Genomic DNA, 53,543 nt, shown 5'->3' on the forward strand with positions numbered 1-53,543 from the left:
TGGAGCTGGGTGACCTGCTCCCAGTCCAGCGGGATGCGGTGCACCCGCTTCGCGTCGCCCGCGTGCGGCCCCGAGCCGGTGACGACCGTACCGACGACGATCAGCGCCGCCGTCACCCCGACGGTCAGCCAGGACAGGACGGTCACCGGCCGCGGCACCAGCGGACGGGCCGGTGCGTCGCCCTCACGCGCCCGCAGCCACATCACGACGGCGACCGTGAGCAGCGCGGAGGCGGCGAGGAAGTGGGAGGCCACGATGTACGGGTTGAGGCCGGTCAGCACGGTGACCCCGCCGATCACGCCGTTCGCCATCACCAGCCAGAACTGCGCCCAGCCCAGCCGGGTCAGGGAGCGCCGGCGGGGCGCCCGGGCCCGCGCCGCGATGATCGCGAAGCCGACGAAGGCGCAGAGCACATAGGTCAGCATCCGGTTGCCGAACTCGATGATGCCGTTGATGCCCATCTCATGGGTGGGCGTCAGGCTGTCCTTGGTGCAGGTCGGCCAGGTCGGGCAGCCCAGCCCGGACTGGGTCAGCCGCACGGCGCCGCCGGTGACGACGATGACGACGGCCATCACCACGGTGGCCAGCGCGGCCCGCTCCACCAGGCGCGCTGAGGGCTGCCAGCGGCGGGCGATCTGCTCGAGAGGATTCAACGAATTCGGCACGGACTCATCGTAGGCGGGGGCTTGTGCAAGATTTCACGAGGGTCCCGCCCCGGAGCCGCGGTACGGGATCCGGACAGCGGGTGGCGTCCGGCACCGGGCTCCCGGCCGCCCGACCGGAGGCACCCCTATGGCGGGAACCGGAGGCACTCCGTCCGGCGGGAAAGCGAGAGCGAGGCCGCGCCGGCGGGCGGGACTGCGGCGCCGCCGCGGCCCGCGGAACGGCCGACGACCAGGCGGCGCGGGCCGCTTCGGCGCGCAGCTCACTCCCAGCGGAAGAAGCGGGCCGCGGCGCCGAGCCCCAGCACGGCCCAGACCGCGAGGATCCCGAGATCGCCCCAGGGCACCCCGGCGCCGTGCTGGAGGACGTCCCGCAGGCCGTCCGAGAGCGCGGAGATCGGCAGCAGCTGGAGCACGCTCTGCGCCGCCTCCGGGAACTTGCTCAGCGGCACGATCACCCCGCCCGCGACGAGCAGCAGGATGAAGACGAGGTTCGCCGCCGCCAGGGTCGCCTCGGCCTTCAGCGTGCCCGCCATGAGCAGACCGAGGCCGGAGAAGGCCGCCGTTCCCAGCAGGAGCAGCAGCAGGACGGACACCGGACCGCCCTGCGGCGACCAGCCCAGCGCGAACGCGACAGCGGTCAGCAGCGCGATCTGCAGCGCCTCGGTGACCAGGACCGAACCGGTCTTCGCGGTCATCAGCGCCCAGCGCGGCAACGGAGACGCACCGAGCCGCTTCAGCACGCCGTAGCGGCGTTCGAAGCCCGTGGCGATGGCCTGCCCGGTGAAGGCGGTGGACATCACCGCGAGCGCCAGGACGCCCGGGGCCAGGAAGTCGACGCGCTCGCCGGACCCGGTGTCGACGATGTCGACCGCGCTGAACAGGGTGAGCAGCAGGGTCGGGATCACCACGGTCAGGAGCAGCTGCTCGCCGTTGCGCAGCAGCATCCGGGTCTCCAGCGCCGTCTGCGCGACGATCATCCGGCCGAGCGGCGCGGCGCCGGGCCGCGGGGTGAACGTGCCGGTGGCGGTCATACGCGCGGCTCCTTGCCGGTCGGCTCCAGGCTGTGTCCGCCCGGGGAGCAGCCCCCGGGCCTCCGGCAGGTGCCGGTGCGGCCGTGGTTCATACGCGCAGCTCCTTGCCGGTGAGCTCCAGGCTGTGTCCGCCCGGGGAGCAACCCCCGGACCCCCGGCAGGTGCCGGTGTGAGCGTGGTTCATACGCGCAGCTCCTTGCCGGTGAGCTCCAGGAAGACGTCCTCCAGGGTGTGGCGCTCGACCGAGATCCGGTCGGGCATCACGCCGTGCTGGGCGCACCAGGAGGTCACGGTGGCCAGCAGCTGCGGGTCGATCCTGCCGGTGACGCGGTACGTGCCGGGCGTCAGCTCGGCGGCGGCGGTGTCGGCCGGGAGGGCCTTGAGCAGCGCGGCGAGATCCAGCCCGGGCCGGCCGGTGAACCGGAGGGTGTTCTCGGCGCCGCCCCGGCACAGCTCCTCGGGGCTGCCCTGGGCGGCCACCCGGCCGCCGTCGATGATCGCGACGTCGTCCGAGAGCTGCTCGGCCTCGTCCATGAAGTGGGTGGTCAGGACCACCGTGACGCCGTCGGCCCGCAGCTCGCGGACCAGCTCCCAGGTGGCCCGCCGGGCCTGCGGGTCGAGACCGGCGGTCGGCTCGTCGAGGAAGACGAGCTCGGGCTGGCCGACGACGGCCATGGCGAGGGCGAGGCGCTGCTGCTGGCCGCCGGAGAGCCGCCGGTAGGCGGTGCGGCCGCAGCCGCCCAGCCCCAGGCGTTCGATCAGCGGGTCCACGGCGAGCGGGTGGGCGTGCAGCCGGGCGGTGTGGCGCAGCATCTCCTCCGCGCGGGCCCCCGGATAGACGCCGCCGGACTGGAGCATCACCCCGATACGGGGGCGCAGCGCCGCGGCGTCCGCGACCGGGTCGAGGCCGAGGACCCGCACGGTGCCCGCGTCGGGGCGGCGGTAGCCCTCGCAGCTCTCGACGGTGGTGGTCTTCCCGGCGCCGTTGGGGCCGAGGACCGCGGTGACGGTGCCGGGCCGGACGGTCAGGTCGAGGCCGTCCACCGCGGTCTTCGTCCCGTACCGCTTCACCAGCCCGCGGACCTCGACGGCGGGAACCTCCCCGGGTGCCTCGGCCGGCGTGGGCCGGGGAATTCGGCTGGGGGAGGGCTCGCTTCGCATGCCGGAGAGTCTACGAACCGCGGCCCGGGGCCCGACCGCCAGGTCCCGAAGTCGTCCGTACCCGACGATCCGCCCACCGATCCGCCCACCGGTCCGCCCACCGGGCCGTCCCCCGACCTGGTCACCGGCGCATTAGGTAACCCTAAGTGATCGAGCACACCTGGATGCGGCCGGATCGTGGGTTGTCGCCGCGCCGAGAATTACGCAACAATGACGTTGTGAAATACGCGAGTGAGGCTGCGAAGGCTGCGGCGGTCGAGGAGACCGCCGGGTCCGTCACGCCTGCTCACACCGCAACCTTCGAGGACGACGGCCAGCGCAGCACCCGCAACCGGGTCGCCCGGTCGATCCTCGACCACGGCCCGTCCACGGCGGCCGAGCTCGCTCAGCGGCTCCGGCTGACCCAGGCCGCGGTCCGCCGCCACCTCGACTCGCTGGTCGCCGACAATGTCGTCGAGCCCCGCGAGCAGCGGGTCTACGGCTCGCGCGGCCGCGGCCGCCCCGCCAAGGCCTTCGCCCTCACCGACTGCGGTCGGGACGCCTTCGACCAGGCGTACGACAGCCTCGCCGCCGATGCCCTGCGCTGGATCGCGCAGACGGCCGGCGGCGGAGAGCTGGGCGACGCCGCGGTCGCCGCGTTCGCCCGCGCCCGCCTCGCCGCCCAGGCCGTCGCCTACCGCGAAGCCGTGGAGGGTGCCGACCCCGAACACCGGACCGAGGCCCTGGCCAGGGCGTTGACCGCCGACGGGTACGCTGCTACGGCGCGCAGCGCACCGGTCGGCGAGCAGCTCTGCCAGCACCACTGCCCGGTCGCCCATGTCGCCGAGCAGTTCCCGCAGCTGTGCGAGGCGGAGACCGAGGTCTTCTCCCGCCTGCTCGGTACACATGTCCAGCGACTGGCCACGATCGCTCATGGCGACGGGGTGTGCACGACCTTCGTTCCGAAGAACCGCAGCACACCGCGCACCACGCATACGTCCACAGCATCTGCAAGCACGTCCGGGAGGAACCCCGCATGACGCTCCCCACGGAGACTGCCCACCCCGAGCTGGAGGGCCTGGGTAAGTACGAGTACGGCTGGGCCGATTCCGACGTCGCCGGCGCTTCCGCGAAGCGTGGTCTGTCGGAGGAGGTCGTCCGCGACATCTCCGCGAAGAAGTCCGAGCCGGACTGGATGCTGAAGCTGCGCCTCAAGGGCCTCAAGCTGTTCGGCAAGAAGCCCATGCCGACCTGGGGCTCCGACCTGTCGGGCATCGACTTCGACAACATCAAGTACTTCGTGCGCTCCACCGAGAAGCAGGCCGCTTCCTGGGAGGACCTGCCCGAGGACATCAAGAACACCTACGACAAGCTGGGCATCCCGGAGGCCGAGAAGCAGCGCCTCGTCGCCGGTGTCGCCGCCCAGTACGAGTCCGAGGTCGTCTACCACCAGATCCGCGAGGACCTGGAGGAGCAGGGCGTCATCTTCCTGGACACCGACACGGCGCTGAAGGAGCACCCGGAGCTCTTCAAGGAGTACTTCGGCACCGTCATCCCGGTCGGTGACAACAAGTTCGCCTCGCTGAACTCGGCGGTGTGGTCCGGCGGCTCCTTCATCTACGTGCCGAAGGGCGTGCACGTGGAGATCCCGCTCCAGGCCTACTTCCGGATCAACACCGAGAACATGGGCCAGTTCGAGCGGACGCTGATCATCGTCGACGAGGACGCCTACGTCCACTACGTCGAGGGCTGCACCGCGCCGATCTACCAGTCGGACTCGCTGCACTCCGCGGTCGTCGAGATCGTCGTGAAGAAGGGCGCCCGCTGCCGCTACACGACCATCCAGAACTGGTCGAACAACGTCTACAACCTGGTCACCAAGCGTGCCGTGGCGTACGAGGGCGCGACCATGGAGTGGGTCGACGGCAACATCGGCTCCAAGGTCACCATGAAGTACCCGGCCGTCTACCTGATGGGCGAGCACGCCAAGGGCGAGACCCTGTCCATCGCCTTCGCGGGCGAGGGCCAGCACCAGGACGCCGGCGCCAAGATGGTGCACATGGCGCCGCACACCTCCTCCAACATCGTCTCGAAGTCGGTGGCCCGGGCCGGCGGCCGGACCTCCTACCGCGGTCTGATCGAGATCGGCGAGGGCGCCGAGGGCTCCAAGTCCAACGTGCTCTGCGACGCCCTGCTCGTCGACACGGTCTCGCGCTCGGACACCTACCCGTACGTGGACGTCCGCGAGGACGACGTGTCCATGGGCCACGAGGCGACCGTGTCGAAGGTCAGTGACGACCAGCTCTTCTACCTGATGAGCCGCGGTCTGAGCGAGGTCGAGGCGATGGCGATGATCGTGCGCGGCTTCGTCGAGCCGATCGCGCGCGAGCTCCCCATGGAGTACGCGCTCGAGCTCAACCGGCTGATCGAGCTGCAGATGGAGGGCGCGGTCGGCTGACCTCCAGCCGTCCGTACCCGGGCCCCGCTGCGCGGGGCCGACCCGTGAAGCGTGAGCGGACCGAAGGACGCGCCGCTCCCGGGGCGAGGAGGACCGTGCGGGGCACGGACCGCCGAACCCCGGGATCCGGTGGGACCGACCGGAGGCGAGCGAACCCAATCAGGCAGAGAGAGAGCACGACGACAGCCATGGCTGAGGCTCAGAACATTCCGGCGGGTGCCACCACCACCGGGTCCATCGCGGTGGCCGCGGAGTCCACCGTCGCCACTCGGATGAGTGCGCCGCCGTCCTACGACGTGGCGGACTTCCCGGTCCCGCACGGCCGTGAGGAGGAGTGGCGGTTCACTCCCCTCGAGCGGCTCAAGGGCCTGCACGACGGCACCGCCGTGGCGAACGGCGGCGGCGTCAAGGTCGAGGTCAGCGCGCCCGACGGGGTGAGCGTCGAGACCGTCGGCCGGGACGACGCCCGGGTCGGCAAGGCCGGTGTCCCGGTGGACCGCGTCGCGGCCCAGGCCTACTCCTCCTTCGAGAAGGCCTCGGTCGTCTCGGTGCCCAAGGACGCCGTGCTGACCGAGCCGATCCGGATCGCCGTGCACGGCGAGGGCGGCACCGCCTTCGGCCACCAGGTGATCGAGCTCGGCGCCTTCGCCGAGGCGGTCGTCGTGATCGACCACACCGGCGACGCGGTGCTGGCCGCCAACGTCGACTTCCTCCTCGGGGACGGTGCCAAGCTCACCGTCGTCTCCGTGCAGGACTGGGACGACACCGCCGTCCACGCCGCGCAGCACAACGCGCTCGTGGGCCGGGACGCCTCCTTCAAGTCGATCGTGGTCTCCTTCGGCGGCGACCTGGTCCGCCTCCACCCGCGGGTCAACTACGCGGGTACCGGCGGCGAGGCCGAGCTGCTCGGCCTGTACTTCACCGACGACGGCCAGCACCACGAGCATCGGCTCTTCGTCGACCACAACACCCCGCACTGCCGCAGCAACGCCACCTACAAGGGCGCGCTGCAGGGCCAGGGCGCCCACGCGGTGTGGATCGGCGACGTCCTCATCCGGGCCGCCGCCGAGGGCACCGACACCTACGAGCTCAACCGCAACCTGGTGCTCACCGACGGTGCCCGCGTCGACTCGGTCCCCAACCTGGAGATCGAGACCGGCGAGATCGTCGGTGCCGGCCACGCCTCGGCGACCGGCCGCTTCGACGACGAGCAGCTCTTCTACCTGATGGCCCGCGGCATCCCGGCCGACGAGGCCCGCCGGCTGGTCGTCCGCGGCTTCTTCGCCGAGCTCGTCCAGCAGATCGGCCTGCCGGACGTCGAGGAGCGGCTGATCGCCAAGATCGACGCCGAGCTGGAAGCGTCCGTGGCATGAGCGACACCTTCGTACGCGCCTGCGCGCTGGGCGACCTCGAGGAGGACACGCCCAAGCGGGTGGAGCTCGGCGGGACCCCGGTCGCCGTCGTCCGCACCGAGGGCGAGGTGTTCGCGGTCAACGACATCTGCTCGCACGCCAACGTCTCGCTCTCCGAGGGCGAGGTGGAGGACTGCCAGATCGAGTGCTGGCTGCACGGGTCGAGCTTCGACCTGCGCACCGGCAAGCCGTCCGGTCTCCCCGCGACGCGCCCCGTGCCCGTATACCCCGTAAAGATCGAAGGGGACGACGTGCTCGTCTCCGTCACCCAGGAGTCCTGAGACACCCATGGCAACGCTTGAGATCCACGACCTGCACGTCTCCGTCGAGGCCGAGAACGGGCCCCGCGAGATCCTGCGCGGCGTCGACCTGACCGTGAAGCAGGGCGAGACCCACGCCATCATGGGCCCGAACGGCTCCGGCAAGTCCACCCTGGCCTACTCCCTCGCCGGCCACCCGAAGTACACGATCACCGGTGGCACCGTGACCCTGGACGGCGAGGACGTCCTGGAGATGTCCGTCGACGAGCGCGCCCGCGCCGGCGTCTTCCTCGCGATGCAGTACCCCGTCGAGGTGCCCGGCGTCTCCGTCTCCAACTTCCTCCGCACCTCCGCGACCGCGGTCCGGGGCGAGGCCCCCAAGCTGCGCACCTGGGTGAAGGAGGTCAAGGAGGCCATGGAGCGCCTCAACATCGACCCGTCCTTCGCCGAGCGGAACGTGAACGAGGGCTTCTCCGGCGGTGAGAAGAAGCGCCACGAGATCCTCCAGCTCGAGCTGCTCAAGCCGCGGATCGCGATCCTCGACGAGACCGACTCCGGCCTGGACGTCGACGCGCTGCGCATCGTCTCCGAGGGCGTCAACCGGGTCCGTGAGGGCGGCGAGGTCGGCACCATGCTGATCACCCACTACACGCGCATCCTGCGCTACATCAAGCCCGACCGCGTCCACGTCTTCGCGAACGGCCGGATCGCCGAGTCCGGCGGCCCGGAGCTCGCGGACAAGCTGGAGAACGAGGGCTACGAGGCCTATGTGAAGGCCGGCACGACGGGTGAGTGACGCTCCCCGTCAGGAGACTGACACGCCCCGTCCCCGCCGCACCGGCGGGGACGGGGACACCACCCGGGCGAAGGCTCCGGGGACGAACGGAGGGCAAGGGGCGTGACGACACTGCCGGGCCTCCTCGACACCGAGGCGATCCGCAAGGACTTTCCCATCCTGGACCGTACGGTCCACGACGGGAAGAAGATCGTGTACCTGGACAACGCGGCGACCTCGCAGAAGCCGCGGCAGGTGCTCGATGCCCTGAGCGGGTACTACGAGAGGTACAACGCCAACGTCCACCGCGGCGTGCATGTCCTCGCCGAGGAGGCCACGGCGCTGTACGAGGGCGCGCGCGACAAGGTCGCGGCGTTCATCAACGCGCCCAGCCGCGACGAGGTGATCTTCACCAAGAACGCCTCCGAGTCGCTCAACCTCGTGGCCAACATGCTGGGCTGGGCCGAGGAGCCCTACCGCGTGGACCGCGAGACCGAGATCGTCATCACGGAGATGGAGCACCACTCCAACATCGTGCCGTGGCAGCTGCTGGCGCAGCGCACCGGCGCGAAGCTGAAGTGGTTCGGCCTGACCGACGACGGCCGGCTCGACCTCTCCAACATCGACCAGATCATCACCGAGAAGACGAAGATCGTCTCGTTCGTGCTGGTCAGCAACATCCTGGGCACGCTCAACCCGGTCGAGGCCATCGTGCGCCGGGCGCAGGAGGTCGGCGCCCTGGTGCTGATCGACGCCTCGCAGGCCGCGCCGCACATGACGCTGGACGTGCAGGCGCTCCAGGCGGACTTCGTGGCCTTCACCGGCCACAAGATGTGCGGTCCGACCGGCATCGGCGTGCTGTGGGGCCGGCAGGAGCTCCTCGAGGACCTGCCGCCGTTCCTCGGCGGCGGCGAGATGATCGAGACCGTGTCGATGCACTCGTCGACCTACGCTCCCGCGCCCCACAAGTTCGAGGCCGGAACGCCCCCGATCGCGCAGGCCGTGGGCCTCGGCGCGGCCGTGGACTATCTGACCTCGATCGGCATGGACAACATCCAGGCCCATGAGCACGCGATCACCGAGTACGCGGTGAAGCGGCTCCAGGAGGTCCCCGACCTGCGGATCATCGGCCCGACCACGGCCGAGGACCGCGGAGCGGCGATCTCCTTCACACTCGGGGACATCCACCCCCACGACGTGGGGCAGGTGCTCGACGAGCAGGGCATCGCGGTCCGGGTGGGCCACCACTGCGCACGGCCGGTCTGCCTGCGGTACGGAATTCCCGCGACCACGCGAGCGTCGTTCTATCTGTACTCCACTCCCGCCGAGGTGGACGCCCTGGTCGAGGGCCTGGAGTACGTACGGAACTTTTTCGGTTGACCGGCAGAGCAGTGAGGACAGGCTGACTCGTGAAGCTTGATTCGATGTACCAGGAAGTGATCCTGGACCACTACAAGCACCCGCACGGGCGCGGGCTGCGCGACGGCGACGCCGAAGTGCATCACGTCAACCCCACATGCGGTGACGAGATCACGCTGCGCGTCCGGCTGAACGGCGGGACCGTCGAGGACGTCTCGTACGACGGCCAGGGCTGCTCGATCAGCCAGGCCAGTGCCTCGGTGCTGAACGAGCTGCTGGTGGGCAAGGACCTCGCCGAGGCGCAGCGCATTCAGGAAACGTTTCTGGAGCTGATGCAGTCCAAGGGCCGCATCGAGCCGGACGACGCGATGGAGGAGGTGCTGGAGGACGCGGTCGCGTTCGCCGGCGTCTCCAAGTACCCGGCCCGGGTCAAGTGTGCTCTGCTGAGCTGGATGGCCTGGAAGGACGCCACTGCCCAGGCACTGGGCGACGAGGCTGCGAGGAAGACGGCATGACCGAGAACGCCACCGAGAACGCGACCGAGACCCCCGAGGCCCCTGGGACCCCCGCGACCCCCGCGACCCCCGGGGCCGGTACGGCCACCGTCGACGAGGTCACCGAGGCCCTGATGGACGTGGTCGACCCCGAGCTGGGCATCGACGTCGTCAACCTGGGCCTGATCTACGGGGTCCACGTCGACGACGCCAACATCGCCACGATCGACATGACGCTGACGTCCGCGGCGTGTCCGCTGACCGACGTCATCGAGGACCAGGCGAAGTCCGTGACCGAGGGTCTGGTCAACGAGCTCCGGATCAACTGGGTCTGGATGCCGCCGTGGGGCCCGGACAAGATCACCGACGACGGGCGCGAGCAGCTGCGCGCGCTCGGCTTCAACGTCTGAGAGCGTGACCGGACGTCCCGGACCGCGCGTCCGGGACCGCCTGTCGTGCTGACACGGCCATGCCCGCCGGGAAGACTGGCGGGCATGGCCGTTTCGCTGTTCCAGATCGCCGTGGACGCGCATGACGTCCGGGGACTCGCCCGCTTCTGGTGCCAGGTGCTCGACTGGGCGGTGCTGTTCGACCACCCCGAGGAGGTCGTCATCGGCGCCGGACCGGACACCTGGCCCGGGATCGTCTTCCTGCCCGTGCCCGAGGGCAAGACGGTGAAGAACCGGCTGCACCTCGACCTCAGCCCGGACGACCAGGAGGCCGAGGTGGCGCGGCTGCTGGCGCTCGGTGCGCGGCGTGCCGACGTCGGCCAGGGCGCGGACGTGACCTGGGTGGTACTGGCGGACCCGGAGGGCAACGAGTTCTGCGTGCTGCGCCCCAAGGAGACCCTGCTCGACTGAGCCCCGTGCCCGCCGGGGCCGGAGGACGGTCGTCCGGCGACCCGGTCCGCGGGCAGGCGCCGGAGGGCCGTGCCCGTCGGGGCCCGGAGGGGGGCTGTCGGCCGGGCGGGTCCGCGGCCCGCGCCGGAGGGCCGCTTCCGGCAGGGGCCCGCCCGACGGCCCGTTCCCGCCCGCGGCCGGTCTCCGGCGGGGTGACGGCGCCGCTGTGCAGGAGGTCTGCGCACTGAGACCGGTTAGCGTCCGGGGGCCCGGGCCGGTTAGCGTTCGACCATGACCGATGCTGCTACCGCTTCCCGTTCCACCGGCGCCGTCGCCGCCGGCCTCGCCACTGTCACCGCCGACGGCACCGTGCTCGACACCTGGTTCCCCGCTCCCGAGCTCGTCGCCGAGCCCGGCCCGGCGGGCACCGAGCGGCTGAGCGCCGAGCGCGCCGCCGAGCTGCTCGGCGAGAAGGCACCGGCCGCGCTCGGCCCGGACCACCGCCGCGGGGTCGAGATCGTCGCCGTCCGCACGGTCATCGCCTCCCTGGACGACAAGCCGCTCGACGCGCACGACGCGTACCTCCGGCTCCACCTGCTCAGCCACCGTCTGGTGCGTCCGCACGGGCAGAGCCTGGACGGCATCTTCGGGCTGCTCGCCAACGTCGCCTGGACGAGCCTCGGCCCCGTGGCCGTCGACCGGCTGGAGACCGTGCGGCTCGCCGCCCGCGCCGAGGGCCTGCACCTCGCGGTGACCAGCGTCGACAAGTTCCCGCGGATGACCGACTACGTCGCTCCGTCCGGGGTGCGCATCGCGGACGCCGACCGGGTCCGGCTCGGCGCCCACCTGGCCGCCGGCACCACGGTCATGCACGAGGGCTTCGTCAACTTCAACGCCGGCACCCTGGGCACCTCCATGGTCGAGGGCCGGATCAGCGCCGGTGTCGTGGTGGGCGACGGCTCCGACATCGGCGGTGGCGCGTCGATCATGGGCACCCTGTCGGGCGGCGGCAAGCAGATCGTCTCGATCGGTGAGCGCTGCCTGCTCGGCGCCGAGGCCGGCATCGGCATCGCCCTCGGCGACGACTGCATCGTGGAGGCCGGCCTGTACGTGACCGCCGGTACCCGGGTCACCCTGCCGGACGGCACCGTGGTCAAGGCGCTGGAGCTCTCCGGCGCCAACAACCTGCTGTTCCGGCGGAACTCCACCACCGGGCGGGTCGAGGTGCTCCAGCGCAGCGGCTCCTGGGGCGGCCTCAACGAGGCGCTGCACAGCCACAACTGATCACCCGCCCCCGCCGGTGTGCGCCGGCCGGCTCCGCGAGGTCAGCTCCGGATCTCGACGGAACCCGGCCTCGGCACCGCGACGGGGGCTGCGCGGCGCAGCCGCGCGAGGGCGTCCAGCAGCCCGTCGGTCCGCTCCGGACCGGCGGGCTGCAGTGGTCCGCGCACCGGTCCGCCCGGCAGCCCCAGGGCGTTGAGCAGCGCCTTCGCCGTGACGGCGCCGGGGAGGCCGCCGGCCATCATGAGCTCGGTCAGCGGGACCAGCCGCCGGTGCAGGCGCGCGGCCTCGGCGGTGTCGCCGCGGTCATGGGCGTCGAGCACCGCCCGGATCTCCGGCCCGGCGACGTTCGCCACGGTGCTGACGACCCCGGCCGCGCCGATGGCGTAGAGCGGCAGGTTCATCTCGTCGCAGCCGGAGTGGACGGCGAGCCCGGTGTCGCTGAGGACCTTCGAGATGCCCAGGACGTCGTAGGCGCAGTCCTTCACCCCGGCGATGCGCGGATGCCCGGCCAGCCGGATCATGGTCGCCGGTTCGATCCGGGTGGCGGTGCGGCCCGGGATGTCGTAGAGCATCACCGGGAGCTCCACCGCGTCCGCGACGCCGCGGAAGTGCGCCTCGACCGCTTCCTGCGGCGGGCGGCTGTAGTACGGCGTGACCACCAACAGCCCATGGGCGCCTGCCCGTTGGGCGGCCCGGGCCAGCCCGATGGTGTGCCGGGTGTCGCTGCTCCCCACCCCGGCCGTGATCCGTGCCCGGTCCCCGACGGCCTCGGCCACGGCCTCGACCAGGCGGGTCTTCTCGGCGTCGGTGGTGGTGGGCGACTCGCCCGTGGTGCCGTTCAGCACCAGACCGTCGCAGCCTCCGCGGTCCACCAGATGGGTGGCGAGCCGCTGGGCGCCGTCGAGGTCGAGCGAACCGTCGTCGGTGAACGGGGTGACCATGGCGCACAGGGTGCGGCCGAAGGGGCGGACTGCGGACATGGAGTGACCTTCCGGAGAGGAGGGGCGGGACTCTGCCGAGTCTCGCCCCTCCCGTCCGCAATGATCCACTTAAATCTGCTCACTCAACGTGTCAGCAGATCTACGAGGTGCTTCCGGTTCACGGCCGGAAGCGCAGCACCTGCGGGTCGTGGTCGCTCACCTGGTCGGCGAACTCCGCGTTGACGTGGACGATGTCGTAGTCCGGCTTGCGGATGCCCCGGCTCGTCAGCATGTGGTCCAGCACCTGCGAGTTGCCGTTGAAGACGTAGCCGTACCGCTCGGCGCGCGGCAGGCGGCTCACCTGGTCGGTGAGCGCCCGGCCGGCGGTGAGGGCGTCGAGGGCGGGGGAGAAGTCGTAGTCGTTCAGGTCGCCCGCGACGACGACCCGGGCCTTTGCGTCGATGGCTAGCAGCGACTTCAGCCAGGTGTTGACCACCTTCGCCTGCGCCGTCCGCTGGGTCTCGGAGGGCCGCGCCGGAGGCTGGAACCGGCTGTCCAGGCCCTGGTCGCCGCCCTTGCTGTTGAAGTGGTTGGCGATGACGAAGACCGGCTTGCCGCGGAAGGTGAACCGGGCGGCCAGCGGCTTCCGGCTGTTCTTCCAGGCCTCGTCGGCCGGCTCGATCCGGCCGGGGTTGGCGGACAGCGCCGCGCCGCCGGCGGACTTCACCGGGGTCACCGCGGTGGTGGCGTCGCCGCCGGCCACATCGGTGAACGAGACCCGCTGCGGGTTGTAGAGGAAGGCCACCCGGATGTTGCCGCCGGGCTGGCCGCCGTCCTGGTCGTCGGCCGGGTCGATCTGGCGCCAGGCGTAGGACGGGCCGCCCGCGGCGGCGATCGCCTCGGTGAGCTTCTTCAGGGTGGCGTCGGCGGACACCACCTTGTCGTTGGTGGGGCCGTTGTCGTCCTGGACCTCCTCGAGCGCGATGACGTCGGGGGAGGAGAGGTTCTCCACGACGGCCCCGGCGAGCCGGTCGAACTTCGCCTGCGTGTCCTTCGGGGAGAGGTTCTCCACGTTGTAGGTGGCGACGGAGAGTTCGGACTCCGCCTGCTTGCGGGTCTTCTCGCGCTGGAGCTTGTTGTCCTCCAGCGCGCCGAGCGCGGTGGCCTGGACCTCGTAGCCGCCGAACTGGTCGTAGTCCAGCGGGCCGGAGGTGACCCCGGTGAGCCGGTCGCCGACGTTCGCCTGCGGGAACGGCCGCTCCGCGAGCGGGAGCAGCGAGGCGACCTTCACCCGGCCGCCGTTCTGCTGGCCGTAGGAGCCGTACAGGCTGCCGCCGCGGACCGTGCTGTTCTGCTTCGGCTCGGCCGTCACCCAGAGCTCGTTGTGCTCGCTCGCGGCGCCGACCACCCGGGCGTCCTTGACCTGGGTGAGCATGCCCTCCAGGGACTCGTACCGGTCGAGGGCGTAGCTGCGCGGGGCCAGCGGCAGCGACTCGACGTTGCCGTCCCCGCCGTCGGCCGTGGGGGAGTAACGGTTCGGCAGGGAGGCGGCGTTGAGCCGGAAGGTCTCGGGCAGCGGGTTCTTCGAGGAGGCCACCGTCCAGGTGGGCTTGCTGATCTCGGTGACCGACTGGACGCCCGACGCCGCACCGCCGGGGTAGTACTCGGTGACGGTGCCGGACACCCGCACGGAGTCGCCCACCGCCACTTCGGGGGTCTTGGAGCCGGTGTAGACGAACACGCCTTCACTGGTGGCCTGGTCGCGGTCCGGGTCCGGGTCCTGGAGCCAGAAGCCGCGGGCGGAGCCGAAGGAGCGGACGGCGGTGACGGTGCCCGGCACATCGGTCACCGTCTTACCCGCCAGCGGGGATATCCGGGTGTTGCCCTGGATGTCGTGGATACGCACATCGGCGGCGCTCGCCGACTGCGGCGCTGCCAGCAGACCGGTCGCCATGGCGGCGGCGATCAGCGCGGCGAACGTCGCCGGTCTGCGGATGGGGTGAGCGGACATCAACGTCTCCGGAAAGGGTGAGGGGTGGAGTAGAAAGATGCTCTACGCGCGTCAATGTCCTGTGTTGTCAACGGAGTTGTCAAGGGATCTCCGATGTATTGCTCCTGTCAGGTACATGAACCGGGTGGGATGGGGGGAAATCCGTCTAGGCTTGGGCGGTGCCAGACCCGCGTCCCGAGGAGAATCCCCCGATGTCCGGAGACCGCCCCATCATGCCGCCGGTGCGCCTGCCCTCGGAGGCCGAGCTGGCCCGCGACGCCCTCGCGGCCCCGCTCCTCGCCCGTGCAGTACGCCTCGCGCGCTGGGCCGGTCCGGGGACGCCGGTGGGGGCCGGCGGCGAACTTCTGGACGAGGGGCTGCGGGAGGCCGTCGCGCACCTGGGGCTCACCGAGGACGAGGACGGCCCGGCACACGCCGGGGAGGCCTGGCGGCTGGCCGTCGACACCGGGCTGGTGGACGTCGAGGAGGACGCACCGGACGGGGCCGGGGAAGCGGCCGGCGCCGAGGACGGGGCGGCCGGAACCGCCACCCCCGGGGAGGCCGCCGCGCTCGTCACCTCCGGCAGCCCCCGCGACATCCTCGACCTCTGGCTGGACGGGCTCGACACCGTCCTCGACGACGCCGCCGCGCCCGACATCGCCGACCTCGTGGAGCACATCGGCGAGGGCGGCGAGCTGGACCTCGACGCCCTGGACTGGGACCCGGAGGAGGAGGCCGACTTCCTGGACAGCGTGCTCGGCAACCTCTACCTGCTCACCGTGCTCGACGACGGCTCGGGCGACTCCGCCGTGCCGCTGCCCGCGCTGGCCGCCTCCGTGATCGTCCCCGAGGACATGGACGAGCCCACGGACGAGGTGCTGGAGGACGTGTCCGAGGCGATGATGCGGCTCGACGACCAGTTCCGGCTGCTCGCCCCCATCGGCCTCGTCGAGTACCGGCCGGTGGACGAGACGCTGATCGCGGAGCTGGGAGCGGAGGGCGGCGCGGCGCCGGACGGCGCGGCAGCGGACGACGCGGACGTCTCGCGCTACGGCATGGTCCGGCTCACGCCGCTCGGCGTCTACGGCGTACGGGCCCGGATGCTGGAGGCCGGAGTGGACGCCCCGGCCGTCGGCGATCTCGCCGACAAGGGCGCCGACGTCCTGCTGGACCGGCTGCCCGGCTACCCGGAGATGGTCGCCCAGGGGGAGCTCGAGGCGTGGCTCGCCCGGCGTGACGGCACGGACGCCACCCGTGAGCTGCTCGCGGCGGCCCGCGGGGACGATCCGCAGGCCCCGCTGCGGCGGCTCGCCTGCCAGCAGGCGCTGCTGATGGTCGGCCCGGAGGCCGCGACCGCGCTCCGCGAGGTGCTCGACGACCCGCGGCTGGGCGGTCTCGCCCGGGTGGGGCTCGCCGAGCGCGGCATCACGGATGTGCCGCCGCCGCCCCAGGACATGGTGTTCTGGCTGACGATCGACACCATCGCGGCCCAGCTCGACCGGGTGGAGGACACCGCGGAGCTGCGGGAGCTGGTCGAGGGCGTCGTCGGGCAGCACAGCGGGTTCTTCGAGGCCGCCTGGCGGGTGGACCACCCGGCGGCGGCGGAGGTCCTGGAGGCGATGGGCCGGCTGCACCCGGACAAGAAGCTGGCCAAGGAGGCGCGGAAGGCGGCCTTCAAGGCCCGGTCGGCGTCGGGGCGCTGACCGCCTGATCACCTGACCGCCAGATCACCTGACCGCCTGACGTTCGGGCGCCCGGCCCTGTGGTCGCCCCGGGGTTCCGTGGGCGCGGGGGTGCGCGGATTCTGTAGGGGTGGCCCGGCGTGGTCTTCCGGTGCGGGCTGCCGGGGCCGCCGCCGGAGCGCCCGCCTGCCGGGCCATGGTGCGATATCGGCCATTTCCTGCTGTTCTGCGTGGATGAGGGGTGACAGCGGCAGGAACGCGGAGAGGGGAACGGATCCCCTATCGGCCCGGGGATGTCGTGTCGAGTTCAGCCGCCGTTCGAGAGAGCGCGGCAGCGTGGGAGCGGCAGACCAAGGGGACAGATCCGGCCACTCAGGAGTTCACGATGCCGCTCACCCGCAGAGACTTCGCGAAGCGCTCGGCCGCCACCGGGGCGGGGGTCGCCCTCGCCGGCAGTGTCGGCGTACTGGGCACCGCCCCCGGCGCCCTCGGATCCGAGCCCGGGGACACCGGCACCGGTGAGGCCGGCGCCGGAGGGAGGACCGGCTACGGGCCGCTCGTGGCCGACCCGGACGGCATCCTCGCCCTCCCCGCCGGGTTCTCGTACCGGATCATCACCCGCAGCGGGGAGACCCGGCTGGAGTCCGGGGAGTACACCCCCTCCAACCACGACGGCACGGCCGCCTTCGAGGGCCGGCGCGGGGTGACGCTGCTGGTCAACAACCACGAGCTCAAGGGCCCCCGGGCCGACTGGGACCACCCGGTCCCGCTCACCGAGGGTCTCGTCTACGACCCGGCCGCCTCGGGTGGCTGCACGGTGGTCGAGGTGCACCGGCACGGACAGGTCGCCGAGTGGGTCGGCATCGCCGGTACGTCCACCAACTGCGCGGGCGGCAGCACCCCGTGGGGCACCTGGCTCACCTGCGAGGAGAGCGAGGACCGGGCCGGCGAGCACGGGATGACCAAGGATCACGGCTACGTCTTCGAGGTCGACCCGCAGGACCGGCGCGCCAACCGTGCACCCCGGCCGGTCAAGGCCCTGGGCCGGTACGCGCACGAGGCCGTGGTCGTCGACCAGCGGCGCGGCCATCTGTATCTGACCGAGGACGCCTCCGGCCCGAACGGCCTGTTCTACCGCTGGGTGCCGCCGCACGGCTTCCGGCACGGCCGCGGCCGGCTGCGGACGCTGGCCGACGACGCCGGGGTGCTCCAGGCGCCGAAGTGCTTCGACTCGGGCGGCCGGTTCGTCGACGACCTGTCCCGGGCCACGCGCACCGGCACGGTCTACGGCGTGGACTGGGTCGACGTGCCCGACCGGGACGCCCGGACGAAGCCGGTGCGCAAGCAGTTCGCCGACGGCGAGGTCACCCGGGGCCGCAAGCTGGAGGGCATGTGGTGGGCGGACGGCGGCGCGTACTTCGTGTCCTCCTACGCCCGGGAGGAGAGCCCGGTCGCGCACGACGGCCAGGTCTGGTTCTACGATCCGCGCCGCCGGACCCTGACCCTCAAGGTGCTGCTGGGCGTCAACCGGAACCCCGGCGAGGACGGGGCGTTCGACGGCCCGGACAACATCACCGTCTCCCCGTACGGGGGCCTGGTCATCGCCGAGGACGGCGAGGGCGTCCAGCACCTCTTCGGCGCCACGGACAGCGGGGAGACCTACCCGATCGCGCGCAACGACCTCAACATCGGCACCGCCGGGGAGCCGGAGTTCAGCGAGTTCACCGGTGTGGTGTTCTCCCCGGACGGGCGGACGCTGTTCGCCAACATCCAGGAGCCGGGGATCATGCTGGCGATCACCGGGCCGTGGCGGCGTCAGCGGTGACCACGTAGTAGTCGAGCAGCCCGGTCTCGTACGCCTCCAGGAAGCGGCGGGGCCAGAGGTACTCCAGGGGCGTCTGGGCGAGCCAGCGGTCGTAGGCCGCCCAGACGTCCTCACCGATCGAGCGGGCCGTGACGTTCCGCAGCCCGGCCGCGGCCAGGTCCTCCACGAACAGGCCGATGACGTGCGGATGGTCCAGCCGGTCCGCGTAGCTGGGCAGCAGCCCGGGAAGCGCCCGGGCCGCGTGCCGGCTCGTGGCGAAGAACGTCGCCACCGCCAGCCGGCCGCCGGGGCGCAGCACCCGGGCGGCCTCGTCTGCGAAGCCGGGCATGTCGGGGAAGTGCTGGGCGGACTCCACGGAGTAGAGGCAGTCGACGGAGAGGTCGGGCAGGGGCATGCTCTCGGCGGCGCCGCACACATAGCGGAGCCGTGAGGGCAGTTCGGTCAGGAGGGCCGCGTTCGCGTACCGGGCCCGGTCCAGCTGCTCGGGGTGCACGTCCAGACCGCACACCTCGCCGAAGCCGAACTCGCGCAGCGCGAGGGCGGCCCCGAGCCCTATGCCGCAGCCGACGTCGACGGCGTCGAGCCCCACGGTGCGGTCGAACTCGCGCAGCACGACCCGGTAGAGCTCCTGCTCGGTGCGGAGCCGGTCCTCCCCGGTGAGGGGGCGCCCGACCGGGATGTCCCGCCAGTAACCGAAGTTGATGAAGCCACCCGTGAAGGCCGGCACGGTACTGAGGTCGAACGGGCCGTAGGTCTTGTCGACCTGTTCCGGTAGCGGCTGTCGCTGCGCCATGGGGCTTTCCTCGCTTCGTCGGGGCGTCGGAGAGCCTGCCCACGTGCTCTCACCTTGCCACGCAACGCCGCGAGTTCACGACCCGGAGCCCGGGCTTCCTACGGATCCCGAACGGCCCCCGGCCCCGTACGGGCGCGGTGCCGTACAGGGGGTACGGGGGCCGGCCGGGAGCCACGGAATCGTACGAGGGCCACGGGGCCGATGAGGTCCCGGGGGCGACGGGGTCCCGGAGCCGAAGAGGCCCGGGGCAATGGGGGCCCGGAGCGTACGGGGCCGGGGTGGGCCGGTCACGGCAAGCGTTCCGCCGTGACCGGCCCACCCCGGTTCGTGATCTCCCGGCGCCCGGCGCCTCCCGGGCAGCTACAGCGCCTGCCCGCCCGGCTTGACCATGCCCCGCACCGTGCGGGAGTCGACGTACTCACCCATCGCCGTCATCTCCCATTCGCCGGAGAACTGGCGGATCAGCTTGCACATCATCACGCCCGTCCGCGGCTCCGCGCCCGTCAGGTCGAAGCGCACCAGCTCCTCGCCGGTGCCCGCGTCGAGCAGCCGGCAGTACGCCTTGGCGACCTCGGAGAACCGCTGGCCGGAGAAGGAGTTCACGGTGAAGACCAGCCCGGTGACGTTCGGGGGCAGGCCGCCGAGGTGCACGGTGATCGCCTCGTCGTCACCGCCGCCCTCGCCGGTGAGGTTGTCCCCGGAGTGCTGGATGGCGCCGTTCAGGATGGCGAGCTTGCCGAAGTAGCAGGTGTCGACCTTCTTGCGGTCGGGGCCGTAGGCGATGACCGAGGCGTCCAGGTCGATGTCCTTGCCGCGGTAGGCCGGTTCCCAGCCGAGCCCCATCCGGACCGAGCTGAGCAGCGGGGCGCCGCCCTTCACCAGGGAGACGGTCTGGTTCTTCTGGAGGTTCACCCGCCCCTTGTCGAGGTTGATCTTCCCGGTGCCCGGCGCCGGCGGGGCGGCCGGGGCCGCTGCGGGCGCGGCCGGCGCGGCGGGTGCCGCCGCGGGCTGCGCCGGAGGCTGGGGGGCGGCCGCCGGAGCGGGGGGAGCGGCCGGCTCCTCGACGCTCACGCCGAAGTCCGTCGCGATGCCCGCCAGCCCGTTCGCATAGCCCTGGCCGACGGCGCGGGCCTTCCACGCTCCGGCCCGGCGGTAGACCTCCATGACCACCAGGGCGGTCTCCTCGCTCAACCGGGGCGGGGTGAACGTGGCCAGCACGCTGCCGTCGTCGGCGCTCCGGAGGGTCGCGGTGGGTTCGGTGCCGGAGAAGGTCGCCCCGGAGGCGTCGAGGCTCGCCGTCACGACGATCTTCTCGATGTCCGCGGGGACGGCGGCGGTGTCCACGGTGACCGAGTCCGGCCCGGCTCCGCCGCCCGCCCGGTGGGTCACCCCCGGGCCGTTGGGCTGGTTGTAGAAGACGAAGTCGTCGTCCGAGCGCACCTTTCCGTCCGCGGTGAGGAGCAGGCCCGACACATCGAGACGGACCGGGGCGCTGACGTCCACCACCACGCGGGGGACGGACAGCGGAATGTTCGAGCCAGGGGTCATTGCGGTCATGTCCGGGGTAACGAGCGAGACGGGTTTACGGTTCCATTACCTTCCGGCTGCCTTCCTCCGCCGTCTCCCGCGGCCGTCCGCCCGGCTTCCGCGGCCTCCCGCAGCCGTCCGCCGTCTCCCGCGGCCGTCCGTGGCCTTCCGTGACGGGCCGGATCCGCCGTCCGCCGGCAGGGCGTACCGGCCACCGCACCTCGACAGGCGTCCCCGCCGCGGCGCGTCCGCCCGAGGCCTTCGTCGCGGCCGGAGGCCTGGGTCATGACCGGAGATCTGGGTCGTGATCGGGCACTTCGCGGCGTCAACGGCGCTCCGGAGCCGGGCGGGTGGGGCACCCGGGAGCCGATCCGGAATCCAGGATTCTCCCGCGGGTTCCGTCAGGAGGAGCGCCCGGTTTCGGGGTGGAAGGCCGGAATGCAAGGCTCTCCGGCGCGTCGGAAAGTACCCTTCGGTGGTCTGCCAAGGTCGCACGCGAAGGATTTGCGCGGCGCTCCGACGGGGGCCGGACTTTTCCGTCCGGGGTGCCGGCCACGCTTTCCCTGCCGGCGCGCGACACCCCTCCCGCGCCCGGATCTACCGTGCTGACCTGGGTGATCGTCCACTCGCTTCCCGGGGCGACGGCTGCGGCGGCGGGGAAAACCCTCCTGCCTTAAAGCTTCATTAAGCCTTAAGGCTGCTTTATGGGAGGGAGTGGCGGAGTGCCCTCGGAGGCAATTCTCCGGCAGATTCGCGCGATTATTTTCCGGGGGCCTTGAAACGAAGCGCGACTCCCTCCGTATGAGAACGCGGAACGCCCAGAAAAGGAGTCAGACATGGCACACAAGAGGACCGTCAGCCGCAAGAAGAAGCTCGCCCTGCTGGTCGGCGCCTTCGCCCTCGCCGGCACCGGGGCCGGGGTGATGGCGGCGACCAGTAACGCCAGCACCGGCATGGCGTCCGGTGCGGGCGGTGCGGAGGCGAAGGGTGAGGTCGTCTGCGCGGGTTCGACGGTGACGTTGTCGGGTGAGGGCGGGGCTCCGGGTGCGACGAGTGGTGAGTTCCCGGTGGGGACGAAGCTGAAGGTGACGAACCTGGACAACGACAAGTCGACGACGGTGTCGGTGACGGGGCCGTCCGGTAGCTGTGCGCTGTTGAACAACGCGGCGTTCGAGGAGGTCCGGGAGCCGGGGAAGAACCTGATCCGCAACGCCCGGATCGAGCGCGTGGGTGAAGGCGGCGAAGGCGGCGGAGACGCGGGCCAGTCCGCGGAACAGCCCCCGGCGGACGGCGCGGGCAACGGCGGCGCCGCGGACGACGCGGGTGCGGGAGCCGACGCGGGCGGTGCGGAGGCGAAGGGTGAGGTCGTCTGCCCGGGTTCGACGGTGACGCTGTCGGGTGAGGGCGGGGCTCCGGGTGCGACGAGTGGTGAGTTCCCGGTGGGGACGAAGCTGAAGGTGACGAACCTGGACAACGACAAGTCGACGACGGTGTCGGTGACGGGGCCGTCCGGTAGCTGTGCGCTGTTGAACAACGCGGCGTTCGAGGAGGTCCGGGAGCCGGGGAAGAACCTGATCCGCAACGCCCGCATCGAGCGCGTGGGCTGAACCCCACGCTCGGAAACCGGACTCCCGGAGACCGGCCCCCGCGACCGCATCACGGTTGCACCGGAGGTGCACAGGCGCTCACTTCGCACGTGACAGCCTGTGCACCCCGTGCGCCCGCCCCGGCAGGGCGCCCCCACGCCCCCACGCCCCGCGCCCCGCGACCGCCTCCGCACCGAAGGCGACCGTCGAGCCGATCGCCGAGGCACCCCGCACGCCCCGCCGCCGCCTCACCCGGGCCGGAGGAAGCCGGACTCGTAGGCGGCGATCACCGCCTGGGTGCGGTCCCGCACCCCGAGCTTGGTGAGCACCCCCGCCACATGCGTCTTGGTCGTCGCGGGGCCCACCCGGAGCCGTTCGGTGATCTCGGCGTTGGACAGCCCCGACGCCATCAGCCGCAGCACCTCCGCCTCCCGGTCGGTGAGCCGGTTCAGCCAGGGCGCGCCGGGGCCGCCCGCCCGGGGTGCGGGCGCGTGCTCGGCGGCCAGTGCCCGTACCGCGGCCGGGAACAGCAGCGAATCGCAGCGGGCGACCAGCCGGACCGCCTGCACCAGCTCCTCCGCCCCCGAGCGTTTGAGCAGGAAGCCGCTGGCCCCGGCCCGCAGCGCGTCATAGACGTAGGAGTCGTTCTCGAAGGTCGTCACCACGACCACGCGCGGCGGTTCCGGCATGGTGCGGAGCAGCTGTTCGGTGGCCCGGATGCCGTCGATCTCCGGCATCCGCACATCCATCAGCACCAGATCCGGGCGGAGTTCACGGATCAGCGGCACCGCCTCCGCGCCGGTCGCGGCCTCCCCGACGACCGTCATGTCCGGCTCGGCCTCCAGAATCGCCCGCAGAGCCGTCCGGACCAGCTGCTCGTCGTCGGCGAGCACGATCCGCAGGGGCGTCACCGGGCCCCTCCCGTCGGCAGCCGCACCGCGAGCCGCCACACCCCGTCGTCCTCCCCGGCCCGTGCGCTGCCGTGCAGCAGGGTGGCGCGCTCGGCGATGCCCCGCAGGCCGCGGCCGCCGCCCTCGTCCGGAACGCGGTCCCGTGCGGGCACCGGATTCTCCATGGTGATCTCCAACTCCTCTTTCTCCACCGCGATCCGCAGGCGCACGGGCACCTGCCCGGCGTGCCGCAGCGCGTTGCTCAGGCCCTCCTGCACGATCCGGTACGCCTCCCGGGAGACCGTGTCCGGCAGTGCCCCGAGCTCTCCCGAGACCGAGGGGGCGATGGTCACGCCCGCCGCCCGGGTGCGGAGCAGCAGTTCGTCCAGCTCCGCCAGCGTCGGCCCCAACGGCAGTGCGGCCGCCCGGTCCCCGTCGTCGTCCTGCCGCAACAGGCCCAGCACGGCGTCCAGTTCACCGACGGTCCGCCGGGCGGTCTCCTCGATGGCGGCCAGTGCCTGCCGGGCGAACGCGGGATCGGCGTCCAGCACCCGGCGCGCCGCGCTCGCCTGCAGGCTCACCGCGCTCAGCGCATGCCCCACCGAGTCGTGCAGTTCCCGGGCCACCCGGTTGCGCTGTGCCAGCACCGTGGCCCGCTGCTCGGCGGCGGCGAGCCGGTCGGAGGGTGTGGGCCCCAGCAGCACGCGGGCGGCGCGGCCGAGCAACTCGGCGGTCGAGACGGCGACCCCCGCCAGCGCGATCAGCATCGCCACGCCCGAGAGCGGGGACAGGACCCACTGCGCGGGGCCGTCGAACGCCGCGAAGCGGACCAGGTCGTGGTGGCGCAGCCGCTCCGAGAACGGCAGCAGCGTGAGGGCGAACGCGAACGGCGGCACCGCGAGGCTCATCCCGCTGATGACCCCGCCGACCCCGAAGTGCAGGGTGCACCAGGCCACGGTGCGCAGCCGCGCCCCGGTGCTCCGGGCCGGGCCGCTCGCCAACTCGGTGGCCGGGATTCCGTGCAGTGCGTGCAGCAGTCCCAGCGAGAGCGGCCGGGAGAGCGGGAGGAGCGCGCTCATGGCCACGATGGGCAGGGCCACGGCGAACGTCGTCAGCACGGTGGCGAGGGAACCGAAGGGCTCGTCCTCGCCCAGCAGTGGTCCCACCAGCACCGAGGACGCCAGGTAATACGGCATCAGCATGGCGCCGCCGAACACCAGATGGGCCCAGCCCGTCCGCGCCCGCGGCCCCAGGAACACGTCGGCACTGCGGAGAAGGGCGTTCACGGCGTACGACGTCGCGCCGCGCGCCCGGCGGGGCAACGGGCGGCGACGACGGGCATCCCGGCGGTCATCCGGACAGCGTAGGCCAGGCTCCGCGACGGGGTGAGCCGCTCGGCCGCGCCGCGGCGTCCGGTCCGGCCCGACGGCCGGGGCGCCACCGGCCGTTCCGGCCGCGGCCGGAGACCGGGCGGAGCCGAGGGGGATCTCGTCCATGCCCGCAACTCTCGCGGGGCGTCCCCGGCCGCGCCTCGGCCCCGGTGAGGATCCTGCTCCGCCGCATGGGGGAGGCCGGGTCAGCTCCGGCGGGTGGCCACGAGCAGCCGGTCGCGGGCGGCGAACAGGGCCTCCCGGACCGTCCGTTCGTGCTCCGCTGTCAGCCGGGCCGCCGGCACCGAGCAGCTGATCGCGTCCCTGGCCGGGGTGCGGTACGGCAGCGCCGCGCCGAAGCAGCACAGCCCCAGCGTGTTCTCCTCGCGGTCCACGGCGTACCCCCGCTCCCGGATGCGGTGCAGCTCCTCGATCAGCTGCTCCCGGTCGGTGACCGTGTGCTCGGTCAGCGGGGTGAGCGCCGCCGGGAGCATCGCCCGCACCTGCTCGTCGGAGTACGTGGCCAGCAGCGCCCGGCCCAGGGACGTCGAGTGCGCGGGCAGCCGGCGCCCCACCCGGGGGAAGGGCCGCAGGTGGTGCCGGGACTGCCGGGTCGCGAGGTGGACGACGTCGGTGCCGTCCAGCCGGGCGAGATGAACCGTTTCGCCGGTGTCCTCCGCCAGCCGGTCCAGGGCCGGGCGGGCGGCGGCCACCACCTCGTCGCCGTCCAGGTACGCGGTGCCGACCAGCAGCGCGCGGACGCCGATGCCGTACCGGGTGCCCGTCGCGTCCGTCTCCACCCAGTCCAGCTCCACCAGGGTGCGCAGCAGCATGTAGAGGCTGGACTTGGGGTAGCCCACGGCCTCCTGGACGGCGGCCAGCGGGTGCAGGCCGGGGCGGCTCGCGAAGAACTCCAGCAACTCCACGGTGCGCACCGCGGACTTCACCGGAGCCCCGCCCGTCTCCGCAGCCGGCATCGGCCTTGACCCCCTCGTTGGCCAGGAATACTGTCCCCGGAGCATTCATCATCAGGAACAACGTTCAGCCTATCGAACGACCTGTGGGCACGCGGAAGGATGCGCGGTGACAGCAGCAGTCTGGAGTGTCGACCCCAGGACCGGGAAGCAGCGGGAGCAGGTCGCCGTCGAGGCCACACCGGAGGAGGTCGACCGGACGGTCCGCGCCGCCGACGCCGCGGGCCCGGCCCTCGCCGACCGGGCCGTCCGGGCCGCGTTCCTGCGCACCGCCGCCGACCTCCTCGACGCGGCCGGCGACTTCGTCGTCGAGGCCGCCGACGCCGAGACGGCGCTGGGGCCCGGCCGGCTCACCGGGGAACTGGCGCGGACCACCCACCAGCTGCGTGCCTTCGCCGAGGCCGTGACGGAGGGCGCGTTCCTGGACATCCTCATCGACCGCGCCGATCCGGACGCGGTCCCCGTGCCCCGCCCCGACCTGCGCCGCTACAAGGTGCCCCTCGGGGTCGTCGCCGTCTACGCGGCGAGCAACTTCCCGCTGGCGTTCTCCGTGCCGGGCGGGGACACCGCCAGCGCGCTCGCCGCGGGCTGCCCCGTCGTCGTCAAGGCGCACCCCGACCACCCCGCCACCTCCGAGCTGTGCGCCTCCGTGCTGCGCCGGGCGGCGGCGCGGCACGGGCTGCCGGAGGCGCTGGTCGGCCTGGTCCACGGCTTCGACGCCGGGGTGGAGCTGGTACGGCACCCCCGGGTGGCCGCCGCCGGGTTCACCGGCTCCGTACGGGGCGGCCGGGCCCTCTTCGACGCCGCCGCCGCGCGCCCGGTGCCCATTCCCTTCCACGGCGAGCTGGGCAGCCTCAACCCCGTCGTGGTCACCGAGGCCGCGGCGGCGGAGCGGGCCGAGGAGATCGGCACCGGCCTCGCCGGGTCGATGACCCTGGGCGTCGGACAGTTCTGCGTCAAGCCGGGCCTCGTCCTGGCCCCCGCCGGGGCGGCGGGCGACCGCCTGGTGCGCTCCCTCACCGAGGCCGTCAGCGACACCACGGAAGGGGTCCTGCTCGACGCCCGGATGCACGAGGCCTTCGTCACCGGCGTGCGGGAACGGAGCGCGCTGCCCGGCGTCGAGAGCCCGGTGACCCCGGGGGAGAGCGGCGAGAACGCCGTCAGCGCCGGCTTCCTCACCGTCCCGGCCACCCGGATCGCCGCGGGCGACGGCCACGAACTGCTGCTGGAGGAGTGCTTCGGCCCGGTCACGGTCGTCGCCCGGTACGCGGACGCGGCGGAGGTGTCCGCGGTCCTCGCCCGGCTCGCCGGAAACCTCACCGCCACCGTCCACCTCGGCGCGGAGGAGGCCACGACGAGCGACGGGCCGGCCGCGCGGCTGCTGGCCGAACTCACCCCGCTCGCGGGCCGGCTGCTGGTCAACGGGTGGCCCACCGGGGTGGCCGTCGCCCCGGCGCAGCACCACGGCGGCCCGTACCCGGCCACCACATCGGTCTCCACCTCGGTCGGCGGCACCGCCGTCGAACGCTGGCTGCGGCCGGTCGTCCACCAGAACACCCCCGACCCGCTGCTGCCGCCGGAGCTCCGCGACGGAAACCCCCTCGGGCTGCCCCGCCGGGTCGACGGCCGCCCGGAGCGCTGAGCGGTCCGGGACACCGGCGCGAGGGGAACGGCGGGTGACTCGGAACGCCGAGTCGCCTGAATCGCAGGGCGACCCGAGAGAGCCGAGCCGCCCGGAGGGCCCGTGCGCTGAGGCCCTCCCGGGCGGCCTGCACGGCCCGCCCGGGAGCGCCCCACCGGGCCGGGAACCCCCGGTGCCCTCCTGACGATCATGACCGGCGCCCCGAGCCGGACCCCGCCCCCGGCGGGACCCACCTGCGGATGCGGCTGGAACTGCCCGATGGGCCGGGAGCAGAGACAATGGAGTGATGCCGGAGACGAGCCCCGAGAGCCCGGGACCCCGGACGACGGACCGAGCGTACGCCGAGGTCAGGGCCCGGCTGCTCGACGGCTCCTACCGGCCGGGGGAGCTGCTGCACGAGGACACCGTGGCCACCGAGCTCGGGCTGCCGGGCGAGGCGGTGCACGACGCCTTCACCCGGCTCCGGGAGGAGGGCGCCCTGCGGCTCTACCCCACCCGCGGAGCGCTGGTCCTGCCCGCGACCCTGCAGGAGGCCCGGGACGTCATGGAGGCCCGGCTGCTGCTGGAGATCTTCGCCCTGGACTCCGTCGCCGCCCGGAGCCGCACCGAGCTGCGCGAACTGGGCCGGGAGCTGCTGAGCGAGATCCATGAGGTGGGCACGCCCGACGAGGCGATGGCGGTGGGCCGGGCGTTCCACACCCGGCTGGTCCGCGCGGCCGGCAACCCCGTGGTGGCCGACATGCACGTCGCCCTCTGGGACCGGACCTGGCACATCGCCGCCTCCTCCACCGTCGGGCCGGGCAACCCGGAGAACGACGCCGCCGAGCACGCCGCCATCGCCGAGGCCATGGCGATCGGCCGCGGCGGCGATGCCCGCGGGCTGCTGCACCAGCACGTCTCCGCGACCCTGCACCGCATCGGCGTCGTCGAGGAGTTCGCGCTGCCCCGCCCCGCCGACCTCAGCGGATAGCCGCCGCAGACGCGGTGCGCCAGGCGATTTTCGGCCACCCGGCCTCGCCCGCCGTCGTGCCCCCGTCGCCCGTCCCGGACGGCCGCCATCACCGCTCCGACCAGCACGAAGAGCCGCCCCGCCGGGTGCCGTCGCCCCGGTGCGAAGGAACGCTGAAGGGTGCCCCGCGCGACCCCTACGTGGACGTCCTCCGGCCCCCGGGAGAGGCTTGGGGCCATGGAGAACAGCCTGGGAGGCGCCCGGTTCGCGCCCGAGACCACCTACCTCAACACCGCGTCGAGCGGTCTGCTCCCCGCGCGGTCGGCCGCCGTGCTGCGGCAGGCGCTCGACGACGCCGTCACCGGCAGGCCCACACCGGGTCTCGGGAGCGAGTCCGTGGAGCGGACCCGGGAGGCCTTCGCCGACCTGGCCGGGGTGCCCGCCGGCCGGGTGTCGGCGGCGGCCTCGGTGTCGGTGCACACCGGGCTGATCGCCGCGTCGCTGCCCGCCGGGGCCGAAGTCCTCGTCGCGGACGGCGACTTCAGCTCGCTGGTCGCCCCGTTCGCCGCGCGGGCGGACCTGAAGGTGCGCAGTGTGCCGCTGGAGAGCCTGGCCGAAGCGGTCCGCCCCGGTACCGCCCTGGTCGCCGTCAGCTCGGTCCAGTCCGCCGACGGCCGGATCGCCGATCTGGCGGCCGTACGCGAGGCCGCCGCTGCCCACGAGGCCCGGACCCTGGTCGACGCCTCGCAGTCCGTGGGCTGGCTGCCGTTCCGCGCCGACGACTTCGACTACACGGTGTGCGGGGCGTTCAAGTGGCTGCTCTGCCCGCGCGGGGTGTCGTTCCTCGTCGTCCCGGAGGCCTGCGACGCCCTGCCGTCGGTCTACGCCTCCTGGCCGGCCGCCGAGGATCCGCGGGGCAGCTTCTACGGACCGGTGCGGCTCGCCCGCTCGGCCAGTCGTTACGACCAGAGTCACGGTCTGCTGCCGTATCTGGCGGCCCAGCACTCGATCCCGGTGATCGGGGAGGTGGGCGGCCCCGCCGCCGTCGGCGCGCACAACACGGCCCTCGCGGAGCGGTTCCGGGCCGGCCTGGCGCGGCTGGGCCGGGAGCCGCTGCCGGCCCCGGGCTCGGCCATCGTCTCCGTCCCCGGGCTCGGCCGTGCCGAGGACGCGCTGCGCGCCGCCGGGGTGCAGATCTCCGCCCGGGCGGGGAACCTGCGGGTCTCCTTCCACCTCTACAACACCGCCGCCGACGTGGACCGCGTGCTGGAGGTGCTCTCCGGGCTCCCCGACAGTCCCTGACCCGCTCCGTCCCGGGAGGCGTTCCGCGGCCGCCCGGAGAGCTGCCCGCCCGGAGAGCGGCCCGGGACGGAGACCTGCGGGACGCGGACATGACGAGAGCCCCGCCCGGCAACGCACCGAGCCGGGCGGGGCTCTCGTGATCCTGCGGAAGCGCCGAACCTTGCGGACGCGCCAAACCTTGCGGAAGCGTCACTTCCCGCGGAAGCGCGCCGCTCCTTGCGGAAAGCGCAGCCTGCTTCTCGCTACGGCACGGACGTCACCGCACCGGGGTGAAGTCCCGCGCCCCGATGAAGTCCGGGCGCCGGACCGGGGCCGCGAACGGCTCCACGGCCTCGTTCTCCACGCTGTTGAAGACGATGAAGACGTTGCTGCGCGCGAAGGGCGTGATGTTGTCGCCCGAGCCGTGCATGCAGTTGCAGTCGAACCAGGTCGCCGATCCGGCCGAACCGGTGAACAGCTTGATGCCGTGCTGATCGGCGAACTTCGTGAGCGCCTCGTCCGACGGGGTGCCCGCGTCCTGCATCTGCAGCGACTTCTTGTAGTTGTCCTTCGGCGTTGCCCCCGCGCAGCCGAGGAAGGTCCGGTGCGAGCCCGGCATGATCATCAAGCCGCCGTTGGTGTCGTAGTTCTCGGTCAGCGCGATCGAGACGGACACCGTCCGCATGTTCGGCAGGCCGTCCTCGGCGTGCCAGGTCTCGAAGTCCGAGTGCCAGTAGAACCCCGTGGCCCCGAAACCGGGCTTGACGTTGATCCGGCTCTGGTGGACGTACACGTCCGAGCCGAGGATCTGCCGTGCGCGCTCCACCACACGCGGGTCACGCACCAGGCTCGCGAACACCTCGCTGATCTTGTGCACCTCGAAGACCGTCCGGACGTCCTGCGACTTCGGCTCGACGATCGAGCGCTGGTCGGCGCGGATGACCGGGTCGGTGGTCAGCCGGTCGAGCTCGGCACGGTACTTCGCCACCTCGTCCGGAGTGATCAGCTGGTCCACCGTCAGGAAACCGTCGCGATCGAAGTCGCGCAGGTCGGACGGCTGGACCGGGCCGGGAGCTCCCGGCTCGGACCATACGACCGGGTCCAGTCGCGGAGTGCTCACCTCGGTGGCTCCGCGCGTCGGGTAGAGATCGGCCGTTCGCTCGGGTGCGGTGGTCATGGTGGTGCTCCCTCTCCTCTCGTACGTCCCTGCTCTTTCCTTTCCTGCGTGGGGAAGCTCAGTTCTCGGCAGGCTCGGTGAGCAGCGGGTACACACCGTTCTCGTCGTGGTCCTCCCGGCCGGTGACCGGCGGGTTGAACACGCAGACGCAGCGGAAGTCGGTCTTCGGGCGCATGGTGTGACGCTCGTGGCCGTCCAGGAGGTACATCGTTCCCGGAGTGATCCAGTGCGTCTCACCGGTCTCGTCGTTGGTCAGCTCGGCCTCGCCCTCGACGCAGAGCACGGCCTCGATGTGGTTGGCGTACCACATCGACGTCTCGGTGCCCGCGTAGAGCGTCGTCTCGTGCAGCGAGAAGCCCACACGCTCCTTGGCGAGAACGATGCGCTTGCTCTCCCAGGTGCCCGACGCGGCCTTCACGTGCCGGTCGGTGCCCTCGATGTCCTTGAACGAACGGACGATCACGGTGATGGTGCCTTTCTGTTCTACGGTCGGCGGTACGGGGGGTGAGGTCAACCCGTGGGGCCCGGGGGCGGCCGTCGGGCCGCCCCCGGAAACAGCCGTCAGGCCGTCTCGCGCACCGCCCGGGCGAGGATGCGCAGACCCTCGTCCAGCTCCTCCGGGGTCACGGTGAGCGGCGGCAGCAGCTTCACGACCTCGCTCTGCGGACCCGAGGTCTCGATCAGCAGACCCAGCTCGAAGGCGCGGGCGGCGACCTTGTTCGCCCGGTCCTTGTCGGCGAACTCCAGGCCCCAGGCGAGGCCACGGCCGCGGGCGTTGCCGCCCAGCCGCGGGTGCTCCTCGACGATCGCGTTGAGCGCCTGCTCGACCTGCTCGCCGCGGGCGATGGTCTGCTTCTCCATCTGCCCGTCCGCCCAGTAGGTGTCCAGGGCGGCGGCAGACGTCACGAATGCCGGGTTGTTGCCACGGAAGGTTCCGTTGTGCTCACCCGGCTCCCATATGTCCAGCTCGGGCTTGAAGAGGGTGAGCGACATCGGCAGGCCGTAGCCGCTGATGGACTTCGACAGGGTGACGATGTCCGGGGTGATGCCGGCCTCCTCGAAGGAGAAGAAGGCACCGGTACGGCCGCAGCCCATCTGGATGTCGTCGACGATCAGCAGCATGTCGCGGCGCTTGCAGAGGTCCGCGAGGGCACGCAGCCACTCGGCGCGGGCGACGTTGATGCCGCCCTCGCCCTGGACCGTCTCGACGATCACGGCGGCGGGCTGGTTCAGGCCGGAGCCCTGGTCCTCGAGCAGCCGCTCGAACCACAGGAAGTCCGGGACCCGGCCCTCGAAGTAGTTGTCGAACGGCATCGGCGTGCCGTGGACGAGCGGGATGCCCGCACCGGCGCGCTTCATCGAGTTGCCGGTGACGGCCAGCGCGCCCAGCGACATGCCGTGGAACGCGTTGGTGAAGCTGACGATCGACTCGCGGCCCTTGACCTTACGGGCGAGCTTCAGCGCCGCCTCGACGGCGTTGGCGCCTGTCGGGCCCGGGAACATGACCTTGTAGGGCAGGTCGCGCGGGCGCAGGATCGTGTTCTGGAAGGACTCGAGGAAGGCCCGCTTGGCGGTGGTGCCCATGTCGAGACCGTGGGTGACGCCGTCGCGCTCGATGTAGTCGATCAGGGCGCGTTTCAGCACCGGGTTGTTGTGCCCGTAGTTCAGGGCGCCGGCACCGGCGAAGAAGTCGAGGTACGTATGGCCGTCCTCGTCGTACATGTAGCTGCCCTGAGCCCGGTCGAACACGGCGGGCCAGCTGCGGCAGTAACTGCGCACCTCCGACTCCAGGGTCTCGAAGACGCTCAGGGCGGGCGGGGTGATGGTCACAGCGAGCTCCAGGGAGAGTGGCGTGAGGAAGGGAGGAAAGTCTTGGGGGAGGCGGGCTTCAGCGTGGGGGCGCCGGTGCCGCGAGGGGACCGATCCGGTACAGCACCTCGGGCTCGTGCCCGCCGTCGGGGAACAGGCCGCCGTCGAACAGGACCTCTCGCTCCACCGCGGCTCCGTGCCGCTCGGCGAACGAGGTGAACAGCCGGTTCGAGGGGGCGTTGTCGGGGGTGATGGTGGTTTCGACGCTGCGGACGCCGAGTCCGCCGGCGACCCGGAGGGTCAGTCCGTCCAGGAGCGCCGCGGCGAGGCCGCGGCCGCGCTGTGCGTGGTCGACGGCGACCTGCCAGACGACCAGGGTCTGTGGGCGCTCCGGGCGGATGTAGCCGGTGATGAAGCCGACCGGCTCGCCGTCCCCGTCGCGCGCCACCACGGAGGTGGCGGCGAAGTCACGGCACCACAGGAGGTAGCTGTACGAGGAGTTGAGGTCGAGCACCTTGGAGTCGCGGGCAATGCGCCATATCGCGGCTCCGTCCTCGACTCGCGGGGTGTCGAGTTCGAGGCCCTCGGGCATTTCGAGGAATTCGGTGTCGACACCTGCAAGGGCTGCTTGTGCGGCGGTCATGCAAATTAAATTTACCGAGGGCAAATCGAAATCGCATCTCGGGGAGGGGTTACGGAAGTGGGGGTCCATGTGATATCGCGCGTGGACGCGCGGGCGTGCGGACGCTCCGCGGATAGGGCCGTTTTGTCCGGTAATTCCGGGACGAAGCGGACCTGCTGTGGAGTCCGTCACATGTGCGTAACGCCGATGAGACCCATCTGAATTGCGTCACCGACCGACAGAAAACTGGGGCGTTTGAAGGCCGGGAAGGGGGGGAAGAAGCAGGTGGAAAGCTATACGGATGGGTAATTGGAAATCCGCCCGCAAAGGATATGTTAAATCTCTGGCCCCGCAATTGTGGAAGGCGGGGGCAGTATGTGCGTGACCGGTGCGCCCTGCGTCCGGGGGCTCGTACAGTGCGTCCCATGAGCGAGAGTGCTGTGCTGCACATCAGGGGACGGGTGCTGGTCGGGCCGGACGAGGTCCGGGACGAGCTGTGGGTGGTGGACGGCAGGATCACCTACCGGCGGCCGGCGGCCGCACGCGATGTGACCACCGTAACCGGCTGGGCGCTGCCCGGCCTGGTGGACGCCCACTGCCATGTCGGGCTGGACGCCCACGGCCCGGTCGACGAGTCGACCAGCGAGAAGCAGGCGCTGACCGACCGCGATGCCGGGGCGCTGCTCCTCCGGGACGCCGGCTCCCCCTCCGACACCCGCTGGATCGACGACCGCGAGGACCTGCCCCGCATCATCCGCGCGGGGCGTCACATCGCGCGCACCAAGCGTTACATCCGCAACTACGCGCACGAGATCGAGCCCGAGGACCTGGTCGCCTACGTCGCGCAGGAGGCCCGGCGCGGTGACGGCTGGGTCAAGCTCGTCGGGGACTGGATCGACCGCGAGACCGGCGATCTGGGCGTCTGCTGGCCGCGGGGCGCCGTGGAGGCCGCGATCGCCGAGGCGCACCGGCTGGGTGCCCGGGTCACCGCCCACTGCTTCGCCGAGGAGACCCTGGCGCCGCTGGCGGAGGCGGGCATCGACTGCGTCGAGCATGCGACGGGGCTCACCGAGGAGACCATCCCGCTGTTCGCCGAACGCGGCGTCGCCATCGTGCCCACCCTGGTCAACATCGCCACCTTCCCCAAGCTCGCCGACGGCGGCCAGGCGAAGTTCCCGCGCTGGTCGGACCATATGCGGCGGCTCCACGCCCGCCGCTACGACACGGTGCGCTCCGCCTACGACGCGGGCATCCCGGTGTACGTCGGCACGGACGCGGGCGGCTCGCTGGCGCACGGTCTGGTCGGGGCGGAGGTCGCCGAACTGGTCCGGGCGGGCATCCCGCCCCTCGCGGCGCTCTCCGCGACCACCTGGGGCGCGCGGGAGTGGCTGGGCAGGCCGGGGCTCACCGAGGGCGCACCGGCCGACCTCGTGGTCTACGAGGACGATCCCCGTGCGGATGTCCGGGTGCTGACCGCGCCGCGGCGGGTGGTGCTGCGGGGGCGGGTCATCGGCTGAGCGCGGGGGCGGGGCGGCGGCGACGCCGGCCACCGGCGGCGACCGAGGGTGACCGGGCCGGGGCGTCGGGCGTGTCCGGAGCGGAGCGTGGCGGGCGCGGGGGTGACGATCTCCGGGGGTGTGCCACCGGGCCGGGTGTCGAGGTCACGGCCGTGATCGGCGGGCTGCGAGCCGGGCGGCGTATTCGAATGTGATGACGGAAACCACCCGTTGGGATGAACTCACGGCTGGTTGACCTCTGTTCACGCTCAGTACGTAAGTATGTCCGGGTCGTGGTCGTCGGCGCCCCCCGTTGTCCCCTGGGCGGCGCCGGCGGCCCCATGTCTCCTTGGGGGTTTCCACCGTGAACAGCTCTGCCTTCGGCATGCCCGCGCGCCGCGCCGCCGCCATGCTGACCGCCACCGCCCTGGCCGCCGGTCCCGCGGCCGTCCTGGGCGCGGCGCCCGCCCACGCCACCGGTGGCGGCGGCGGGAAGGCCGGGGCCGTCGTGCTCCGCACCGGCCTCGATGTCCGTCTGCTCAACGATTCCGTGCACGTCCCACTGAACGCGACCCTGAACGAGGTGCAGGCCCCCGCGGACGCCGACCGGACCGCGCTGGCGGTGCGGCTGGACGGCGTCGGCCGCGGCCGCCCGGTCAGTGTGCTGCGTGCCGACGCGGCCACCGCTCGCGCCACGGCCGACGCCCGCCGCGCGAAGGCCTACGCCAACCTCGTCCGGGCCAGGGTCCACGTCCCCGGCCTGCCGCTGCTGTCGCTCATCGAGGTCGGGCAGGTCACGTCGAAGGCGGTGTGCCGGGCCGGTCACCGGCCGGAGGCCTCCTCGAACGTGCTGGGCACGGTGCGGGTGCTCGGCAAGAAGGTCACGCTCAGCTCCGGCGGCACGACCCGGGTGCGGGTGCCGCAGGTGGGGGAGGTGCGGCTCGATCTGTCACGGACCGCCACCACCTCGCGGACGGCGGCGGCCACCGCGCTCGCGCTCCGGGTCTCGGTCGATCCGCTCAAGCTGAACGTCGCCAAGGTCCAGGGCCGGGTCACGCTGGCCGAGGCCACCTGCCGGAGCCCGCACGCCGGGGGCAGCCAGGGGTTGGGGAAGCCCGGGGAGCGGCCGGACCACGAGAAGCCGGGGGCGGAGAAGCCCGGCGCGGAGCGGCCCGGGCGCGAGGAACCGGGTGCCGGGCAGCCGGGTGGCGCTCAGAAGCCCGGCGGCGCTCAGAAGCCCGGCGGGGGCGAGCCGGGAGCCGGGAAGCCGGGCGGCGGAGGGCAGCCCGCGCCGGGCGGCACCGACGGCCCGCGGCTCAGCACGCAGACGGGGTCGGGCACGGAACCGGCGGAGGCGGGTGACCGGCCGGCCGGCGGGAACCTCGCCCAGACCGGTGGCAGCTCCACCACCCCGTATCTGGCCGGGGGCGCGGCCCTGCTGGTCGTCGCGGGCGGCGGAGCGCTCGTCCTCGCCCAGCGCCGCCGCCGGGGCTGACCCGCTGCCCCTGGAGCCGACCCTGCCGCCGGGGCCGACCCCGTAGGTGCGGGGTGGCGCCGGGTGGTGTCGCCGGGATCCGCCCCGGTGACGCCACCCGGTGACCTCCCTCGTCAGCCGTCCGCGAGGGCCTTGGCCAGGGCCTCCGTGAAGCGGTCCGTCGTCGTCCGGTCGCGCACCGCGATCCGCAGCCAGTCCGGCCCCAGGCCCGGGAAGGTGTCACCGCGGCGGACCGCGAACCCCCGGTCCCGCAACCGGTCCCGCACGGCGGCGGCTCCGGCCAGCCGGACCAGCACGAACGGCCCCGCGGGCGGCGCGCCCACCTCCACCCCGTCGACCTCGGCCAGCCGGCCCAGCAGATGGGCGCGGTCGGAGGCGATGCGGTGGGCCGCGTGGGCGGCCTCGGCGAGGGCCTGCGACTCACTGCACGCCACCGCCGCCGCCAGGGCCGGTCCGGAGACCGGCCAGAGCGGCTGGGCGCGCTCCAGCGCGGCGATCAGCTCCGGCGCGGCGAGCACGTACCCGATGCGCAGCCCCGCCAGGCCCCAGGTCTTGGTGAGGCTGCGCAGGACCACCAGCCCCGGCAGGTCGGTGCGCCCGGCGAGCGACTCGCCCTCGCCGGGCACGGCGTCCATGAAGGCCTCGTCGACGACGAGAACCCGCCCCGGGCGCGCCAGCCGGGCGAGCGCGTCGGCCGGGTGCAGCACGGAGGTGGGGTTGGTCGGGTTGCCCACCACGACCAGGTCGGCGTCGTCCGGGACCGTCTCCGCGGCCAGCCGGAACCCCGCCCCGGCCGCCAGCAGCACCCGCTCGACCTCGTGTCCGGCGTCCCGCAGCGCGGCCTCCGGCTCGGTGAACTGGGGGTGCACCACCACCGGACGGCGCGCCGGGAAGGCCCGCGCCAGCAGGACGAACGCCTCGGCGGCGCCCGCCGTCAGCAGCACCCGGTCCTCGTCCAGCCCGTGACGGCGGGCCACGGCCGCGCGGGCCGGCCGCCCGTCCGGGTACGCGGCCAGGTCGTCCAGGGACGCGGCGATCCGCTCCTTGAGCCAGGCCGGGGGCGTGCCCGCCCGGACGTTCACCGCGAGATCGGTCAGACCGGCGCCGCCGCCGCGCACCTCCGCGTCCCCGTGGTGGCGCAGATCGAAGGCGGACTCGGCCGGCTCGGGGGATGTCGGCACGGTCACCGTCCCGTCCGGTGGTCGCGGGGTTCCCCGTCGGCGGGCGCGCCGGCCCGCTCGTGCTGCCGCGGAACGGTCACCGGGGCCCCGGCCCACGGCACCGTCGGCCGGGCGCAGGAGTCGCAGAGCTGTTCCGGGCCGCCGCCGACGGCCTCCCGGTACCGCTCCAGGACCAGATCGGCCAGTTCCTCGGCCGGTCCTATGACATCGGCGGAGACCACCTCCACCTCGGGGTGCGCCGAGGCCCAGCCCTCGGACTGCTGCCGCGCACGGTCCGGGAGTGCCCCGGCGAAGAGGAAGTACGGCAGGACCACGATCCGTTGCGCGCCGAGCCGGAGGCAGCGGTCGAGGCCGGACGGCACATCGGGCGCCGCGAGCGAGACGAAGGCCGTCTCCACACCGGCGAAGCCCCGGCCCTCCCAGAGCAGCCGGGCCGCCAGGTGCACCTCGGCGTTGCCGGCCGGGTCGGTGGAACCGGCGCCCACCAGCAGCACGGTGGTGCGCGCCCGGTCGGAGGGCGACCGGGCGGCGTCGCCCAGCGCCTCGTCGAGCCGGCGGTCCAGCGCCCGCAACAGCAGGGGGTGCGGGCCGAGCGCGCGGCCGTAGCGGTAGGCGATGCCGGGGTGCCGCCGCGCCTCGTCGGCCAGCGCGTCGGTCACGCCGTCGGCGGCGCGTCCGGAGCCGACGAGCGTGAGGGGCACGGTCGCGCACCGGGTCACTCCCCGCTCGGCGAGCCCGGCCACGGCGTCCGCCAGCGGCAACGCGGGCCGGGGCGCGGGGTTCCGCGGTGCAGGGTCCCGCGGTGAAAGGCTCCGCGGTGCAAGGTCCTGCGGCGCATGGTTCTGCCGTGCGGCGGGCTGCTCCGGACCGGTGGGGGGAGCGCCGGGCCGTGGCGCCTGTTCGACGAGTCCACCCGCCACGGGCAGTCCGGGTGCGCGCCGTTCCAGCTCCTGGACGAGGGCGTGGACGGCGGCAACTCCCGCTTCGTCGCGGGTTCCGGGGCCGGCGATGAGCAGCGCGGGCGGGGTCGTCACTGTGACTCCTTGGACGTGCGGGTGGGGCCGACCGGTCCGGACGAGGCCGGACCGGCAAGGAGAAGCGGGTGGGGAACCGCCGCGACGCCGGCCGGACCGCTCTTCTCCCCGACGTTACTGATGGTCGTGCCGCGCTGTCTGCGCAGGGCAGCCTTGCTCTTCACCGAACTGTCCGTTCCGACCGGCGTTTCCCCGGTTGTTCCGGCCGTCGCCGCAGCGGCGCCTGCCGCTGCGACGGTGTGCCCGCCGCTGTGCCCGCCGCTGTGCCGAGTGCCGCTCCGGTTGCCCCGCCCGGCGCCCCGCCCGGCGCCCCGCCCGACGGTCCGGCCGTCGCTCCCGCCGCTGCTCCGGCCGGGGGCCCTGTGGCGGCCGCTCCGGGCGGTGTTCCTGCCGCCCTTGCTCCGGTGGGCGCTCCTGGTGCCGGTGCGGCTGCTCCGGGCCGTGTGCCAGCTGTGGTCGCTCCGCTGGGAGTATCTGCCGCGGCTGCTCTGGTCGGTGTTCCTGCCGCGGCTGGTCGGCGGGGTCCCCCTGTCGCCGCAGCTCCCGGCGCCGCGCCGGGTCCGCCGTCCCGGCGCCGGGCCACGGCCGCGGTGACCATCGCCGGGCGGCCTTCGGGCGCCGACTTCCGCTTGGGCACGACGAGTTCGGCCCCCGGCCCGGCGGCCAGCAGCGCGGCGGCCTCGGCGACCCCGGGCGCACCGACGGCGGCGCGGGACGCCTCGGACGGGTGCGGCACCTCCACAGCGGCCAACGCGTCGGCCGGATAGGCCCGCAGAGGCACGCCGAGCCGTTCGGCGGCGCCGAGGAGCCCCGCCTCGTCCGCTTTGGCGTGGACGGTCGCGAGCTCGGCGACCTCGCGTTCCGCGAGCCCGGCCGCGGCGAGGACGTCCCGGATCAGCCCGAACGCTTCCGCACACGACGCCCCCCGGCGCGCCCCGACCCCGACGACGAGGGACGGGAGGCGGCGCGGGACGCCGGTCTCGGCACCGGCTCCCGCGCGGGTCTTGGCATCGGTCTCGGCACCGGCTCCCGCGCGGGTCTTGGCATCGGTCTCGGCACCGGCTCCCGCGCGGGTCTTGGCATCGGTCTCGGCACCGGCCCCCGCACCGGTCTCAGCATCGACCGCGCCGCGGTCGCCGGTCCCGCCGGCCCGTCGTCCCCCACCAGGATTCCCGGCCGCCCCCGCCCCGGTGTCCTCGGAGGTCACCGGATCCCGGCCGGAGGGGCGGACGCCGGCGCGGCCCGGCCGTTCGTGGCGGTTCCGCCGCGTGACGCCGCGCACCGCTCGACGAACCGCCGGGCCACCCCCGGCGCGGCGGCCCAGTGCACATGGACGTACGAGGCGTGCACCCCGCCGTGGACGAACCCCTCCAGCCGGCGCTGCGGGTGCACCAGCCCCCAGGCGGGCGTCGGTCCGGCCCCCGGCTCCAGCACCGTGCGGTGGAACTCGTGGCCGCGCAGCCGGGCTCCCGCGGGAGCCAGCACGTTGTCCGAGACCGCAACCGCCTCCCGGTAGCCGAGGGTCAGCCGCTGCGACATCCGCGCCTCCGCGTCCAGCACCCCGCACATCGGGCTGCCGTCCAGCGACCGGGACAGATACAGCAGGCCGGCGCACTCCGCCGCCACGGGTGCCCCCGACGCGGCCAGGCGGGCCACGGCGGTGCGCAGCGGCTCGTTCGCCGAGAGCTCGGGCGTGTACATCTCCGGGAAGCCGCCCCCGATCACCAGGCCCGAGGCGTTCTCCGGGAGCTCTTCGTCCCGCAGGGGATCGAAGGTCACCACCTGCGCCCCGGCCGCCGTGAGCAGCTCCGTGTGCTCCGCATAGGAGAAGGTGAACGCCGAGCCGCCCGCGACGGCGACCACCGGCCTGCCGCTCCCGGGGCCGCCCACCGCACCGGGCGACGCGGGGGAGCGGGGGGAGTCCGGGGCCGCATCCGTGCCGCCCGCCCCGGCGGTCTCCGTGCCCGGCTCCGGCGAGGTGCTTCCGCCGGTCCATGCGGGGGACCACCGGGCGTCCTCCGCGAGCGCTTCCGCGGGATCCCAGGCCGCGCCCGGCAGCGCGGGAGCGCTGCGGGCCAGCGCGAGCAGCGCCTCCAGGTCGCACCCCGCGCGGATGTGCGCCGCCATGGCCGCGACGGCCTCCACGGCGTCCTCCCGCCGCTCGGCGACCGGCACCAGGCCCAGATGCCGGGACGGAGTGCCCACGCCGTCCGTACGCCGCAGGGCGCCGAGCACCGGTACACCCGAACCGCCCAGCGCCTCCCGCAGCAGCTCCTCGTGCCGGTCCGAGCCGACCTTGTTCAGGATCACCCCGCCGACCCGTACCTCCGGGTCCCAGGAGGCGAAGCCGTGCACCAGCGCCGCCACCGAACGGGACTGCGACGAGGCGTCCACCACCAGCACCACCGGCGCCTTCAGCAGCTTGGCCACATGCGCCGTCGACGCCAGCTCGCCCTGCAGGGCGGCACCGTCGTAGAGGCCCATCACCCCCTCGACCAGGGCCAGGTCGGCCCCCGCCGCGCCGTGCAGGAACAGCGGTGCGATCCGCTCCGGGCCGCACAGGTACGCGTCCAGGTTGCGGCCCGGCCGGCCCGTCGCCAGCGCGTGGTAGCCCGGATCGATGTAGTCCGGGCCGACCTTGTGCGGCGACACGGCCAGGCCGCGCTCGGCGAACGCGGCCATCAGGCCCGTCGCCACGGTCGTCTTGCCGCTGCCGGAGGCCGGCGCCGCTATGACCAGCCGGGGGACGGGCGAGCCGGTGGAGGACATCACCACTCGATGCCCCTCTGGCCCTTCTGCCCCGCGTCCATCGGGTGCTTGACCTTCGACATGTCGGTGACCAGGTCGGCGAAGTCGACCAGCTGCTGCGGTGCGTTACGCCCTGTGATGACGACGTGCTGGGTGCCCGGGCGGTCCCGCAGCACCGACACCACCTCGTCGGGGTCCACCCAGCCCCAGTGCATCGGGTAGGCGAACTCGTCCAGCACGTACAGCCGGTATGCCTCCGCCGCCAGATCGCGCTTGACCTGCTCCCAGCCCTCCTTCGCGGCCTCCTCGCTCGACTCGATGTCGCGCTGGACCCACGACCAGCCCTCGCCCATCTTGTGCCATGCGACCGTCCCCCCTTCGCCGGAGTCACCGAGCACCCGCAGCGCCCGCTCCTCGCCGACGCGCCACTTCGCGGACTTCACGAACTGGAATACACCGACCGGCCAGTTCTGGTTCCACGCCCGCAGCGCCATCCCGAACGCGGCGGTCGACTTCCCCTTGCCGACGCCCGTGTGCACCATCACCAGCGGCCGGTTCCGGCGCTGGCGGGTCGTCAGCCCGTCCTCGGGTACGACACTCGGCTTGCCCTGCGGCATTACGCAGCCCTCCCTGTCCTCGGCAGTCCGGGCGATCCCGGCGTTCCCTGTACATCGCGGACCAGCGACGCCACGCTCTCCGCCCGCAGTTCGTCCAGCGTCACGGCGGTGCCGCCCAGATCGCGGGCGAGCCCGCCCGCCAGTCCCAGCCGCACCGGCCCGGACTCGCAGTCCACGACCACCGACGCCGTGCCCTCCGCGGCCAGCAGCCGCGCGGCCCGGGAGGCGAGCGCGAGCGGCTCCTCCCGGCCGCCGGCGCCGACTCCGGCGTCCGCTCGGGCGCCGACTCCGGCGCCCACCCCTGCGCCCCCTCCGGCCCCGCTCCGGCGCCCCGCACCGGGACCGGTCGCCCGGCCGTCCGTCACCACGACCAGCAGCGGCCGCCGCGAGGGGTCCCGCAGCCGTTCCACCCGCAGCACCTCACGGGCCCGCAGCAGCCCCGCGGCCAGCGGCGTACGCCCGCCGGTCGGCAGGGACTCCAGCCGGGCCGCGCCCGCCTCCACCGACGAGGTCGGCGGCAGCGCCAGCTCGGCGTCCCGGCCCCGGAAGGTCACCAGACCCACCTTGTCGCGCCGTTGGTAGGCGTCGAGCAGCAGCGACAGCACCGCGCCCTTGACCGCGCCCATCCGCTGCCGCGCCGCCATCGACCCGGAGGCGTCCACCACGAACAGCACGAGATTGCCCTCGCGGCCCTCGCGCACCGACTGCCGCAGGTCGTCGCGGCGGACCACCAGCCCCGGCCCGCGCCGCCCGCGCGCATGCTGGTGCGGGGCGGCCGCCTGCACGGTCGCCGCCAGATGCAGCTTGGTGAGCGCGCCCCGGGGCCGTACGGCACCCGTCGTGCGCCCGTGCGCCGTACGCGCCCGCGAGCGCCGCCCGGCCGCGCCCTCGCCCAGCCCGGGCACGCTCAGCATCTTCGTCCGGAACGGCTCCGCCGCGCCGACCGCGCGCTGTTCACCCGCGGCACCCGCGCCCGGGGCGCCGTCCGGCCCGCACTCCTCCCCGGACGCCCCGGGATCGGCCTGCGAAGCCTCCGACGACGGCTCCGGCTGCTCCACCGGCTCCTGCCGCGACCCCGACGGAGCGGGCGCGTCCGCCTCGGTCGGAGCGGGCGCCTCGTCCTCCGGCCGCTCCCCGGACGGCTCCGCGTCCTGCGGACCGGGCGACTCCGGCCCGTCCGAGGGCGATTCGCCGCCCCCGCCGCCGTCCGGGCCCGGATCCGGATCGTCGTCCCCGAACTCGTCCAGGGTCCGGTCCAGCTTCTCCTCGTCCAGCCCCGGCGCGTCGAACGGGTTGCGCCGCCGCCGGTGCGGCAGCGCCAGCAGCGCGGCCTGCCGGACGTCCTCCTTCCGGACCTCCGTACGCCCGGCCCACGCCGCCAGCGCGGTGGCCGTCCGCGCCGTCACGATGTCCGCGCGCATCCCGTCGACCTCGAACGCCGCGCACACCGCCGCGATCCGGCGCAGCGCACCGTCCCCGAGCCGCACCGACGGCAGCAGCGCCCGCGCGGCGGCGATCCGCTCGCGCAGTTGCCGCTCCTCGGCCGCCCAGCGCTCCGCGAAGCCCGCCGGGTCCTCGTCGTAGGCCAGCCGCCGGCGGACGACCTCCACCCGCTGGTCCGGCTCCCGCGAGGCCGCGACCTCCACGGTCAGCCCGAACCGGTCGAGCAACTGCGGCCGCAGCTCGCCCTCTTCCGGGTTCATGGTGCCGACCAGCAGAAAGCGGGCCGCGTGCCGCACGGAGACGCCCTCGCGCTCCACGTACGAGGCGCCCATCGCCGCCGCGTCCAGCAGCAGGTCCACCAGATGGTCGTGGAGGAGGTTGACCTCGTCCACGTACAGCACCCCGCGGTGCGCGTCCGCCAGCAGGCCCGGCTCGAAGGCCTTCCGGCCCTCCGACAGGGCCCGTTCGATGTCCAGGGCGCCGACGAGCCGGTCCTCCGAGGCGCCCACCGGGAGTTCGACCATCCGGGCCGGCCGGGAGACACCCGCCGCCGGCTCGTGCGGCCCGTCCGGGCAGGACGCGTCGGGGGCCGCCGGATCGCAGGAGAACCGGCAGCCCGGAACCACGTCCACCGCCGGCATCAGGGCGGCCAGCGCCCGCACCGCGGTCGACTTCGCCGTGCCCTTCTCACCGCGCACCAGCACTCCGCCGACCGCCGGGGAGACCGCGTTGAGCAGCAGCCCCAGTCGCAGGTCGTCCATGCCGACGATCGCCGTGAACGGGTAGCTCGGCACCGCGGGGGCGCCGGCCGCGCCGCCGCCCCCACTCGCCGCGTCCGGTCCCGCGGCCGAAGCCGTCGTGGTCGTCATACGTCATCCTCCAGGTCACCCTCGAGCTGCGGGCAGGTCGCGCGGGGCCGCTCATGGGCCCCTGGTTCCGCCGCTGTCGTCCGGGCCGTCGTCCACCGGCCGCTGAGCCACCGGCTCCCGGTCCACCGGCCCTTGATCCACTGCTGACTGATCCGTCGTCCGGCCGTCCCTCGGCATCTCTCCCGCCGGCCCGTCATCTCCCGTCGGTCCGTCGTCTCCCGTCGGCTGGTCACGGCGCCCCCGGAGCGACGAAGGGGAGCCCCGGCGGGGGCCCCGACTCGATCAGCCGCAGCAGTGCGTCCGTGTCGGCGTGCTCCTCGATCAGATCGCCGAGCCGGTCCAGCTGCTCCTCGCGGAGCGCCGCGAAGCAGGTGTCCGGCGCCGGGACGAAGCGCCGCCCGGCCGCCCGCGCGACCCGGCTCAGGAACGCCCGCCGGAAGCCGTCGCTCTCCAGCGAGCCGTGCCAGTGCGTCCCCCAGACCGACCCCGCCCGGCAGCCGTCCAGGAACTCCTCGTCCGCCGGCCCGACCTCGGCCACGCCATGGTGGATCTCATAGCCCTCGACCCGTTCGCCGAGCGCCTCGCCCACCGGCCGGGCCAGCGTCTTCTCCGGCGCGAACCGGACGCGCACGGGCAGCAGTCCCAGCCCGTCCACCGTCCCCGCCCGCGACTCGACCTCGTCCTCGATGCGTTCGCCCAGCATCTGGAAGCCGCCGCAGATGCCCAGCACCGGACGGCCCTCCGCGGCCCGCCGCGCCACCGCGTCGGCGATGCCGCGCTCCCGCAGCCACGTCAGGGCCCGCACGGTGCCCCGGGTGCCCGGCAGGACCACCAGGTCCGCGTCGGCCAGCTCCTCCGGCCGGTCCACGAAGCGCACCACCACGCCGGGTTCGGCCGCCAGCGCGTCCACATCGGTGAAGTTCGACATCAGCGGCACCGCGGCGACCGCGACCCGCAGGACGTCCTGCCCGTGCGGTGGCGCGACGACCGACTCGCGGACCGTGCCGCGCAGCGACACCCGCAGCCCGTCCTCCTCGTCGATGCCCAGCCCGTGCGCGTACGGCAGGACGCCGAGCGTGCGCCGCCCGGTGAGCCCGTGCAGCATGTCCAGACCGGGTTCCAGCAGGGAGACGTCACCGCGGAACTTGTTGACCAGATAGCCGGAGACCAGCGCCTGGTCCTCCCGGGCCAGCAGCGCCGTCGTGCCGAAGAACGAGGCGAACACCCCGCCGCGGTCGATGTCCCCGACCACGACCACGGGGAGCCGGGCCGCCCGGGCCAGGCCCATGTTCACGATGTCCGTGCGCCGCAGGTTGATCTCCGCCGGACTGCCCGCCCCTTCACAGATCACCGCGTCATACGTGCCCCGCAGCTCCTCCAGGCACTCCACCACGGTCTCCAGGAGCTGTCCGCGGTCGGTGTACCGCCGCTGCCGCTCCGGAGCGCCCGCGGCGTCCCCGAAGTAGCCGCGGGCGCTCATCTCCCCGACCGGCTTCCCCAGCAGCACCACCTGGCTGGTGCGGTCGCTCCCGGGCTTGAGCAGCACCGGGTTCATCAGCGCGCTCGGCTCGACGCGGGCGGCGGCGGCCTGCATGGCCTGCGCCCGGCCGATCTCCGCGCCCTCCCGGGTGACGAACGAATTCAGCGACATGTTCTGCGCCTTGAAGGGCGCGACGGACACCCCCTTGCGGGAGAGCCACCGGCAGATCCCCGCGGTGACCACGCTCTTCCCGGCGTCGGAGGTGGTGCCGGCGACGAGCAGCCCGCCGCCTGAGTGGTGCGTGTCCGGCCCGTTCATCCGCTCCCCCTTCCGGCGGCCGGGCGCCGCGGGCGGCTCCGCACCAGGCCGCCCGCGACACAGAGCGCGAGGGCCAGGGCGTTGACGCGCCGGGACAGCCGGACCGCGCGTTCGATGTCCGGCACCGCCACCGGACGGTTCTCCCCGCCGAGCACCGGCCGGTGTTCGACCCGGCCGCGGTAGGCCAGGGTGCCGCCCAGGCGGACGCCGAGCGCCCCCGCGAAAGCGGACTCGACCGGTCCGGCATTGGGGCTGGGGTGCCGCCGGGCGTCCCGGCGCAGCACCCGCCAGGCCCCCCGCGGATCCGGTCCGGCGAGCACCGCCAGCGCGGCGGTGAGCCGCGCACCGGGGAAGCCCGCCACGTCGTCCAGCCGCGCCGCGGCCCAGCCGAACCGCAGATGGCGCGGCGACCGGTGGCCCACCATCGCGTCGAGGGTGTTGACCGCGCGGAAGCCGACGAGGCCGGGCACTCCGGCGACGGCTCCCCACACCAGGGCTCCCACGACCGCGTCCGAGGTGTTCTCGGCGACCGACTCGACCACGGCACGGGCGATCTGCTGCCCGTCCAGGGCCTGCGGATCCCGGCCGCACAGATGCGGCAGCCGTTCGCGGGCGACCTCCAGGTCCCCTGCGGCCAGTGCGCCGCCCACGGCGCGCGCCTCCCGGCCCAGCGATGTCCCGCCCAGCACCGCCCAGGTGGCGGCGGCGGTCAGCCCGGCCGTGGCGGCGGGGGAGCGGCGCAGCGAGCGCGCGAGTACGGCGGAGGCCGCGGTGGCGCCGCCGGCGAGCAGGGCGGTGTGCAGCGCCCCGGCCCCGCGGTGGTCGCGCCAGAGCCGGCGCTCGACGGCCGCGGCGGTCCGGCCGAACGCGGCGACGGGGTGACCGCGCCGCGGGTCACCGAGTATCAGGTCGGCGGCGAAGCCCAGGGCGGTGCCGAGGCCGGCCGCGCCCGCGGCGGCGAGTCCGTGTCGTCCCCTCACCGTGCGATCCGTCCCCTCCGGGCGTGATGGGCACGCATCGGATCAGCCGGCCGTCGCGCCTCGGCGGGAACATCCGGGAACGGCTCTGGGCGTACGGGAACAGCCGGGCATCGCGATCGTCCTCACTCAGGGTCCGCGCCCTGGCTCGACGTACCGGCGGTGAGAGTCTCCTGGCTTCCGGATCGGCGCGTCCCCGGGCCTTCCAGCCCGTCGCTGCGGGCCGTGACATCTCGGGTGGGGGTGCGCTCCCCGGTGACAGTGGCGGGACCGCGCCGGACTCGCACCGGCTTCCTCTCCTGCCGCCGTTGGGCCCCGGCAGTCCACCACGGGCCGCGAAGGCCCGTCAACTTGCGCTTGACCTGCGACGGGAGAGTGTGCCGCGCCCCACAGCGGACGACCGCGCCCCGCCCGGGGCGCACACGACGGTCCGCCGGGCCGGACGGCGCGGGGTGCGCTGTCCGGCCCGGCGGACCGGTTGCGGGCGGGGGCCGTTCGCCCCGGCCCGTCAGGCGACGATCAGATTGATGCCGTACGCCACGGCGGCCAGGCACAGGCCGTAGCAGACGTAGGCGCCGGTCCGGGCCAGGGAGCCGGGGGCGGTCACCGTGGCGGTGCCGTCCGGCTGGGTCCGCGTCCGGCGGGAGGTGCCGACGATGCCGAGGGTGAACAGGCCCACGAGCGCGACGGTCGCCACGAGGCTGACGCCGAAGACCTGGCCGAGAGCTGCCCAGTCGATGTTCATGACGGTGGGTTCCTTACCTAGACCGTGACCTTGGCGGCGGACTGGCCGGCCTGCGCGCTCTGCGGGGCCTTGCCCTGCACGGCGACTCCGGCGACCGGGGCGCCGGTGACGGCGTCGGACGCCTCACCGGAGACCGCGGAGCCGACCGGCGGCGGGGAGACCGTGCGGAGGGCGGCGGTGACGACGCCCGGCGGCTCGGTGGCCCCGGTCTCGTTGACGTTGGTGTGGTCCACCGGCTTGCGGCGGGAGAGCGCCCAGATCGCGCCGCAGGCCACGAGCGCGAGGACGGCGACGGTGGCGACGCCCCAGGTGCCCTGGCCGGCGAGGAGCGCCGCGGCCGCCGCGACGAGGCCGGCGGCCGGAAGCGTCAGACCCCACGCGGCCACCATGCGGCCCGCGGTCGACCAGCGGACGACCCCGCCCTTGCGGCCGAGGCCGGAGCCCATGACCGAGCCGGAGCAGACCTGGGTGGTGGAGAGCGCGAAACCGAGGTGCGAGGAGGCCAGGATGACGGTCGCGGCGCCGGTCTGGGCGGCGAAGCCCTGCGGCGGCTGGATGTCGGTGAGGCCCTTGCCCATGGTGCGGATGATCCGCCAGCCGCCCAGGTAGGTGCCGAGCGCGATGGCGACACCGGCCGAGACGATGACCCACATCGGCGGGTCGGCCTGCGGGGCGAGCGCGCCGCCGGTGATCAGCGCCAGGGTGATGACACCCATCGTCTTCTGCGCGTCGTTGGTGCCGTGCGCCAGGGAGACCAGCGCGGCGGAGGCGATCTGCCCGGCGCGGTAGCCCTTGGCGGTCTCCCGCTCGTCCTGGTTCCGGGCCAGCCGGTAGGTGAGCCGGGTCGCGACCATCGCGGCGATGCCGGCCACCAGCGGCGCGGCAACGGCGGGGATCAGGACCTTCATGACGACCGCGTCGGCGTTGACGGCGCCGAAGCCGACGGACGCCACGGTCGCGCCGATCAGACCGCCGAACAGAGCGTGCGACGAGCTGGAGGGGAGCCCCGCCAGCCAGGTCAGCAGATTCCAGATGATGGCTCCGACCAGCCCCGCGAAGATCACTTCGGGCCGGATGCCGGAACCCTCGTCGATGATGCCGCCGGAGATCGTCCGGGCGACCTCGATGGAGAGGAAAGCGCCGATCAGGTTGAGGACCGCCGACATCGCCACCGCCGTTCTGGGCTTGAGAGCCCCGGTGGAGATGGTGGTGGCCATGGCGTTGGCGGTGTCGTGGAAGCCGTTCGTAAAGTCGAACACCAAGGCCGTGATGATCACGATCCCGATGAGAAGCGTGATGTGTTCCATTCACCCAGGCAATCAGCTCGTTGGTCAGTGGCACGGCGAACGTAGAGACGGCGAGTGAACGGAAGGTGAACTGAGGGGGTGTTTGGAGTGTCGCCCTCTCAGGGCGCCCTGAAGGTGCTGTTCCCTTTCGCCCGCCGGGAGTTCTCCGGAGCGTCGGATTCTGTCATGGGCGAGCCTGTGAGCTGGGAGGCGGTCGATGGGCGCGCTCCGTCCCCCGGGAGCCCGCCGTGGCCGGCGCGCGGCCGGAAAATGAAGCGGTGTGTGCGGCGCCGGGGTGCGACCGGCTCGTCGCGGGCGGGCGCGGGGGAGTTGAGACCGGTGGCTATGAATCCCTCTATGGATACGCATCTGATGCCATATGGAGTAAATCACCCCCGAGGGTGTGTGATGCCCCCTCAGGCTCGCCTCGACGTTCCATTCATCCTATTTGACACGCTTTCCCGGAGCAGGCTCCGGCCGGGCCGGCGCCCGGTGCGCGAGCCGATGTCCCGTACCTGACAGGATCGGCGGCGGAGGTGAGGGCCTTGACCGAGACCGAGCGCACCCGCATCGAAGAGGCATGGGCCGAGCTGGTGGCCACCGCACGGCGGACGGTCGCCGACGGACTCGTGGTCGGCACCTCGGGCAATGTGTCCGTACGCGTCGGCGACACCGTCCTGGTGACCCCGACCGGCGTGCCCTACGACCGGCTCACCCCGCAGGACGTCGTCGGCGTCGGCCTCGACGGCCGCCAGGTGCTCGGGGAACTGGAGCCGACCAGCGAGGTGCCGATGCACCTGGCCGTCTACCGCAGCACCGACGCCGCCGCGGTGGTGCACACCCACGCCGTCCACGCCACCGCCGTCTCCCTGCTGGTCGACGAGCTCCCGCCGGTCCACTACATGACCGCGGCCCTCGGCGGCCCGGTCCGGGTCGCCCCCTACGCGCTCTACGGCAGTGACGCGTTGGCCGAGAACATGCTCCGGGCGCTCCACGACCGCACCGCCTGTCTGCTGCGCAACCACGGGACCGTCGTGCACGGCGCCACCCTCGCCCAGGCCTACGACCGCACCGCCCAGCTGGAGTGGATGTGCCGGGTCTGGCTGACCGCCCGGTCCGTCCCCGGCCACACGCCGAGCCTGCTGTCCGCCGGCCAACTCCGCGAGGCCGGCGAGAAGCTGCGCGGCTACGGCCAGCCGCGGCGGGACTGACGCCCCGGCACCCCCGGCACCCGACACCCGGCGCTCACCCGGCCGCGGACGCCCACTGGCCGCCCGCCCCGCCCCCGCTCACACTGAGCGGATGGGCCTGCGAACAGCGGCGGCCTCGGCCGCCCTCACCGTGCTCGGGGCCGGTGCGGCCGCCGTGGCGGCCGGCCGGCACGCCAGCGGCGCCGCCCTCGAACCCCACCGGCTGCGTCCGCTGCCCGCCGACCCGCCGCTCACCGTGCACGGCGTCGCCGACGGCCGGATCACTCTGACCCGCAGCCTCACCGCCCTGCGGCCCGGCACCTACGGCCTGACCGGCGGCGGGACCCACGCCGTCGTCGGGCCGGTCCTGAAAGGTGTGCCGCACGCCCCGGACGTCGTCGTCCGCCGCCTGGAGCGGGTCACCCACGGCAGCCTCGGACCGGGCTCCCGGCTCTGGCTCACCCCGCAGGTGCACATCGGCAACCCGCGCGACGCGCTCGGCCTCGACCACGCCGACGTCGACGTCCCCGGTGACCGCGGGCCGCTCCCCGCCTGGTTCGTGCCCGGCGCCCGCGACACCTGGGTGATCACCGTGCACGGCCTCGGCACCGGCCGCGAACACCCCATGGTCGTCATGCCCTTCCTCCGCCGGCACCGCTTCCCCGTACTGGACCTCGGCCACCGCGGCGACCTGGGAGCCCCCCGTCCCCGGGACGGCATCCAGCACCTCGGGGCCACCGAGTGGCGCGACCTGGACGCGGGCATGAGCTACGCGGCCCGCTACGGCGCGGAGCACATCGTGCTGTACGGCTGGTCCACCGGCGCCACGATGGCGCTCATCGCCGCCGCGCACTCCCCGCTGCGGCACCTCCTGAGCGGGCTCGTCCTGGACTCCCCGGTCCTGGACTGGCGGGCGACGGTGGGCGCGCTCGCGTCCGCCGCCGGAGCCCCGAGGCCGCTGCTGCCGCTGGCCGTCCGCGCCGCGCAGGGCCGGCTCGGACTCGACGGCGACCTGCTCGGCGGCTCCGCCGATCCGGAGCACCTGTCCGTACCGGCCCTCCTGCTGCACGGCCCGGACGACACGATCGCCCCCTGGGAGACCTCCCGGGCACTCGCCGAGCGCCGGCCCGACCTCGTCACCCTGCACACCGTGCCGCACGCCCCCCACGCCGCGATGTGGAACGCCGACCCGCGGGGCTACGAGGAGGCCCTGCGGCGCTTCCTGACCCCGCTCATGTGACCGTTCCGCCCCGCCCGCGTGCGCGGATTCCCGCTGCGCGGTGCCGCTGGACCAGGAGCTGCCGCCCGGCCCGTCCGCGTGTGCGGATCGTGCGCGGATTCCGGCGCGCGCGGGGCTGCGGATTCCGGCGCGCGCGGGGCTTCGGCGGCGCCCGGAGAGGTCCGTGCCCCCGCCCCACACGCCGCCGTGACCTGCGGTTCAGCGCGCGAGAGGCCCCGCGCGCGGATTCCGATTGGGCTTTCGGGCCGTCAGCGGGAAGACTGCTCCCGTGACGTCCCGTACTCCGCGCGACTCCAGGCTCCGCCTCGTCCCCCGACGGCCGATCGCCACCGCTGCCCGTCAGGCGGTGACGAACCATCGGGCCCGGCCGGCGCCCCGGCCCCCCGCGGGCACTCCGGCACCCGCGGAGCTGGCACGGCAGGCGCGGTCCGGCCTGGCCGGTGCCGTGCGGGTCGCGCGCTGGGCGGACGCCGCGGGCGGCACCGGGTTGCGGCCCGGGGGCACCGGCGTCCTCGGCGACGACGCGGCCGAACGGGCCGCCACCGCCCTGCGGTTGACTCCGGCACAGGTACGGGCCGACTGGGACCGGGCACGCCTCGCCGGTCTCGTCGAACTCTGCGGCGACACCGCCCGCCCCGGCTGGCGGCTCCAGGCGTGGGACGGCGACGACAGCGCCGTACTGCGCGGCTGGGTCGCGCTCTTCGACGCCTGGTCGCTCGCCCACCCGGTGCCCGCCGCCTTCGCCCCCACCGTCGTCGGCGAAGTGGTGGAAGCCGTCCCGCAGCTCCTCTCCCTGCTGCAGCTCTCGGCCGGGCCTGTGCTGCTGTCCGCGCTGATGGACCTGCTCGAACAGCGCGTCGCCGAACTGCGCACCGAGCGCTGCGAGGTCCCCGCCTACACCGCCGCCGAAGCGGAAGCCGGCGCCACCCCGGCCGGCACCACCGAAGCGGGCACCACCGACGCCGGCGGAACCGGAACCGGCGGAACCGGAACCGGACGGCGCGTCAGCGAGGCCGAACCGCCCGCCGTGGACGGCCCGCCGCCCGCCGCCCTGCTGGACTGGGCCCTCGAAGCCCTGGCCTCCGTCGGCGCCCTCACCCTCGACGGCGACCAGGCCACGCTCACCCCGCTGGGCAACTGGGCCGTCTGGGTCAAGCTCGAACAGATCTGTGTGGCCGCCCAGAGCCCGGCGGGCAACATCGAGCAGTCCGCCGAGGACATGCTGCGCGGCTGCGCCCGGCTCACCCCCGGGCCCGCCCGCGCCGAGTACCGCGCCTGGCTCGCGGCCCGCCCGGTGGGCAGCGCCGTGAGCGAACTCCTCGCGGCGGCCCGGGGCCACGACGCCCTGCTCCGCGGACTCGCCTTCGAAGCGCTGCGCGTCGTCGGCGCCCCGGCCGAGCCCGCCGTGCGGGACGCGGTCGACGAGCCGTACCTCCGCCCCTACGCCCTGCTCTGGCTGGCCGAACAGGAGGGCGGCGACCCGGAGGACACCCTGGCGGTGCTCACCCGCGAGGAGGCCACCTGGCTGTGGGTCGACACCGCGGCGGCCGTCGCCGACCACGGCGAGAGCCCGCTGCTGGTCCGCCATCTCGACGCCGCGGTGCAGGGCACGGTCCCGGCCCTGCTCGCCGAGGTACGGGCCGTCGGCCACCCGCGCACGGTGCAGGTGCTCGTCGCCCTCGCCGCGGCCCACCCGGACCCGGCGCTCGCCAAGGCCGTCCGCCGCGCTGCCTTCCAGGTGCACACCGGCGGGGTCTGAGCGAGGCGGGGGCGGGCACCGGCAGCCTGCCGCCGGTCTCCCGGCGCGGGCACCGGGAGACCACCCGCACCGCCGGGCCCCGCCCTCCCCGTTCGGTACGGAACCCCGCATCACGCCCGGCCCGATGTCCCGTTCGGGAGGGGGCGCACCGAGGGCGCACACCCGGCAGGGGCGCCGCACCCGGGAAGGTCCGGAAGCCGCCCGCGGAAGGCGGTTACGCCGCTCCGGCCGGGGCGTAGGTGCCGAAGCTCCACACGTTGCCCTCGGCGTCCCGCGCCATGTAGTCGCGCGAGCCGTAGTCCTGGTCGGTCGGCGGCATCAGGATCTCCGCGCCGTGCGCGGCGGCCCGCTCGTAGTGCGCGTCGATGTCCTCGACCACCACATAGATCCCGGCGGGTCCGGCGTCCCGCATCGCCTCGGCGAAGACCCCGGCCCGCCCCTTGGAGCCCAGCATCACCACGCCGTTGCCGCAGCTCAGTTCGGCGTGGGTGACCACATCGCCCTCGCCCGTGTACACCGCGTCGGCCGTGAAGCCGAACGCCTCCGTGAGCAGCTTGATGGCCGCCTGGGCGTCCGCGTAGAGCAGCGTGGGGTGGATGGTCGGCCGGTTGCTCTCTGCCATGGCGCTCACTCCTCGTCGAACCCGCTCCGCCGCGCGCGGGCGCCGCGCCGCACCGTCGAGGTGCCGGGCACCGCGCAGGGCCGCGGCCGGCGCGGCGGACGCCGTCGGCGGCCGCCGCCCGCCACCCGCCGGGGGCAGCCACACACCACGATTATGAGTGAAGTGCGTCACCTTCACCGCGTGCGGCGGCTCCGGGCGTGCCCCGGACACGGCGCGGCGGCCCGGTCGCGGACGGCGGGTGCCGCGAGGTCGATGCCGTCGGCCACGCCCCACAGCAGATAGCCGGACC

The 53,543-nt window shown here is 73.7% G+C and carries 46 protein-coding genes and 1 riboswitch (1 of these 47 only partly in view); of the genes, 21 read left to right on the forward strand and 25 right to left on the reverse strand.

Features of this window, described 5'->3' with window-relative positions; genetic code table 11:
* The 3 genes from ABT112_RS09240 to ABT112_RS09250 all read right to left on the reverse strand — a co-directional run.
* A protein-coding gene (locus ABT112_RS09240) for a COX15/CtaA family protein (RefSeq protein ID WP_351507284.1) crosses the window boundary here: on the reverse strand, positions 1-665 show its 5' portion. 319 nt of this gene lie to the left of the window's left edge; the window shows 665 of its 984 coding nt (coding positions 1-665); it begins with the start codon at positions 663-665; its stop codon lies off the left edge, out of view.
* 260 nt (positions 666-925) lie between these two features.
* Positions 926-1,696, reverse strand: a complete 771-nt coding sequence (locus tag ABT112_RS09245) for an ABC transporter permease (RefSeq protein WP_351507286.1) — start codon at positions 1,694-1,696, stop codon at positions 926-928.
* 180 nt (positions 1,697-1,876) lie between these two features.
* Positions 1,877-2,857 (reverse strand): ABC transporter ATP-binding protein, encoded by a 981-nt coding sequence (locus ABT112_RS09250; RefSeq protein ID WP_351507288.1) that lies wholly within the window; start codon positions 2,855-2,857, stop codon positions 1,877-1,879.
* A gap of 218 nt (positions 2,858-3,075) precedes the next feature.
* Between ABT112_RS09250 and ABT112_RS09255 the strand changes: the two genes are divergently transcribed.
* The 10 genes from ABT112_RS09255 (at position 3,076) to dapD (ending at position 11,717) form a co-directional block, all read left to right on the forward strand.
* Positions 3,076-3,876: a helix-turn-helix transcriptional regulator gene (locus tag ABT112_RS09255; protein ID WP_351507290.1), complete on the forward strand. Its 801-nt coding sequence runs from the start codon at positions 3,076-3,078 to the stop codon at positions 3,874-3,876.
* Entirely contained in the window at positions 3,873-5,294 is a 1,422-nt protein-coding gene (sufB, locus tag ABT112_RS09260) for a Fe-S cluster assembly protein SufB (RefSeq protein ID WP_351507292.1), read from the forward strand. The genes ABT112_RS09255 and sufB overlap by 4 nt, the downstream gene beginning before the upstream one ends.
* 188 nt (positions 5,295-5,482) lie before the next feature.
* Positions 5,483-6,667: a Fe-S cluster assembly protein SufD gene (gene sufD / locus ABT112_RS09265; RefSeq protein WP_351507294.1), complete on the forward strand. Its 1,185-nt coding sequence runs from the start codon at positions 5,483-5,485 to the stop codon at positions 6,665-6,667.
* A complete protein-coding gene (locus ABT112_RS09270) occupies positions 6,664-6,987 on the forward strand; it encodes a non-heme iron oxygenase ferredoxin subunit (protein WP_351507295.1) in 324 nt (107 codons plus the stop codon). Before sufD ends, ABT112_RS09270 begins: the two co-directional genes overlap by 4 nt.
* A gap of 7 nt (positions 6,988-6,994) precedes the next feature.
* Positions 6,995-7,762, forward strand: coding sequence for a Fe-S cluster assembly ATPase SufC (gene sufC, locus ABT112_RS09275; RefSeq protein WP_351507297.1), 768 nt, complete (start codon positions 6,995-6,997; stop codon positions 7,760-7,762).
* A gap of 102 nt (positions 7,763-7,864) precedes the next feature.
* Positions 7,865-9,121, forward strand: a complete 1,257-nt coding sequence (locus ABT112_RS09280; RefSeq protein ID WP_351507299.1) for a cysteine desulfurase — start codon at positions 7,865-7,867, stop codon at positions 9,119-9,121.
* A gap of 29 nt (positions 9,122-9,150) precedes the next feature.
* On the forward strand, positions 9,151-9,615 hold the full coding sequence (gene sufU / locus ABT112_RS09285; protein WP_351507301.1) for a Fe-S cluster assembly sulfur transfer protein SufU: 465 nt from the start codon (positions 9,151-9,153) through the stop codon (positions 9,613-9,615).
* Complete coding sequence (locus ABT112_RS09290; RefSeq protein WP_351507303.1) at positions 9,612-10,004, forward strand: metal-sulfur cluster assembly factor; 393 nt, start codon at positions 9,612-9,614, stop codon at positions 10,002-10,004. The genes sufU and ABT112_RS09290 overlap by 4 nt, the downstream gene beginning before the upstream one ends.
* Positions 10,005-10,088: 84 nt before the next feature.
* A complete protein-coding gene (locus ABT112_RS09295; protein WP_351507304.1) occupies positions 10,089-10,454 on the forward strand; it encodes a VOC family protein in 366 nt (121 codons plus the stop codon).
* Between the two features lie 270 nt (positions 10,455-10,724).
* Positions 10,725-11,717, forward strand: coding sequence for a 2,3,4,5-tetrahydropyridine-2,6-dicarboxylate N-succinyltransferase (gene dapD / locus ABT112_RS09300; protein WP_351507306.1), 993 nt, complete (start codon positions 10,725-10,727; stop codon positions 11,715-11,717).
* Positions 11,718-11,758: 41 nt separating this feature from the next.
* On the opposite strand, the gene dapA is transcribed toward dapD, so the two are convergent.
* A complete protein-coding gene (gene dapA / locus ABT112_RS09305) occupies positions 11,759-12,697 on the reverse strand; it encodes a 4-hydroxy-tetrahydrodipicolinate synthase (protein ID WP_351507309.1) in 939 nt (312 codons plus the stop codon).
* Positions 12,698-12,815: 118 nt separating this feature from the next.
* Complete coding sequence (locus ABT112_RS09310; protein ID WP_351507311.1) at positions 12,816-14,648, reverse strand: DUF8508 domain-containing protein; 1,833 nt, start codon at positions 14,646-14,648, stop codon at positions 12,816-12,818.
* Positions 14,649-14,839: 191 nt separating this feature from the next.
* Between ABT112_RS09310 and ABT112_RS09315 the strand changes: the two genes are divergently transcribed.
* Positions 14,840-16,330 carry a hypothetical protein gene (locus ABT112_RS09315; RefSeq protein WP_351507314.1) on the forward strand — a complete coding sequence of 497 codons (1,491 nt, stop codon included), beginning with the start codon at positions 14,840-14,842 and terminating at the stop codon, positions 16,328-16,330.
* 364 nt (positions 16,331-16,694) lie between these two features.
* On the forward strand, positions 16,695-18,134 hold the full coding sequence (locus ABT112_RS09320; protein WP_351507316.1) for an alkaline phosphatase PhoX: 1,440 nt from the start codon (positions 16,695-16,697) through the stop codon (positions 18,132-18,134).
* On the opposite strand, the gene ABT112_RS09325 is transcribed toward ABT112_RS09320, so the two are convergent.
* Positions 18,106-18,927 carry a class I SAM-dependent methyltransferase gene (locus ABT112_RS09325; protein WP_351507318.1) on the reverse strand — a complete coding sequence of 274 codons (822 nt, stop codon included), beginning with the start codon at positions 18,925-18,927 and terminating at the stop codon, positions 18,106-18,108. The two genes, ABT112_RS09320 and ABT112_RS09325, sit on opposite strands and share 29 nt — an antisense overlap.
* Positions 18,928-19,287: 360 nt before the next feature.
* Positions 19,288-20,475 carry a TerD family protein gene (locus ABT112_RS09330; RefSeq protein ID WP_351507375.1) on the reverse strand — a complete coding sequence of 396 codons (1,188 nt, stop codon included), beginning with the start codon at positions 20,473-20,475 and terminating at the stop codon, positions 19,288-19,290.
* Between the two features lie 815 nt (positions 20,476-21,290).
* Here ABT112_RS09330 and ABT112_RS09335 point away from each other — a divergent pair.
* Positions 21,291-22,061, forward strand: a complete 771-nt coding sequence (locus tag ABT112_RS09335) for a DUF5979 domain-containing protein (RefSeq protein WP_351507319.1) — start codon at positions 21,291-21,293, stop codon at positions 22,059-22,061.
* Between the two features lie 227 nt (positions 22,062-22,288).
* Here ABT112_RS09335 and ABT112_RS09340 read toward each other — a convergent pair whose 3' ends face one another.
* The 3 genes from ABT112_RS09340 to ABT112_RS09350 form a co-directional block, all read right to left on the reverse strand.
* Positions 22,289-22,951, reverse strand: coding sequence for a response regulator transcription factor (locus ABT112_RS09340; protein WP_351507320.1), 663 nt, complete (start codon positions 22,949-22,951; stop codon positions 22,289-22,291).
* A complete protein-coding gene (locus ABT112_RS09345; RefSeq protein WP_351507322.1) occupies positions 22,948-24,216 on the reverse strand; it encodes a sensor histidine kinase in 1,269 nt (422 codons plus the stop codon). Before ABT112_RS09345 ends, ABT112_RS09340 begins: the two co-directional genes overlap by 4 nt.
* 290 nt (positions 24,217-24,506) lie before the next feature.
* Positions 24,507-25,277: an IclR family transcriptional regulator gene (locus ABT112_RS09350; protein WP_351507324.1), complete on the reverse strand. Its 771-nt coding sequence runs from the start codon at positions 25,275-25,277 to the stop codon at positions 24,507-24,509.
* A gap of 106 nt (positions 25,278-25,383) precedes the next feature.
* Between ABT112_RS09350 and ABT112_RS09355 the strand changes: the two genes are divergently transcribed.
* The 3 genes from ABT112_RS09355 to ABT112_RS09365 all read left to right on the forward strand — a co-directional run bounded on the left by ABT112_RS09355 (position 25,384) and on the right by ABT112_RS09365 (position 29,167).
* On the forward strand, positions 25,384-26,916 hold the full coding sequence (locus tag ABT112_RS09355; RefSeq protein ID WP_351507326.1) for an aldehyde dehydrogenase (NADP(+)): 1,533 nt from the start codon (positions 25,384-25,386) through the stop codon (positions 26,914-26,916).
* A gap of 286 nt (positions 26,917-27,202) precedes the next feature.
* Positions 27,203-27,886 carry a GntR family transcriptional regulator gene (locus tag ABT112_RS09360; RefSeq protein WP_351507328.1) on the forward strand — a complete coding sequence of 228 codons (684 nt, stop codon included), beginning with the start codon at positions 27,203-27,205 and terminating at the stop codon, positions 27,884-27,886.
* Between the two features lie 216 nt (positions 27,887-28,102).
* Positions 28,103-29,167, forward strand: a complete 1,065-nt coding sequence (locus ABT112_RS09365) for an aminotransferase class V-fold PLP-dependent enzyme (RefSeq protein ID WP_351507330.1) — start codon at positions 28,103-28,105, stop codon at positions 29,165-29,167.
* A gap of 256 nt (positions 29,168-29,423) precedes the next feature.
* On the opposite strand, the gene thpD is transcribed toward ABT112_RS09365, so the two are convergent.
* From thpD to ectA, 4 genes are all read right to left on the reverse strand, one after another.
* Positions 29,424-30,323, reverse strand: a complete 900-nt coding sequence (thpD, locus tag ABT112_RS09370) for an ectoine hydroxylase (protein WP_351507332.1) — start codon at positions 30,321-30,323, stop codon at positions 29,424-29,426.
* A gap of 58 nt (positions 30,324-30,381) precedes the next feature.
* Positions 30,382-30,786, reverse strand: a complete 405-nt coding sequence (locus ABT112_RS09375; protein ID WP_351507333.1) for an ectoine synthase — start codon at positions 30,784-30,786, stop codon at positions 30,382-30,384.
* A gap of 98 nt (positions 30,787-30,884) precedes the next feature.
* Positions 30,885-32,153, reverse strand: coding sequence for a diaminobutyrate--2-oxoglutarate transaminase (ectB, locus tag ABT112_RS09380; protein ID WP_351507335.1), 1,269 nt, complete (start codon positions 32,151-32,153; stop codon positions 30,885-30,887).
* Between the two features lie 58 nt (positions 32,154-32,211).
* A complete protein-coding gene (gene ectA / locus ABT112_RS09385; protein WP_351507337.1) occupies positions 32,212-32,775 on the reverse strand; it encodes a diaminobutyrate acetyltransferase in 564 nt (187 codons plus the stop codon).
* Between the two features lie 404 nt (positions 32,776-33,179).
* Here ectA and ABT112_RS09390 point away from each other — a divergent pair, with 404 nt between their 5' ends.
* Entirely contained in the window at positions 33,180-34,271 is a 1,092-nt protein-coding gene (locus ABT112_RS09390; RefSeq protein WP_351507339.1) for an amidohydrolase family protein, read from the forward strand.
* 388 nt (positions 34,272-34,659) lie between these two features.
* Complete coding sequence (locus ABT112_RS09395) at positions 34,660-35,745, forward strand: SCO1860 family LAETG-anchored protein (RefSeq protein ID WP_502975294.1); 1,086 nt, start codon at positions 34,660-34,662, stop codon at positions 35,743-35,745.
* A 113-nt stretch (positions 35,746-35,858) separates the two neighbouring features.
* Here the strand turns inward: ABT112_RS09395 and cobC are convergent, their stop codons facing one another.
* The 10 genes from cobC to ABT112_RS09445 all read right to left on the reverse strand — a co-directional run bounded on the left by cobC (position 35,859) and on the right by ABT112_RS09445 (position 48,464).
* The gene (gene cobC, locus ABT112_RS09400) at positions 35,859-36,932 is read right to left on the reverse strand and encodes an Rv2231c family histidinol phosphate aminotransferase CobC (protein ID WP_351507341.1); all 1,074 of its coding nucleotides are present in this window, start codon (positions 36,930-36,932) and stop codon (positions 35,859-35,861) included.
* The gene (locus ABT112_RS09405) at positions 36,929-37,960 is read right to left on the reverse strand and encodes a sirohydrochlorin chelatase (protein WP_351507343.1); all 1,032 of its coding nucleotides are present in this window, start codon (positions 37,958-37,960) and stop codon (positions 36,929-36,931) included. Before ABT112_RS09405 ends, cobC begins: the two co-directional genes overlap by 4 nt.
* A 160-nt stretch (positions 37,961-38,120) precedes the next feature.
* The gene (locus ABT112_RS35335; protein ID WP_502975293.1) at positions 38,121-39,167 is read right to left on the reverse strand and encodes a cobalamin biosynthesis protein; all 1,047 of its coding nucleotides are present in this window, start codon (positions 39,165-39,167) and stop codon (positions 38,121-38,123) included.
* Complete coding sequence (locus ABT112_RS09415; RefSeq protein WP_351507345.1) at positions 39,164-40,729, reverse strand: cobyrinic acid a,c-diamide synthase CobB; 1,566 nt, start codon at positions 40,727-40,729, stop codon at positions 39,164-39,166. The genes ABT112_RS35335 and ABT112_RS09415 overlap by 4 nt, the downstream gene beginning before the upstream one ends.
* Complete coding sequence (cobO, locus tag ABT112_RS09420; RefSeq protein ID WP_351507346.1) at positions 40,729-41,325, reverse strand: cob(I)yrinic acid a,c-diamide adenosyltransferase; 597 nt, start codon at positions 41,323-41,325, stop codon at positions 40,729-40,731. Before cobO ends, ABT112_RS09415 begins: the two co-directional genes overlap by 1 nt.
* Positions 41,325-43,529 (reverse strand): putative cobaltochelatase, encoded by a 2,205-nt coding sequence (locus ABT112_RS09425; protein ID WP_351507379.1) that lies wholly within the window; start codon positions 43,527-43,529, stop codon positions 41,325-41,327. The genes cobO and ABT112_RS09425 overlap by 1 nt, the downstream gene beginning before the upstream one ends.
* Positions 43,530-43,866: 337 nt before the next feature.
* Positions 43,867-45,435 (reverse strand): cobyric acid synthase, encoded by a 1,569-nt coding sequence (locus tag ABT112_RS09430; protein ID WP_351507348.1) that lies wholly within the window; start codon positions 45,433-45,435, stop codon positions 43,867-43,869.
* The gene (locus tag ABT112_RS09435) at positions 45,432-46,415 is read right to left on the reverse strand and encodes a cobalamin biosynthesis protein (RefSeq protein ID WP_351507350.1); all 984 of its coding nucleotides are present in this window, start codon (positions 46,413-46,415) and stop codon (positions 45,432-45,434) included. The genes ABT112_RS09430 and ABT112_RS09435 overlap by 4 nt, the downstream gene beginning before the upstream one ends.
* 164 nt (positions 46,416-46,579) lie before the next feature.
* A riboswitch (cobalamin riboswitch) is annotated at positions 46,580-46,708 on the reverse strand.
* A 212-nt stretch (positions 46,709-46,920) separates the two neighbouring features.
* Positions 46,921-47,157, reverse strand: a complete 237-nt coding sequence (locus ABT112_RS09440) for a hypothetical protein (RefSeq protein ID WP_351507352.1) — start codon at positions 47,155-47,157, stop codon at positions 46,921-46,923.
* 17 nt (positions 47,158-47,174) lie between these two features.
* Positions 47,175-48,464 (reverse strand): inorganic phosphate transporter, encoded by a 1,290-nt coding sequence (locus ABT112_RS09445; protein ID WP_351507354.1) that lies wholly within the window; start codon positions 48,462-48,464, stop codon positions 47,175-47,177.
* A gap of 524 nt (positions 48,465-48,988) precedes the next feature.
* Here ABT112_RS09445 and ABT112_RS09450 point away from each other — a divergent pair.
* The 3 genes from ABT112_RS09450 (at position 48,989) to ABT112_RS09460 (ending at position 52,632) form a co-directional block, all read left to right on the forward strand.
* Positions 48,989-49,654 carry a class II aldolase/adducin family protein gene (locus ABT112_RS09450; RefSeq protein WP_351507356.1) on the forward strand — a complete coding sequence of 222 codons (666 nt, stop codon included), beginning with the start codon at positions 48,989-48,991 and terminating at the stop codon, positions 49,652-49,654.
* 91 nt (positions 49,655-49,745) lie between these two features.
* Positions 49,746-50,873, forward strand: a complete 1,128-nt coding sequence (locus tag ABT112_RS09455) for an alpha/beta hydrolase family protein (protein WP_351507358.1) — start codon at positions 49,746-49,748, stop codon at positions 50,871-50,873.
* Positions 50,874-51,141: 268 nt separating this feature from the next.
* Positions 51,142-52,632 carry a hypothetical protein gene (locus ABT112_RS09460; RefSeq protein WP_351507360.1) on the forward strand — a complete coding sequence of 497 codons (1,491 nt, stop codon included), beginning with the start codon at positions 51,142-51,144 and terminating at the stop codon, positions 52,630-52,632.
* A gap of 214 nt (positions 52,633-52,846) precedes the next feature.
* On the opposite strand, the gene ABT112_RS09465 is transcribed toward ABT112_RS09460, so the two are convergent.
* Positions 52,847-53,254 carry a VOC family protein gene (locus tag ABT112_RS09465; protein WP_351507362.1) on the reverse strand — a complete coding sequence of 136 codons (408 nt, stop codon included), beginning with the start codon at positions 53,252-53,254 and terminating at the stop codon, positions 52,847-52,849.
* Between the last annotated feature and the right edge of the window lie 289 nt (positions 53,255-53,543).

Source organism: Streptomyces sp. NPDC002055 (assembly GCF_040296705.1).
Lineage (GTDB): Bacteria > Actinomycetota > Actinomycetes > Streptomycetales > Streptomycetaceae > Streptomyces.

Coding starts and splice junctions, on each gene's coding strand:
- sufB (WP_351507292.1), top strand. CDS start 3,873: ATGACGCTCCCCACGGAGACTGCCCACCCCGAGCTGGAGGGCCTGGGT.
- ABT112_RS09270 (WP_351507295.1), top strand. CDS start 6,664: ATGAGCGACACCTTCGTACGCGCCTGCGCGCTGGGCGACCTCGAGGAG.
- ABT112_RS09465 (WP_351507362.1), bottom strand. CDS start 53,254: ATGGCAGAGAGCAACCGGCCGACCATCCACCCCACGCTGCTCTACGCG.
- ABT112_RS09455 (WP_351507358.1), top strand. CDS start 49,746: ATGGGCCTGCGAACAGCGGCGGCCTCGGCCGCCCTCACCGTGCTCGGG.
- ABT112_RS09310 (WP_351507311.1), bottom strand. CDS start 14,648: ATGTCCGCTCACCCCATCCGCAGACCGGCGACGTTCGCCGCGCTGATC.
- ABT112_RS09415 (WP_351507345.1), bottom strand. CDS start 40,729: ATGTCCTCCACCGGCTCGCCCGTCCCCCGGCTGGTCATAGCGGCGCCG.
- ABT112_RS09320 (WP_351507316.1), top strand. CDS start 16,695: ATGCCGCTCACCCGCAGAGACTTCGCGAAGCGCTCGGCCGCCACCGGG.
- ABT112_RS09445 (WP_351507354.1), bottom strand. CDS start 48,464: ATGGAACACATCACGCTTCTCATCGGGATCGTGATCATCACGGCCTTG.
- ABT112_RS09325 (WP_351507318.1), bottom strand. CDS start 18,927: ATGGCGCAGCGACAGCCGCTACCGGAACAGGTCGACAAGACCTACGGC.
- ABT112_RS09350 (WP_351507324.1), bottom strand. CDS start 25,277: ATGCCGGCTGCGGAGACGGGCGGGGCTCCGGTGAAGTCCGCGGTGCGC.
- ABT112_RS09250 (WP_351507288.1), bottom strand. CDS start 2,857: ATGCGAAGCGAGCCCTCCCCCAGCCGAATTCCCCGGCCCACGCCGGCC.
- ABT112_RS09430 (WP_351507348.1), bottom strand. CDS start 45,435: ATGAACGGGCCGGACACGCACCACTCAGGCGGCGGGCTGCTCGTCGCC.
- ABT112_RS09315 (WP_351507314.1), top strand. CDS start 14,840: ATGTCCGGAGACCGCCCCATCATGCCGCCGGTGCGCCTGCCCTCGGAG.
- ABT112_RS09395 (WP_502975294.1), top strand. CDS start 34,660: ATGCTGACCGCCACCGCCCTGGCCGCCGGTCCCGCGGCCGTCCTGGGC.
- ABT112_RS09335 (WP_351507319.1), top strand. CDS start 21,291: ATGGCACACAAGAGGACCGTCAGCCGCAAGAAGAAGCTCGCCCTGCTG.
- ABT112_RS09295 (WP_351507304.1), top strand. CDS start 10,089: ATGGCCGTTTCGCTGTTCCAGATCGCCGTGGACGCGCATGACGTCCGG.
- ABT112_RS09425 (WP_351507379.1), bottom strand. CDS start 43,529: ATGGACGACCTGCGACTGGGGCTGCTGCTCAACGCGGTCTCCCCGGCG.
- ABT112_RS09330 (WP_351507375.1), bottom strand. CDS start 20,475: ATGACCCCTGGCTCGAACATTCCGCTGTCCGTCCCCCGCGTGGTGGTG.
- ABT112_RS09290 (WP_351507303.1), top strand. CDS start 9,612: ATGACCGAGAACGCCACCGAGAACGCGACCGAGACCCCCGAGGCCCCT.
- cobO (WP_351507346.1), bottom strand. CDS start 41,325: ATGCCGCAGGGCAAGCCGAGTGTCGTACCCGAGGACGGGCTGACGACC.
- ABT112_RS09390 (WP_351507339.1), top strand. CDS start 33,180: ATGAGCGAGAGTGCTGTGCTGCACATCAGGGGACGGGTGCTGGTCGGG.
- ABT112_RS09440 (WP_351507352.1), bottom strand. CDS start 47,157: ATGAACATCGACTGGGCAGCTCTCGGCCAGGTCTTCGGCGTCAGCCTC.
- ABT112_RS09245 (WP_351507286.1), bottom strand. CDS start 1,696: ATGACCGCCACCGGCACGTTCACCCCGCGGCCCGGCGCCGCGCCGCTC.
- thpD (WP_351507332.1), bottom strand. CDS start 30,323: ATGACCACCGCACCCGAGCGAACGGCCGATCTCTACCCGACGCGCGGA.
- ABT112_RS09360 (WP_351507328.1), top strand. CDS start 27,203: ATGCCGGAGACGAGCCCCGAGAGCCCGGGACCCCGGACGACGGACCGA.
- ABT112_RS09365 (WP_351507330.1), top strand. CDS start 28,103: ATGGAGAACAGCCTGGGAGGCGCCCGGTTCGCGCCCGAGACCACCTAC.
- dapA (WP_351507309.1), bottom strand. CDS start 12,697: ATGTCCGCAGTCCGCCCCTTCGGCCGCACCCTGTGCGCCATGGTCACC.
- sufD (WP_351507294.1), top strand. CDS start 5,483: ATGGCTGAGGCTCAGAACATTCCGGCGGGTGCCACCACCACCGGGTCC.
- dapD (WP_351507306.1), top strand. CDS start 10,725: ATGACCGATGCTGCTACCGCTTCCCGTTCCACCGGCGCCGTCGCCGCC.
- sufC (WP_351507297.1), top strand. CDS start 6,995: ATGGCAACGCTTGAGATCCACGACCTGCACGTCTCCGTCGAGGCCGAG.
- ectA (WP_351507337.1), bottom strand. CDS start 32,775: ATGACCGCCGCACAAGCAGCCCTTGCAGGTGTCGACACCGAATTCCTC.